The following is a 50,781-nucleotide window of genomic DNA, read 5'->3' as shown; positions in this document are numbered from 1 at the left end:
CCTTCTCCTGCCTGCGGTTGCCCACCGGCGGGAACGGCTGTCATAATAGAACAAGTGGTCTGACAGAGACAGATGCGGGAGGTGCACCATGGGGTTCGACTACTGTTTCGCCTGCGGAAAGGACAACCCGCACGGCCTCCACATGCACTTTGAGCGAGATGGAGACGGCGTGGTTTGCCACTTCCAGACACAGGAGCATCACATCGGCTGGCCGAATGTCCAGCACGGCGGCATCACGTGCACGCTGCTCGACGAAGCGTCCGCCTACGTGCCGTTTTTCATGGGGCTCGTGACGGTCACGGCCGAGCTCAACATCTCGTTCAAGAAGCCCGTCCACGTCGGCGAACGCCTTCGCGTCTGGGCGAAACCGACCAAGGTCTCGTCGCGGCTCTTGGTCGTGGAAGCCGCGGTGGAAAACGAGGACGGCGAGCTGAAGGCGTCGTCGACGGCCAAGATGATGGTGCTCAGCGCGGAGAAGCAAAAACAGCTTGGCTTGGAGGGGCTGGAGGCAAGAGGATGACATCTCGGGAAAATCGCGGTCGCCTGCTCATTTCGTGCCCGGACCGAATCGGCATTGTCGGCGCCATCGGGCAGTTTCTCGCCTCGTGCGGGGCCAACATCGCCGAATCTGCACAACACTCCACGGCGCCCTGGGGCGGCGACTTCTTCATGCGCGTGGAGTTCGAACTCGAAGATCTGCCCAACCGCGAGGAGGCGCTCTGCCGCGACTTTGCGAAGTTGGCCGAGGAATACCAGATGCGCTGGCGGTATCATCCCGCGCGCAAGAAAAAGCGCATGGCCATCTTCGTCTCTCGGGAACTGCACTGCCTGCAGGAGCTCTTGTGGGAATGGCAGGACGGCCTGCTCGACGCGGAGCTCAAGATGGTCATCTCGAATCACGAGGACGCGAGGCCCCTCGTGGAAAGCCTCGGTATTCCGTACCATCACATTCCCGTGTCGCCGGAGAACAAGCCGGAGGCCGAGGCGAAAGCGCTCGCCCTCATGGCCGGTCAGATCGACGTGATTGTCCTCGCGCGGTACATGCAAATTTTGAGCCCGTCGTTTCTCGAGCACTACCCGCAGCGCATCATCAACATCCATCACTCGTTCTTGCCGGCCTTCATCGGGCGGAATCCGTACCAGCGGGCGTATCAGCGCGGGGTGAAGCTCATCGGCGCGACGGCCCACTACGTGACCGAGGAACTCGACGAGGGCCCGATTATTGAACAGGACGTAATGCGGGTGGATCACCGGTTCACGGCGCTCGACCTGCGCATCGCAGGTCGCCAGGTGGAGCGAGCCGTACTGAGCCGCGCCGTGAAGTGGCACCTGGAGGACAAAGTCATCGTGCACGGCAACAAGACCATCGTGTTCGCGTGACCGCGTGCCCACGTGGCCTCGGGGCGGCATGGGCGGCTGTCGCTTCGGCGTACGCCGTCTCGGCATACGCTGAGGCGAAAGGAGGCAGTAGGGCCATGCCACATCCGTTGTATCCCATTGCAAAGCAATACGTCGGACGGCCTGTCATCGTCTACCACGTGAACGGCCGCCGGTATCACGGTATCCTGCACAGCGTCCGCGATCACGGCATCTATCTTCTGAACGTGCGACCGATTGCCCATTCGGCGGGTCAAGCGGAAGAGCGGTTTTCGACGCTCAACGAGGCGCAAAGCGGGGACATCGAGACGGTGTACGCCCCCGTCGCCTACTTCGCGTTCGGCGCGCTGACCGGCCTCACGCTGGGGACAGCGCTCGGCGCGACCATAGCCCGACCGTATCCGTATTACGGCTACGGGTATGGCTACGGTTACGGCTATCCCGGATACTGGTGGTGAACCCATGGGGCTGTCCCCATCCCCGCCGTCTGAGAGGGTATGGGTCAGCCCCTTTCGCGTGCGGATGGGCAAGGCCACTTCACGCCAAGGTGCCGACGCCGACGTCGTGGCCATCCGCCGCGCGCCGCACCCGCTCGGCCACGAGCGCTACGAGCCGCGGATCTCGCCCAAGCGGCTCGGCCACCTGAAACGAGATGTCCCTCGCACCACGCCACCGGTTCACGCGCTCCGGAAGCCCCTCCGTGAGAAGCCCTGGAAACCACAGGTACGGCACCACGACGATGTGCCGGCAGCCCCTGCGCCACAGTTCCTCGAGCGCGTCTTCCAGCTTGCGGCCCGTGCCGGCCAGGTAGCCGTGGACCAGCGGTGCGCCCATGCGGCTCCCGATCTTCGCCGCCACTTCCGCAAACGCGCGCTGCGCGCCCTCGTCCCGATTGCCGCGCCCCACGAGCACCACTCCCGCCCCTTCCGGCATGCGCGCGGCAATCTCCTTGGCGCGATCGACCGCGACGTCGATGAGCGCAGGTTCGTCCCCGAACGGCGGGCTCCAGGTGATGTCAAGCCGCCCCACCCGCTCCTCCGCGCGCGCCACCGCCTCTGGCAGATCCACCTGCATGTGCCCCGCCGAAAAGAGAAAGAGCGGCACCCCGTGCACCCGCCGCACGCCCGCGCGAGAAAGGGCCACGAGCGCCTCTGTCACATCCGGCCGGTCGATCTCGACGAACGCGCGCGCGACGCCATGCTCCGAAAGCCCCGCACGCTTCACGACATCGTCCACGAACTGGTGCCACAGATGCATGCCGCGTTCAAGCCGCGTCCCGTGGCCGACGAAGAGCATCGTTGCGCCTCCCCGCTTCATGCGCCGTACGCCGCCTCGGCGGCCGCGAGGCCGAACGCATCGGCCCGGCGCAGCGCATCACCGCCGAGCCCCACCTCGACGGCGAGCGGGCGCACCAGGGCGGGATCGCCAAGCGCCCATCGCTCGGCCGGGCCGTCGGCGAGCCACTCGGCGACGACATCGCGCCACGCCCGCAAACACGGGCGCCAGCGCTCCGGCACGGCCGGTGCGAGCCGCGGCTCCAGGAGGTGGAGCGAGCGCACGTCGGCGCCGCTCGCCGCGCAGGCCGCCTCCGCGTCTGCATCGCGGCCTCCGCTCTGCGCTTCCACGAACCACACCTCCACGGGCAGCCGCGCCATCTCGCCGAGCGAGCGGGCATCCGGCACCAATCCGCGCTCTCGCACAGCCTGCGCGACGTAGCCGTCGACAACGGCGAGCTTGACGTGTCCGAGCCGGCGCAGATCCAACCCCGCGCGCTGCACGGCGCAGTACCACGCCTCGACGCCGAGCGCCGTGCGGAGCGCAAAGCCCACGGACCTGCCCTGCGCCGCCATGGACACCGCGGCCTCCATCTCGGCCACGCGCACCGCCCGCGCCCGATCCCACGTGCAGGCCATCACCTCGGCCCCTTCGGCCTCGAGCTGCGTCGCGTGGGCGAGCGCTTCGCGCATGGAGGAGGCAAAGATCAGGTGGCGCTCCCCGAAGCGCGGCAGGGATTCGAACCACGCGCCGAGCGAGGCGTCGGCCGCCACGTGGCCGATGATGATCACGGCGGGCGAGCCAATCTCCCGCCGCTTGGCCTCGGCGGCCAGCGTGGCGAGCGTCGCGCGGACCGAGCGCTGCTTGGCGCGAGAGCCCCACTCGACCATCGCGGCCGGCGTGTCGGGCGAGACGCCCCGCGCCGCGAGCTCTTCTGCGATCCGCGGCCATTCGGCGACGCCCATGAGCAGGACGAGCGTCTCCGCCCCCGCGAGGGCGTCGAGATGGGTTTGAAGCCCGTCGCCCGCGTGCCCCGTGGCGACGGCGAACGAGCGGCTCACGCCCCTTAGCGTCACGGGAATGCCCGCGAAGGCAGGCACGGCCACGGCCGACGTGACGCCCGGCACCAGTTCGAACGGCACGCCCGCCGCGCGCAAGGCGGCCGCCTCCTCGGCGCCGCGGCCAAACACGAGCGGATCGCCGCCCTTCAGGCGGACGACGAGGGCGTGATCGCGCGCCAAATCCACGAGCATCGCCTCGATGTCTCGCTGCCTGAGCGCGTGGCAGCCCGGCGCCTTGCCGGCGTACAAAAGGGCGGCGTCCGGTTTGGCGTGCATGACGAGGCGCGGCGAGACGAGCCTGTCGTAGACCACCACATCCGCCTGTTCCACGAGCGCTCGGGCGCGCTCGGTTAAAAGCCCCGGATGGCCGGGGCCGGCGCCGACAAGCGCCACGCGGCCGTAGGCCATGTGCATCGCCTCCCTGTTTCTCTTCGGTGCGCGGCGGTGTTAGGACGAGACCGGGACGGCCTGGTTCAGCCGCTCGATCCCGACGCGCTGGCAGAAGTCGCCGAACCGCTCGCCGGGCAGCCGCTCGTCGCGGTACAGCTCGAGCAGCGGGCGGAGGGTCGGGACGAGATCGTCAAACGGCACCATTTCGCGGAAGCGCGTGTTCAGGCGCGTGCCTTCGACGTTGGCGCCGAGGAAGATGTCGTACTTGCCGATGACGCGGCCGACGAAGCCAATCTCCGCGATGTACGGCCGCGCGCAGCCGTTGGCGCAGCCGGTCATGCGCACGGTGATGGGCTCATCCGCGAGGCCGAGCTCCGCGAGAAGGGCTTCGAGGCGCTCGACGACCTTCGGGAACACGCGCTCGGATTCCGCGATGGCGAGCCCGCAGGTCGGCATGGCCGGGCAGGCCATCGACCGAAGCTTCACGGGCGAGTACGCGTCCGGCAGGCGAATGCCTCGGGCGGCGAGTTCCGCCTCGAGGGCGTCGGCGTCCTGCGGGGCGAGATCGGCCAGGATCAGGTTTTGCTGTGTCGTCAGGCGCACGGTCGGGCGGTACTTGGCGATGACATCCCGAAGCGCCGATTTGAGCGGAAACCCGGGCCTGTCGGCGATGCGCCCGTTCTCGATGTACAGCCCGAGGTGCACCTTGTCGCCGTCCTCGATGCGGCCGAGGTGATCGTCCGACGAGCGCCAGACGAGTTCGCGCGGCGGGGCGAGCTTTCTCCCCAGGCGCCGCTCCGCCTCCTCGCGGAACCAGTCGACGCCGCGCGATTCGACGAGGTACTTCATCCGCGCAAACTTGCGGTTCTCGCGGTTGCCGTGATCGCGCTGGATGGTGATGATGGCCTTCACCACGTCGACGAGATCGCCCGGCGCGACGAAGGCGAACGGTTTGGCGAGGGCGGGATGGGTCTCCTTGTCGCTCGCGGTGCGGCCCATGCCGCCGCCGATGACAAGCGTGTACCCGGCCACGGCGTCGCCGTCTCGGTGCGCCACGATGCCGATGTCGTTCGAATACACGTCCGAGCAGTTGTCGCCCTCGTACGCGAAGCCAATCTTGAACTTGCGCGGCAGATACATCTCGCCGTACAGGGTCTCGCGCTCGCGGTCCAGCTCCGGGTCCACCCGCTCGCCGTCGAGCCAGATCTCGTGGTACGCGTTCGTCTTGGCGCTCGTCTCGTCCACGAGCCGGAGCAGATCCCGGCGAACCGCCTCCTCAAACGGGCCCTGGTGCGGATGCGCGCAGCCGACGGTGTTCCGCACCTGGTCCCCACAGCCGCCGAGCGTCGTGATGAGCGCCTCGTTGATCCGGCGAATGGTGGACTTGAGATCCCGCTTCAGCACGCCGTGCAGCTGGAACGTCTGCCGCGTGGTGATGCGCATGGTGCCGTTGCCGTACTCGTCGGCCAAGCGGTCGAACACGAGGTATTGATCCGCGTTCAGGACGCCGCCCGGGATGCGCGCGCGGATCATCATGATGTAATGACGTTCCTTGCCCTGCTTGACGAGTTCCCGGCGCAGGTCGCGATCGTCCTGCTGATAGGTGCCGTGGAACTTGAGCACCTGTACGGCCTCTTCGGTGAAGTGGGAGGCGTCGTTCTGCAGCTCCTCCTGAAGCGGCCCGCGCAGGAAGCGGCTGTTCTTCTTGATGATCTCGACCTTGGACAGCTTCTCCTCCGACACGCTCGCACCCCCTCACGAATCGGCGTGCAGACCGCACTCGGTCTTGTCGAAGCCGGCCCAGCGGCCGCTCCGCGGGTCTTCGCCCGGTTTCACGGGACGCGTGCAGTGCAGGCAACCAATCGACGGATAGTTGCGATCGTGCAAGGGATTGTAGGGGACGCCCCGCTCGACGATGTAGTTCCACACGTCTTTCTGCGTCCAGCGCACGAGCGGGTTGACCTTGACGATGTGGAACTTGGCGTCCCATTCGAAGACCTTGGCGTTGCGCCGCGTCGGCGCCTGCTCGCGCCGGATGCCGGTGATCCAGCCGTCGTAACCCGCGAGAAAATCGGCGAGGGGTTCGACCTTGCGAATCTTGCAGCACAGGTTCGGATCGCGGCTCCAGAGTGCGTCGCCGTACTGCGCGGCCTGTTCCTCGAGCGTCAGCTTCGGGAGCACTTGGTGCAGATTCGGAATCCCGTACTTCTCGACGGCCCGCTGAATCAGTTCGTAGGTCTCGGGAAAGAGCACGTTCGTATCCAGATAGAACACGTCGGCCTCGCGATCGATGGACATGAGCATGTCGAGGATGACCATGTCCTCGGCGCCGAACGAGCACGCAAACGTGATGTTGGGCACCCTGCTCAGCGCCTCGCGCAAGATGTCCTCCGGTCGCGCCTCTTCATAGGCCGCGGCCAGTTCGTCGATCCACGCCGCCTGTTCCAGGGTCACAGCCATGGATATTCACCCCAAAATCCAATTGGTTTTTACGACATTCCACCGTACCTCCACGTTAATCGCGTTGAACCAGAATGTCAATCGGATTTTGGGGTGATTGGGCGGCGGGTTGAACGGGTCTGTCGATCCGGCGACATCGAGCGTGGAGAACCTGCATAGACGCCCGGATGCCCGTTTGGTACGATGGCAGTGAACGGATCTTCGCACCTGATGGATACACGACTCGTGGCGCGCATCGATGAGAACGCGAATGAGGGATGAGGCAGATGGCGAAGCACACGCCCAACCCGCGAGGCGGGTGAACCGATGAAAAGGACCGTCACGGCCAAGGGGAACCACCACGATCTCATTCGCGAAATCGCGACCCGCGCGTTTCTGCAGTATGACGATGCCATGAGGAGATTGTCGAAGAATTGACGATGGCCTATCTCCAGCCAGATGAGCGTCGGATCATCCACGAGATGGCCATCAGCCGCTACGGCGGCGTGGCTGAAGGATGGTGAGCATCGGTTGGACCTCGTCCCCCGTCCTGGACAACCGCGACCTTCTGCCGCAGACCGCATCCCCATCTGGCTAAAGCCTCGCGGCATGCCGTGCGCCGTCGTGGGCGGAGGGGGCGTGGGCGCGAGGCGCGCTGGTCGCCTGGCCGCAGCCAGCGCACGGGTCACCATCATCAGCCCCGCGCTTTGCCCCGAGGCCGAGCGCCTCGTGCAGATGGGCCTCGCAACCTGGATCCCCCGCACCTACCAACCGGGCGATCTCGCCGGTTTCACTCTCGTCATCGCGGCGACCAACGATGCGGCGGTCAACGCGAAGGTGCGCGAGGAGGCGCAAGCTCGCGGCATCTGGTGCAATCGGGCGGATGACGCCGCGGATAGCGATCTCGACTTTGCCAGCGTCGTCCAGCTCGGCGCGATTTCGCTGTCCATCGCAACCGGCGGGGCCCATCCGGGCCTCGCCAAGCGCCTGCGCGAAGCGCTGGAACACGACCTCGCGACAGGCGGGAATTCGTTCATTCGATTGCTTCGGGAGCAGGCCGCACCGTCCGCCGACGTCGAACCTCCCGCACCATGATGACCTCCATGGCCCCGTACGCGGCGAGGTTCAGGTAGACCATCCACGCGTCCTGCTGTGCGTTCACCGCGCCAAAGCACACCACCCACAGGTTCCAGAACGCGCTGAACGCGACGGCCGCGGCCACGGCGCGCCACCGCTTGTCGAGGGCGCCGAGCCAGGCCATGAGCGCCACCGCGAGCACCACGTACCGCTCGTGCATCTCGGTCGCCAGCATGAAAAACGAGAAGCTGACGAAGCCGGCGGCAATCAACAGCCTCACGGGAAGCGCCCGGCGGGATCGCGCCAGATAGGCGAGGGCCGCGAGGCAGGCCGCGGTGAGGAGCAAAAGCCCCACGTCCTTGTAGCTGAGGCCCAAGAGCGCCGTGGAGCGGTCCGAGATGTACGGCGACGCGTCCAACAAGTCAAACCAGATGTTCATGGCGTTCATGCTGAGGTACGGATACTCGCTGGTGGTGCCGATGTACGCGGAGCGAATCATGGGCCACAGCCCGCCGCCCGCAAGCGGAAGGACAGAGAGCGCGAGCGGCATCAGAGCGCCGAGCGCCATCGCGGCCACACGCCGCACGCGGTTTGGCACGAAAAGCGCGGCGCCCACGAGGACCGGCAGCACGACGATGGTCTCGAACTTCGCCGCGAGCCCGAGGCCGAAGGCGACGCCCGCGAGAAGCGGCCGCCTCGCGACCAGCCACACGGCGACCAGCGCGAGCGTCGCGTCGAGGACGTCCACCTGCCCCCAGACTGCGGTGTCGAAGATGAGGACCGGGTTCAGGCAGTACGTGGCGATGGCCCACCGCCGCTTGTCCTCGCTAAGCCCCCTCGACAGGCGCCAGATGAGGGGCATGAACGCCGCGTACAGGATGACCCCAGGCAGCTTGGCCCACAACGTCCCCGGGCGCACGTTCAGGTGCCCGGCCGACGCAAGCCGCGCGTAGACGTCGAGCACGTACAAGTACAAGGGCGGGTAGTCGATCCCGCCCTCCTCGTACGCGCGCGACAAGCCCCACGCGCGCACCTCCTCGGCCCAGCGGAGAAAGATGGCCTGATCCGCCACGTAGCCGCGCGTGGTGGCGGCAAGCAGCAACTGAATGGCGAGCGACGCCAAGGCGCACGCGAGAAACCACGCCCACCCTGGCCATCTGCCGAGCCTGCGCAAAGGCGACTCACTCACGAGGCGACGCCTCCCCACGGGGGCCGACGGCGCGATCGACCAGGTAAAGCGGCCGGCCCCGCACCTCGTCGAGGACGGTGCCAAGGTAGAGCCCCAAGAGCCCAACCGCCGCGAGGACGGCGCCGGTACAGGCCAAAAGGGCCGAGAGCGCGAGCCCCAGGAGATCGAGGACGTCGCCGTGGACGGCCGTGAGCGCCGCAAACGCCGCCATTGCCGCGAAGCCGAGCACCACGCCCACCGCGCCGGCGTAGAGCGGCCAACGGAGTGGGAGCGTGGAGAAAGACGTCACGGCATCCATGGCGAGGCGCATCATGCGGCGGAGGGGGTACTTCGACTCTCCGGCAAGGCGCGGCTGGCGGATGTACTGCACCTCGGCCTGCCGGAAGCCCATCCAGGCCACGAGCCCCCGCACAAACCGGTGGTGTTCGGGCAGTGCCCTGAGCACGTCGCACACCCTCCGGTCCATGAGGCGAAAGTCGCCCACGTCCACAGGGATTTCGACCTCGGTCAAGCGATTGAGCACGCGATAAAAGGCGGCCGCGGTGGCGCGCTTGAACCACGTCTCCCCAACGCGCATCGCGCGCCGCGCGAAGACGACGTCGTACCCCTCGCGCCACTTCGCGACGAGCTCTGGGATGACCTCCGGCGGATCCTGCAGATCCGCGTCGATCACGACGACGGCGTCGCCATGCGCGGCGTCGATCCCCGCCGTGATGGCCAGCTGATGGCCGAAATTGCGCGAGAAGTGCAGCACGCGCACGCGCGGATCGGCGTCCGCCAGCCGATCCAGAAGTTGAGGCGACCCATCCTGGCTGCCGTCGTCGACGTACAGGATCTCCCACGAGAGCGGAATCGCGTCGAGGACGCCGGTCAGCCGCTCGTGCGTCGCGAGGATCACGTCCTCCTCGTTGAACACCGGGACCACCACGGAGAGGAGGCCGCCTCGCGGCCTCGGCCCCTTGCGGTCCCACTCGCGCGGGTGCGCGAGGGCGCTCCGCTCAGCCCGGACGAGCCACTCACGACTGGGTCTGGCCTGTGTAGACATACAGTTCAAGCCCTCCCGTACCGCCAAATCCGCCAAAGCCACCGAACCCCTCCCGCTGGTTCGACGTGCTTTGCGACACGCCGCCCCACACGCTCGCCGGAACGAGCTTGCAGTGCTTTTCGATCCACGCCACGAGCTGGCTGTTGCCGCGGCCGCCGAATCCCCCGCCGTCGATGAGGAAGTACTTGACCTTACCCTCCTCGCACAGCTTGGCGAGCTTCGACACCGTCATGGCCGCGTCCGATCCCGAGAAACCGCCCATGGCCATGACTGGCAGCCCCGTCGCGATGATGATGGGCTCGGCCGGCTGTGCATTCAGCGTGGCCACCAGGAACGAGCCCTTCGACGGCTCGTAATGCGCCACGAGGTACCGGATGAGCTTCTCATACTGCGCGACGTTGTCGTTTTCGTTCGTGCGGCCTCGTGCACCCATGCCGCCCATGGACGATCCGGCAGGGCCCGCCGCAGGCATCGTGCCGTTGACGCCGTAGAGCGCGGGCGTGAGCGACCAGTATCCTGGCACGGCGAGGAGCGCCAACAGGCCTACCACCGCGCCTGCGCGACGCAAGCGCCCGGACACGCGCGGCAGAAGGACGAGCGCCGCGGCGATCACGGCGAGCCCAGCCGTCACCGCGATGAGGGCGTCGCGCACGGTCGGGTAGCTCCGGACCATCAGGCACTCGTAGACGAGATCGAGCAGGACCACGCCGACGAGATACCACTTGAAGCGGCCGCCCTCGCGAAAATCGCGCCACATGGTGGTGAGGCCAGCGCCCACGAGCGCCGCGATGGCGGGCGCCAGGGTGATGAGGTAGTACTGGTGGAAAAAGCCCGCGATGCTGAAGAACGCGCCGACGGGGATGAGCCACGCGGTCCAGAAGACGGCCGCTCGCTCGCGCTCGGTGAGCTCCCGCCGCCGCTTCCAGCGCACGTTGCGGAAAAGCGGCACGAGCGACAGGCAGGCGATGGGCAACAGCCAGCCGATCTGCGGCCCAAGCTGCGCCTGGAAGAGGCGCAGGACCCCGCGCGTGCCGGTGTCAAACATGCCACCGCCGCCAAAGCCGCCGCGGTTGAATCCGCCGCCGAAGCGACCGCCAAAGCCACCCGTGCCAAAGGCGCGCCGGAACTCGCCGCTGCCAAACGGGAACGACGGTGAGCCGCCTGGACCTGCGCCGGGGAAGCCGCGGGTGGAACCGGAGCCCGCGCCTCCTGAACTTGCGCCGGGACCGAAGCCGCCCGAGCCGCCCGTCCCCGCACCGGGACCGAAGCCGCCCGAGCCGCCGGATCCTGCGGCGCCGGGAAATCCGGCGGATCCGCCGCCGAAGTGGCGGGCGAATTCGCCTGCGCCGGGGAAGCGGCCGAACTCCATCCGAAAGTTCCGCCCGCCCACGCTCATGTTGCCCGTCAACCGGTTGACGCCGTTGTAGCCGAAGATGAGCGTGAACTCGTTGTTGTCCGAGGTGCTGCCCACGTACGGCCGCTCGCTCGCCGGCATGAGCTGCACCGCGGTGGCCCAGCTGAACGAGATGGCGCCTAACACGACGGTCATGGCACCGAGATAGGCGAGCTTCTTGCGCCACGGAAGTTTGGACGCGACAAAGTAGCCCACGTAGATGGCGGGCAGGATGAGATAGGCCTCCATCATCTTCGTGTTGAACGCGAGCCCCTCGAAGATGGCGACGCCCATCAAGTGGCGAAGCTTGTGGGTCTCGATGGCGCGGAACAAGAACCAGGTGGCGACGAGCATCAGAAAGACAAGCAGCCCGTCCACCTGGTTGGTGCGGCTCACGGCCACGGCGATGGGCGTCAGGGCCATCACCGCCGCCGCGATGAGCCCCGCGACCTTGCCGAAGTGGCGCTTGACGAGCGCAAACATCAAGAGGACCGAACCGACGTCCGCGAGCGCCTGAGGCAAGATCAGCGCATAACCGTGAAAGCCAAGGACGTACGCGAACGCGGCCTGGATCCAGAAATCGAACGGCGGTTTGTCAATCGTGATGAAGCCGCCGGGATCGAACGAGGCAAAGAAGAAGTTGTGCCAGCTCTCAAGCATGCTGCGCACGGCGGCCGCGTAGTACTCGTTGGCGTAACCCTCCTTGTTGAGCGCGTACAGATTGAGGAACAACGCTGCGGCCGCGATCGCCGCGAGCACGCCCTTGTCCCAAGTCCATCGGCGCCTGGTCTCCAATGTCACTCCACTCCCCATCTGTCCCACGTGTGGTTGCGGGCCCATCATGCGGGAACAAGCTGAAGTGCGTTTGAGCACAAGCTGAAAGGTTCCTGAGGATGGGGTGGGTCGCGCGGGTTGGGCGGAGTTTCAGCGTGGGTTCAGGTGCTCTTCAGGCTCGCGAAGCATCATGATGAGGACATTGCGAGTGAGAGAAATGCGAGGAGAGGATGAGTCCGATGGACATCGGTTGCGCCGTGATTCCGGCAGCGGGGCTCGGCACGAGGCTCCGGCCGGCCACCCTGTGGATCCCCAAAGAGATGTTCCCCGTGCTCAATACGCCGGCCATCGCCTATGCCCTGGAAGAGGCGCTGGCCGCGGGCGTCGAGCGCCTGGTGGTGGTCATTCACCCGCGCAAGGCGCTGCTCAGGGATTTTCTCGAGGCGTGGGCGAGGGAGCGCGGTCCAGGCGAGCGGCGCGTCCGGGTGCAGTGGGTGGTGCAAGAGGAGCCCCTCGGCCTGGGTGACGCGGTGCGCCGCGCGAAGGAAGCCGTCCTCGGAGAGGCGTTTTACGTGCTTTTGCCGGACGAGCTCTTCTTGGCCGAAACGCCTCCGCTCCTTCAGCTCACGCGCGGCGCGCCCGCGACGTGGGCGGCCATCGTCGGGACGCAGAAGGTGCCGCTCGCCGAGGTGCATCAGTACGGGATGGTGGGCATCGGTCAAGGGGGGCGCGTGACCGAGATGGTGGAAAAGCCGGCCGCTTCTGAGGCGCCGTCCAACGTCGCCATGATGGGCCGGTATGCCTTGACCTCGCGCATCTTTGACGCCTTGGCGGACGTGAAGCCCGGTGCGAAGGGCGAGATTCAACTCACCGACGCCCTCCGCCTCCTCCTTCCCGACGGCGTCTACGCGCGGCATGTGGCCGGAGAGCGGTTTGACATCGGCAATGCCGCCGGATGGGCGCGGGCTGCGCAGGCGCTCGCGCGCATCCGCCGGCTTGAAGCGCCCGCGGACTTCACGCGCGCCTGAGGATCCGCGGTTCACGCGCGGCCTCAGGATTCCGGCCGCGGGCGAAGCGTCCTTCGGACGACGACCGCCCTCCGGCGCGGCGCGTCCGGCACCGCGGGCGGCGAGGGCGCTGCAGCCCTCGGGGCAACGGCATCCTGCCGTTTGACGTTGCGCAGGAAAAGGGACAGGATGAGGGCCACGAGCGCGATGCCCGCCGCGACCAGAAAGCTGTCGTCGATGCCTTCCACCGTCGCGACCAGTTGCGCCTGGCCGTACAACAGGTACGCGACTATCGCCTTCGCCTGCTCGGCCGTCATCGGCGCCATCGCGCGAAGCGCCTCCGCGAACTGGGACAGCGTGAGGTTGAGAAACGGATTCCCCATGTTCGCCGAGTTGACGAGCTGCTGATAGTGCATGTTGGACCGATCCGTCATGATGGTGATAAGCAGCGATGTCCCGAGCGACGCCGCGATGGTCCGCACCGTGTTGGCCGCCGCCGTGCCGTGGCTGTTGTACTGCCGCGGCAGGTGGTTGAGCCCCGCCGTCATAATGGTCATCATGATGAAACTCAGCCCAAACATGCGAAGGGTGTAAATCCACATGATATCCGCAAGCGGCGTCTGCAGGTTGACGTGGCCCAACTGCCACGTGGTGATGACCGTGATGACCAGTCCCACGATGGCGAGCGGCCGAATCCCGATCTTATCGAGCAATGCGCCAGAAATGGGCGACATGATGCCCATGAGAATGGCGCCGGGCAACAGGATGAGCCCCGAGTCGAGCGCCGAATAGCCGCGCACGTCCTGCACGTAGATGGGCGTGAGGAGCGATCCGCCGAACATCGCCATGTTCGCCACGCAGCTCACGGCGGCCGCGATGGTGAACCCGCCGTACCGAAAGACTCGCAGGTTCAAGAGCGGATGCGCCGAGGTCAGCTCCCGCACCACAAACAAAATGAGGAAGACGACCCCCACCGCGATACTCACGAGCACTTCCGCAGCGCCCCAGCCCTTGTTGCCCGCCTCGCTGAAGCCATACAACAGCGAGCCGAGCCCGATGGTGGACGCGATAAAGCTCCACACCTCGAACTTCGGAAACGTCCGCTCGGTGACGTTTTTGAGGAACACAGAGGCCACGACGAGATCGATCACGGCCACAGGTAGCACGATGTAAAACAGCACGCGCCACGAGGCGTTCTGCACAATCCAGCCGGAAAGCGTCGGCCCGACCGCGGGTGCAAAGAACATCGCGATGCCGATGGTGCCCATGGCGCGCCCGCGCGTCTCGGGCGGATACAGGTTCAGAATCACCGTCATCATGAGCGGCATCATGATCCCCGCGCCGGCCGCCTGGACGATCCGCCCGATGAGCATGACAGGGAAATCCGGCGCCAGCGCACACAAAAGCGTCCCGATGCCGAACAGGAACATGGCCCCGAGGAACAGCTGGCGCGTGGTGAACGTGCCGATGAGGTAGGCCGTGAGCGGGATGACAATGCCGTTGGTCAAGAGGTAGGCGGTCGACAGCCACTGCACCGTGCTCGCCGATACATTGAAGTCGGCCATGAGCTTCGGCACGGCCACGTTCAAGAGCGTCTGATTGAGGATGGCCGCAAATGCGCCCAGAATGAGCGAAAACAGGATGGGCCCCTTGTGCAGCACCGGCTCACCCGTCGGCCCGCCGGGCCCGGGCTCAGGCGGGCGGCCGGCCGTCATCTCTCCGCCGTTCATGCACCCACCCCCTCATTTGTGAATGCGCACCGTCGCGCTCATCCCGGGCACCAGTTGCCCCGTGTAGGTCTGAAGCCTGATGCGCACCGGAATGACTTGGGTCACCTTGGTGAAGTTCGCATTGTTGTTCGTCTGCGGGAGCAGCGAGAACGTGGCTGCGGTCGCAAGGCCTATTTGCTGCACGACGCCCTGAAACGACGTGCCGGGGAACGCATCCACGTACACATCCACGTTCTGCCCGACGTGCACGTCACTGATGTCCGTCTCCTTGATGTTCGCCGTGACCCACAGATCGTTCAGGTTGTACGCGTACGCAAGCGGCGTCCCCGCCACGACGAACTCGTGATTCACCGCATGATTCTGCACAATGGTGGACGTCTCTGGAGCCGTCACGCTCACCGCCGCGCCCTTCGCGCCAGGCACGCTGATGGTGCCAATCACGTCCCCGGCCGAAAACCGCGCGCCTTCCGTTCCGTTCCAGGACGTGAGTTCGCCGGAGGCCGGCGCCGTGATGACAATCTGCCGCCCTGACACCTGGGCGTCGTCCGTCTTCAAATAGAGGGTCGACTGGTGGTACACATAGTACGCCACAAATCCGGCCGCGAGGATGACCACGAGGATGATCACCTGGATGAGGAGAAGCCGCCTTGCGTTCATCGGGACACCTCCGCCAAAACTTCGTCAGGTGAAGTGTCCCACGGACGCGCTGCCTCATGCTCACCGCTCCATGCCAACTCTATCCAAACCTACGGGCTCTGTTCGGGGATCTGATACGCGGGAGACGTCTTCCAGTTCGCCGGGATGGAGGTATCCGTCCACCCGCGTTTGGGCATGAACGGCGCGTGATGCTCGTTGAAGTAGGCATCCAGCATCTGCCGGGCGATCACAGCCGAAAACTGCGCGCCATACCCGCCTCCGGGCGCCATCACGGCCACCGCCACCTGCGGATGATCAGCCGGCGCATAGCAGATGAACACCGAGTTGTCGGTCGGCTTGCCGCCGAGCATGATCTGCGCCGTCCCCGTCTTGCCCGCGACCTGATACGGGGCGCCCGCAAACGCGCCGTACGCCGTGCCGTTTTGACTCGTCGTCACGCCGAGCATCCCGCGCTCGACGAGATCCCACTGCCAATCCGCCGCGCTCACGCGTCCCTCCACCTTGGGCTTCACGGTGGACACCGGTTTGGCGCCGTTGGTCGGCGTCCCGTTGGGGCCATACACGGCTTGCAGCAGATGCGGCTTCAACCGGACCCCTCGATTTGCGAGCGTGAGCGCGTATTCCGCGAGCTGAAGCGGCGTGAACATCTGCGACTGGCCGATAGCCGCGTCCGCCAGGCTCGCCGGCGATCCGTAGTTCACGTACTCCCCCGTCTTCGCGATGGACCGCTCGCTCGCCTTTAGATCGTACGTCACCTGCCGATTGCCCTGGCGCGAGTCGAGGATGTAGAACGCGCCGTCGCTCTCGTACGGCAGGTCAATCCCCGTCTTGTAACCCAGCCCAAAGTCCACCTCGCCCTGAAACAGCGCGTTCATCCCCTTGGCCAGATCTGTGTTCAGGTAATGCTGGTACGATCCGTCTTCCGCCGGCCACGATCCGCCCTGTGTCGCGCTCGATCCAAACCATTTGCCGAGCCACAGCCCCACTTGATAGAAAAACACGTCGCTCGACACCGTGAGCGCCTCCACCGGATCGACCGCGCCGAACGCAAATCCCTCGTCCTCGTTCTTGCGCGACTTGCCGATGTAGATGTACCCGTCGTCTTGGATGGTCGTCTGCGGGTTCACGAGCCCCGCCTTCATGGCGGTGATCAGATTGGCCGGCTTCACCGTCGATCCCGGATAGTTGACCATCGCGATGGCGTTGTTCACCTGGGCGCCCGAGGTCGACGCGTAGTGCGCGTGCTGGGCGAGCGTCCCCAGCGTGAACCAGTTCGGGTCCAAGTACGGGTAGCTCACCATGGCGATCACGCCGCCCGTCTTCACGTCGAGCATGACGGCCGCGGCGTTCTCGATGGCGTTTTTATCGCTCGCCTTCTGGACCATGTTCTGCATGATCATCTGCGCGCACGCCTGCTCGTGGCCGTCGAGCGTGAGCTGCAGGTTGTCGCCGTTCTGCGGGGAGATCTCCCCCGCCTCCGCGATGGCGTTGCCGGCGCTGTTGATGGTCACGAGCTCATACCCAGGCTTGCCCTGCAAGAGCGGCTCGTACTGCTCCTCGATCCCGGTCTCGCCGACCTTCTGGCTGTACAGATACCCCTGGTACCGGCTCACGTTCTCCGCCGTGATGGGGCCGACGTAGCCCAACACCTGCCCGGCGAGATCGCCATACGGGTACTCGCGGATGTAGTCCTGGATGACCTGCACGCCCGGGAGCTCGGACTGGTGCTCCACCACGTAGGCGACCTGAGCGAGCGATACGTTTTTGGCGAGCGTCACCTGGATGGTTCCGGAGTCCGCCTTCATGAGGCGATAGAGCGCGTCCGGCGTCTGGTGGAGAACGGGGGCCAGCGCGCTCGCGAGGCGCCGATACGTCGCATCCGACGTGGTGGAATACCGGTTCATCACGATGGACAACGACGGCTTGTCCCAGGCTAGGATTTGGCCGTTGGCATCGTAGATCCAGCCTCGCTGCGGCAGGACCGGAATGCGCGCCTTGGGAATACTCACTTCGGCCTGGCGATACGCCTTGCCGTTCGAGATCTGCACGTACGCGGCGCGCAGCAGGAGGCTTGTGAACGACAAAAAGATCATGGTGTAGATCACGTGCGTGCGAAACTGGCGCCGGCGCCAGCGGCGCTCCTCTTCCGTCAGTTCTTCGCGTTTCCAAAATCGCATACGATAACCTCGTCCTTTGCGATGCAGAGCCACCCGCGCCGTGCGGGCGCGATGGGATGAGCGTACAATGAAGAGGGCAGGCAGGATTTGTTGGACTGTGCCCCTCGTCTAGATTACCATAAAGTTGTGGACCCCCGCGGGGCGAAAGGGGGAGTGTTCCGATGTTCTCGAACTTCGCGTGGTCTTGGCTGGCGCACGCGCTTCCGCGGGCGGCGTGGCTGCCTGTCCTGTGCGCCGTGGTGTGGACAGCCATCTTTCTCCGCACTATCCCGGACCTGGTGCGGACACCGCGCCTTGTGCCACGCGATGCGGCGCGAGCGAGCCCCCCGTCGTACGGCCGCGTAAGCGTCGTGGTGGCCGCGCGCGACGAGCGGGCGCACATCGAGACCACCCTTGAATCGCTTCTGCGCCAGACATATCCAGACCTCGAGATTGTCGCGGTCGATGACCGGTCGACGGATGGCACAGGCGAGGTAATGGACCGGATGGCAGCCCGGGATCCGCGGGTGGTGGCGGTCCACATCCGGGAGCTGCCGCGAGGATGGCTGGGCAAGAACCACGCCCTGTATTCGGGCGCGATGCGCGCGACCGGCGACTGGCTGCTGTTTGCGGACGCGGACGTGCGGTTTTACCCCGACGCGGTGGAACGGGCGATGGCCTACGTCCACGCGCACCGGCTGCATCACCTGACGGTGGCGCCGAGGCTCATCGCGTCCGGCTACGCGCTGAAGCTGCTGACGGCCATGTACATCTTCAACTACGTGCTGTTCAAACGGCCGCAGAGCGCATACCGCAGGCGCACCCGCGCACACGCCGGGATTGGCGCGTTCAACCTCGTCAGCCGAGAGGCGTACGAGCGCATCGGCACGCACCGGGCCATCAGCCTGCGCCCTGACGACGATCTCCACCTCGGCAAACTCATCAAGCTGCACGGGTTTCGGCAGCGATTCGTGGTGGCGCAGGACATGATTGAAATCGAGTGGTATCCCAGCTTCCGTGCGATGCTCGTCGGCATGGAGAAGGCGCCGCTGCCGGCCTTTCACTACTCCGCGGCGCTGTTGACCGCCGCGATGGTGTTGATGATGGCACTCTACACGACGCCCTTCGCCGGGGCCGTCTTCGGACCGGGTTGGTATCGGCTGGTGTATCTGTACTGTCTCGTACTCATGGGAATCTTATATGAGCTTCATGCGGTCTTTTTGAGGCTGCCCAAGCACCAATTTCTCATCTTGCCGCTCGGCATGCTGCTGTACAGTTATGCCTTCATTCGATCGGCAGTGCTGGCCGTTCGCCGCGGCGGGCTCGTCTGGCGGGACACGTTTTACACGCTGCGCGAGCTGCGGCGAGGCCTGTGATGTTGCCGGAAGCCAAGCGGCGCGGCTCGAGCATCCGGGCGCAACGCGACGGCGCCCGCACGCGCGACGCGGCAAAAGAAGGGCGTCCGCTTTCCCAGCGCGGGACGGCGGACGCCCTTCGCGCGGAAGGCACCGGCGAGCTGTGCCGGCGCTTCACGCTCAACCGCTCGTCGTGATGAACCGGCGCGCGCCCAGGTACTTGGGACCCCAGTACGAGTTGAAGACGCTGTCGATGGAGACGCCCATGTCCTGCGCGTCGATCATCAGGCCGTTGCCGATGTAGATGCCGACGTGCGTCGCGCCAGGGGCGTAAGTGCTGAAAAAGACGAGATCGCCCGGCTGGAGGTCGTTTTGGCTGACCGGAACGCCGACGGCAAACTGCTCTTCGGACGTCCGCGGGATTTGGATGCCAAAGTGAGAAAACACGTACTGCGTGAAGCCCGAGCAATCGAAGCCGCTCGGCGATTCGCCGCCCCACACATAGGGCGTTCCCAAGAACTGTTCCGCGTAGCCGATGAGGCTGTTGGGATCAGCCGGAACGAGCGCGGCCTGCTGTTGTGCCACGTACTGCGCGTTCGATTCCTTCTGTTCGGCTGCCGCCGTCGCCGCTTCGATGGCCTGGATGTCCGACTGCGTGAGTTGAATCTGGCTCTCGAGCATGCCCTGCTGCTGCTTGCCCTGCTCGATGTCTTGCAGGACCGCGTTCAACTTGACTTGCTTCGCCCGCTTGAGGGATTCGTCCATGGCTTCGAGCTGGCTCAGCTGTTGCCCCACTTGCGCCGCCTGCTCTTCGGCCGCCTGAACCTGATGCTGTTTCTGCACGATGGACGCCTGCAGCGCTTTGATCGACTGCACGACCTGATTCTGCGTCTTCGAGACAATGGCGAGATCGTACAACCGCGAGAGGAAATCCGTAAAGCTGGTGGCGTTGAAGAGCACCTCGAGGTACGATACGTTGCCATCCTCGTACTCACCGCGCACAATTTGCGCGAGCTCCTCCTCGGCCCGGTTGAGCTGCGCCTCGTTCTGCTGCAGCTGGATGCCGAGCTCGTGCTCCTGCTGGCGGAGCGCCGCCATGCGCGCCTGGTTGGCCTGGATCTGCGCCTGGACGTTCTCGATGGAGACCTGGTACGCGCGAATGGCGTTCTTCAGCGTCTCCTCCTTCACGGCGTCCGCGGACAGGCGGCTTTCGATGGCGCGTTTCTGGCTCTGCAACTGGGCGAGCTGCTGCTGCGCCTGCGAAAGCGTTTCCGCATGGGCGGGTTTGGGACTCACAGCGAACGACAGGGCAACGACCACCGATGCTCCAGTCAACCACTTGGATGAAATCCGCATAATCGCTCCCCACAACCCCAAGTTTCGCGCATTCGCGACAAAACCAACGCCGCGATGCGCTTTCTTGCTACGAAGCACAGATATTCGACAGCAAACGAAGAATTCCTGCTTGGTCGATCCCGTTTTTCTGCGAAGCACCTCGCGTGTGAATGGCGAGGAGACGTTGCGGGCGAACCCAACCCGGCCCGATAGGGACTAACGCCTTTTGAACTTTTTTTGATAAACTGGCCCCAGCCGCCGCATTTCAACCGGAATTCAAGCTTGGGCCCGTATGCTCGAGCCAAACCTGCGAGACGCGCACGGTGGAGGGGATGGGCAATGGATACGCGGTGGAACGATGTGCTGAGCCTGCCGCAACGGCCCGAGAAGCCGAGAGAAGAGGGCATCACTGTCGTGATTGACAACGGGGTCCCTGTGTCATGGTTTCGAGACGCCATGGAGTCCAATGGGGCGTGGATCGATGGCGTGAAGTTCGGCTGGGGCACCGCCCTCGTCACGCCGAGGCTGGAGGAGAAAGTCGAGGTCCTGAACCGGCTCGGCATCCCCTACTTCTTCGGCGGCACGCTGTTTGAGAAGTTTCTTATCCAGGGCCGGATCGACGACTACGAGGCCATGTGTCTGCACTACGGCTGCCGAGACGTCGAGATCTCCAACGGAACGGTGCCGCTCTCCAATTCGGAGAAGGCCCGGTGCATCGAACGATTTGCCCGCCGGTTCCGGGTGTGGAGTGAGGTGGGTTACAAGGACGTGAAGCAGTCGCTCCTCCTCCCGCCGCACCGGTGGATTCAGTTCATCCGGGAGGACCTGGCTGCGGGCGCCTCGTATGTGATCACGGAGGCGCGCGAATCGGGCACTAGCGGCATCTGCCGCGAAAACGGGGAGCTGCGCTTCGGGCTCATCGAAGAGATCCTGGAGGCGTCCCTCGACACGAATCGCCTCGTCTTCGAGGCGCCCAACAAGACGCTGCAAAAGTACTTCATCGACAAGCTCGGGCCTAATGTGAACCTCGGCAACGTGGCCATCGGCGACGCCATCCCCTTGGAGACCCTGCGCAGAGGGCTCCGGTCCGACACGTTGCTCCAGTTCGAGACCGGCGATCTCCCGCTCTCGGACACCGAGCCCGCGCTCTGGCATTCGTGAGGAGGCTAAGTTGGCATGCGAAATCCGAACGACGTCTTTCACCTGGCCATTCCTGCACGCGATCTCGACGAGGCCTACGACTTCTACGTCACGAAGCTCGGCTGCAAGCTGGCGCGCCGGTACCCGGATCGGATCACGCTCGATTTCTTCGGCGACCAGCTCGTCTGCCATCTGTCGGATCGCTGGGACCGCGAGGTGAGCATGTACCCCCGGCACTTCGGCGTCACGTTTCGGGACAAGCGGCAGTTTGACAACCTGTACAAGCTCGCCAAACAGCGCGGCATCCCGTTTTACCACGATCTGTCCCGCCGCTTCGAGGGCCTGATCGAGGAGCACGAGACCTTTTTCTTGATCGATCCGTCCAACAACCTGCTGGAATTCAAGTACTACTTCGACGATCGGATGATGTACTGACTAAGGCCCGCGCTGGGGCTTCGGCTGGCGCGCGCCTGGCTTTGGGCTCATGAGCGACGCCACGAAAGCCCCAAGCGCGGGCACCACGAGCCAGAGCGCCATGACCACGGCCGGCCACACGTCGTCGACGGGCACCACCTCCGTCGACGAGTGAAACAGCCCCAGGCTCACGACGAGCGCGAGCGAGCCAAGCGAAGGCGCCACCTGTGCGGCCTGCAGCTGCGGGACGATCTGGCGTATGCAGGCAATGGTGAAATACAGGTTCAGGGCCATCTTGATCACGATGGTCGGCAGCCAGATGCCCACGATGAGAATGTCGAATCGGTCCAGAAAGTCCGTCACGCGCACCTCGCGCACGGCCTCATACGCCGGATACATGAGGTGCCCCGCGAGTGGGCTGCCGAGGTTAAGCTGGCAGATGAGGAGCACAACTTCGAGGAATAGCGACGAAAAGAAGAGCGAGACGCAGGCCTGGCGGAACGAAAATCGCTCGTGCGAAAAGAGCAGCGGCAGAATCGTGACGCTGCCGATGGCGTTGAGCGCATACCACACCCCAACCGCCGGTCGCTCCAGGCCGTATTCGAAGAAGGGCTGAAGATACTTCCAGCTCAGGTCCGGAATGAGCAGCGCGCCGCAAAACACGGAAAAAGCAGGAATACCGGCAGGTACAGCTCCGTCATGCGCGCGATGACCTCGATTCCGCCCCGCACCATGAAGACGCACGTGCCCATGATGACCGCACCCACCACGAGCGCCGGCGTCATCGGCAGAAAGACCACGCTGACGAAGTCGACCCCAAGCCGCACGTCCTTCGCCATGATCACGAGCGAAAACAGGACGTACACCAGGAGCACCGCCTTGCCGAGCCACCCGAACTTCTCCACAAAGAGCGTCAGAAGCTCTTTCCCCGGGTTTCGCGCCAGCGCACGATCCGTGAGCCAGAGCACCAGCAGGACGGCAAGGGTGCACAGGGGCACGCCCACCCACGCGTCCTGTTTGGCGGATCGCAGGATCTGTCCAGGCCAGGTCACGAGCGTCGCGGAGAAGACGTAGCAAAAGCCCATCAGCACCACTTGCCGGGAGGAGACCTGATTCATCCGCGATTCACCTCACGTGAAAGGGCTTGGGCAGCCAGGAGAAGGACGTGTGCGCGTTCGGAAAGATGTTCGACACGATCCACACCCCAGCCGTCATGGTCATCATGGCCACCATGGCGATCTTCGTGGGCCGATTGGCCTGTTTCCACTCTTTCCACTGCAGCGCGCACAGGGCCGCGATGAACGCCGCCGCCTCAATGAAGTTGACGATCACGACCTCAAATCCTCCTCGGGCACCGCGACTGGAGACGTCGCATTGCCGGTGTTGCGCAGATCCAGCTCCACGTGCACCTGCACCGGGATGTGGGCGTAGAGCGACTCGCGCCAGTCCGATTTGCGCGCGTGCCAGAGCGATGGATACAATCGGTAGACGCGGTTGCAGAGGCCGACGGGGTCTGCGCGCAGCTCGCGCAGCGCCGTCATGCCCGACGCGATCTCGTCCGCAATTTCCCGCGACGCCTCGCGCTCGAGCTTCGGCAGGTTCTCTGTCTCCTCGTATTTGTACGGAGACGTGTTTTCGGCGAGGGTGCCCATCGCCTTGACCGTGATGCGGCAGGAGACGCGATCGCCCTCGCGCTGCACCGCGACGCGAGTGCGGTAGCGGGTCACGATGACGGAGACGTAGCCGGAACCGCCTGGCGCAGCCACCGTCACCGTCGGCTGCTTGATCTCGCCGAGCGCCCACAGGACGCCGTCTGCTTCTCGGCCCTTCAACATGCCGACCATTTTGGGCCCACGAAACACCGCGATGCCCGTGAGCTTGACGTACGACTGTTTGCTCGTGTCGTTGCCGGGCGCGGTCTCGATGACGGACACCACCGGCATGTAGGGATCCTCTCCCTCCGCGAGGAGCGCTTCGGTCACGCGCTTGACCGTGCGCGGATGGCGTTCGGACTGACTCGCCAGCTCGCGCAGGAACTCCGCCGGCGTCTTCTCCATTGTCGACTCGGCGTTCAGCACGTCCGCTCCGGAGCCGTCGCTCACCAGCAGATAGGTGGTCATCCGGTTCTGCGGGACCCGCGCCATCACGTCGATGACCTGCGCGATGTCGTCGCGCGCCAGCTCTTCCCCGAAGACAAACACGCGCATGTGCGCGAAGTACAGCTGCCTCGACATGGCCCGCTGTTCGTCCGCGTTGGCCTGGCGAAACGTGTCGCCGACGGTGGAGTCGATGAAATACGCCTTCTTTCCGCTCGCCCCTCCACCGCCGCCGAGATTGCCCACCGAGGAGATTTTGCCTGGCAGCGGCACCTCAACCGTCACGCGGTACTTTCCATCTTCGGTCCGATCCGCCGCAACCGCCGTGACAAACGCCATGTCGTTGATCTCGCGTCGGTCCCAGCAACCCGATAGCGCGGGGACCATCGCTAAGGCGGCGATCCCGACGGCGCACTTTGCAGCCCAGCGTCTCACGCGCCTCCCCCCATCACTGCGGGTTGCTTTCCGGGCGCGGCATCATCTGCTTGTTCATGCGCTTGCGGTTTTGCTTCGCGTACGAGGACGGCCGATAGACCATTTGCCACCAGGGCGGCCGCACAAACAGGTCTTTGACTTCCTGGCGCTTGTAGGGCGCGAAACCGGACAAATAGGGAACGCCGAACGACCGCAGCTTGCACAGGTGGACCGTGACCCACATGACGCCCATCACGAGGCCGAACATGCCGAGCACTGCCCCCAAAAGCATCATGGGGAAACGCAGGAGGCGGATGGCGATGGCCGCGTTGTACCGCGGCACTGTGAAAGACGCGATCCCGGTCAGCGCCACAATGATGACCATGGGCGCCGAGACAATCCCCGCTTCGACGGCCGCCTCGCCAATCACCAGCGCGCCCAGGATGCTGACGGCGTTCCCCACGGCCCGCGGCAGGCGGATACCCGCCTCTCGGAGCGCCTCGAAGGTGAGCTCCATAATGAGCGCCTCGAGGATGGCCGGAAACGGAATGCTTTCGCGAGCTGCCGCGATGCTGATGACGAGGTTCGTGGGCAGCATGTCCTGGTGGTAGGTGGTCACCGCGATGTACATCGCCGGGAGAAAGAGCGCGATGAACAGCGAGACGTACCGCAACACCCTGACGAGATAGACCAAAAAGAAGCGCTCGTAATAATCCTCGCTCGCTTGAAGAAACTGCCACCACGTCACCGGCGCCACGAGGGCGAACGGCGTCCCGTTGGTGAGGATGGCGAACCGGCCCTCCAAAAGCTGCGCCGCAACCGTGTCGGGGCGCTCCGAGTACTGAAACTGCGGAAAGGGCGACAGCGGCTGGTCTTCGATGAGTTCCTCCAGGTATCCGCTCTCGAGCACGCCGTCGATTTCGATGCCCTCGATCCGGCGCTTCGCCTCCGCAATCACCTTCTCGTCCGCCAGTCCCTCGACGTAGACCAGCCGAACCTCCGTCTTCGTGTATGTGCCGACGTAGTAGGGGATGGACTTCAGCTTGGGCGTGCGCAGTTTCTGGCGCAAGAGCGACATATTGACGATGATGTCCTCGGTGAACCCCTCGCGCGGCCCGCGGACCACGGACTCCGTTTCCGGTTCCGAGATGGCGCGTCGCGGCGGCGAAGTGGTGGTGAGCGACACGGCGGCGTCGAAGCCGTCCACAAACAGGACCGCGCGCCCCAGCACAATCGCGTCGACGACGTCGTCCACGGTCTGCACGACGTCCGCCTGCGCGACCGGCAGCGATCGCCCGGCCAATTGCCGCGGGTCGTAATCCCCCACGGTGTGCGGATGGAACGCGGTCAGGAGCGGCTGAAGCGCCTCCACGCCGAGCTCCTCGAGCTCCACCATGCCGGTGAAGTAGACAAGCGCCGCGGCGCGTCCGGCTTCGAGCTCGAGATGCCGAAACTGCACGTCCGAGCAATCCGCGAAGAGCTGGTGCAAGACGGCGAGATTGTCCTCCAGAGCGCGGTGAAGCCGCTTTGTCGGGGAGCGCCCTCCCGGCTCCGACGGGGCCAATTCGCCGCTCGCCGCATCCCCGCCCGTCCCACCTTCACGCTCGGCCATCCCGCCCGGATTCGGCGTATGGACCTGCGCCCGGCGCCGAGGGCGAATCCGCACACCACTTTTCACCTCCATCACCTCCTAGGGTATGATATGGAATATCAATCCATATCATGCGATCCGAAAGGCCGAGCGATGTCGCCGCCTCCTGGGCGGGCAACACCCTCGGCCTTCCTGCGAAAGCTTGCTTCCGACAAACAAAAGCCGGGGGCATGCCCCGGCCTGACGCGACTCAGTAGCCAAACGGATTGGTCGAATTGAACGGGCTCGGGAAGATGCTCCCGCCTCCCGACGAGAACGGGTTCTGCGACGACTGGTTGGCCGAATTCCCGCTCTCGGTCGTGTTGGGCGACTGTTCCTCGCCAATCTTGATCTGGAGCGTCAACTTCCTGGCGCCCCGGTACACCACGATGGGCACCGTCTGCCCCGGCTTCAGCGTGAACAGCTCCGTGCGCAGATCCGCGATGGACTGCACCGTCTTGCCGGCGAGCGCGATGATGACGTCGCCCTGCTGCAGCCCGGCGCGCTTGGCGTTGGCCGAAGCCACCGACTCCACGTACACGCCGTAGTCCACGGGGATGTTGTTTGGCAAATACCCGCTCGGGATGCTCGACAGGTCAATGCCCTCGATGCCGAGCGCCGGGTGCACCGCGTGCCCCGTCTTGATGATCTGGAAGGCGATGTTCAGCACCTCGTTCGACGGAATCGCAAAGCCCATGCCCTCGAAGTTCGGCGCCACGATCTTGCTACAGTTGATGCCCACCACCTGGCCGGCCGCGTTCAACAGAGGTCCGCCGCTGTTGCCGGGGTTGATGGCGGCGTCCGTCTGGATGACGGGCTGATAGTCGAGCACGGCGTCCGACGTCGGATCCTCCACCGGCATCATCCGCTGATCGCCGCTGATGATCCCGGCCGTCACCGTATCGGCGAAGTCCAGGCCCATCGGCGTGCCGATGGCGATGGCCGGCTCTCCCACCTGAATGTCGTCCGAGTTCGCGAATTGGACCGGCTGAATGCCCGGGAACGTGGAGGCGGGCACGCGCAGGACCGCGAGATCCGTGTACGGATCCGTCCCCACCACCGTCGCGTTCACGCGCTTGTTGGTCATGAGGACGATTTGCACCTTCGATCCGCCCTGGACCACGTGGTTGTTCGTGACAATGTACGCGTTGTCACCATTCTTGTAGAAGTACACGCCCGAGCCGATGTCCGACTCCTGGGTCTGCGACTGCTGCGTGAAGAAGTTGCTGGTGGTCGTGTAGTTGACCACGGCCACCACGTCAGGTTCGACCTTCTTCACCACCTGCGTGATGTCATCGTTGATGTTCACGTTCACCGACATGGGTTTGGTGGCCGAAGCCGGCGACGTGGCGTTGCTGGTGGTGTTGAGCGACAGGCTCCCGTTGCGCGTCGCGGCAATCACGCCGAGCGTCGCGCCTGCCCCGACGAGCGCCGACACCACGACGGTCACCACCCAGCGCAGCGTTCCACCCGGTTCGTAAAAGAAGCCGCTGTCTGAGCGCGGACGATAGAACCGCATGCACGATCACCCTTTATCCAGGTCTTGACCTTTTCTGCGCTTAGTATGCTTCTCCAACCTTGAAACCGCATCGAAAGGTCAGTGACCGCGTGAAGGCGCCCCCCCTCGCGGCGCGCCCTGCCCTCACGACAACCCGTCCTCGCTCGCGGCCGCGGCCGCCATCTCGCCGCTCCGAACGGCCCCCTCCAGGCAGGCCGGCCAGCCCGTGTCCACCCAATCGCCGGCGAGGTACAGGCCGCGCAGGCGGGTTCGAACGCCCGGACGCTTCAGGCCCAACCCCGGTTCCGCGAGAAACGTCGCCTTCGGCTGCCACACCACCTTGCGCCACGATGTGCCTACTTCCCTCGCCGCCAGAAACATCTCCGCCACCGCGGCTTCCACGCTTCGGATGATCTCGTCCGCGTCCCACGACCGATATGCGTCGGCCGCCGAGATGGAGATGGACAACAGTCGCCCGTCGAGCTCGGCATCCTCCAGCAGACGGCCGCGGTTGAACACAAACATGCCGCCCATCGCGAACGAGGCCGCGACGTCCAGGTCCATGACGCGCTGCGGATATTCGAGGTACACATTCAAAATGGGGCTGTAGCGCGCGCGGTGAAGCCACGCCGCGCGGTCGATGGCGCCGTCGGGAAGAAGGGCCCGCGCCTGATCGTGCGGAACGGCGAGGATGACGCAGCGCGCTTCAAGCGACGAGCCGTCCGCGAGCCGCACGCTCGTCACACCGACATCGTCCGCGGCGATCCCGACCGCGCGGCCGCGCCGCACCTCGACGCCCTGCGCCCTGAGAGACACCGCGGCCTCCTCGGCGAGGTCACCGAGCGGTCGCGTGAACAGGCCGAGTCGGCTGGGCTCCGGTCCGCGCAAAAAGCCTATCTGAAACGATTCGACGGCAAGCCCGGCGGAGATATTGTCCGCGTGGCCGTTGAGGATCGCGGTGCCGACGAGATCCCAGACGCGGCGGATGACCTCGTCCGTCTGCCCGTGGCGCTCGAGAAAGGTGCGGAACGACTGCGCGTCGAGATCGCGAGATGGAGCGCCGAGCATGGCGAACGCAGCCTGGGCAATGCGCAGGCGCCCGTCGAGCGAGACGTGCGCGTAGCGCAAAAGCGAGGGGACGAGATGAAGCGGCCCGGGCAACCTGCGGCTCTCGATGGTGCGAAAGCCCCCATCGGCGTACACGGGGATGGACAAAAGCGGTTGAAAGCGGACGCCGGGGTGGCGGGCCCATTCGTCCAGGAGGCGCGTGAAAGACGTGCAGCAGCCGAGGAGCACGTGCTGGCCGTTGTCCAAGACGTGGCCCGACTCCCGGTCGACAAAGGAAAAGGCGCGGCCGCCCACGTGCGGCGCGCGCTCCAAGAGCACGACGCGTTCCCCCGGCACACCGGCGCGAAGCAGGTGATGGACGGCGCTCAGCCCCGCGAAGCCCGCGCCGACGACGATGATCCGATTGCGCGCTTGTTCCATAGGACCCCCCACAGAAGCCTCAGTTTCTGCGATCCGCTGAGCGAGATGCGCTCGTCGAACACCCGAAAGCCGCGGGCCTCAATCTTGTCCAAGAGGCGCCGGTACATAACGTACAGCATGCTGAGGCAGCGCAGGCTGTCGGGCTCGACGAGCGAACAGAGCTCCGCGGCGCGCGCGTAGTACGCCTTCGCGCGCTCGGCCTGCGCGCGCATGAGGGCGAAAAAGGCAGGCGTCATGCGCCGCGCGGCCAGATCGGCCAGGGAGTAGCCGAACCGCTCCATCTCCTCCTCCGGTAAATACACCCGGTCCCGCGCGAGGTCTTCGGCGAGATCACGCAGGATGTTGGTGATTTGCAGCGCGCGGCCCATGTCCCGCGCGAGATCCAGGGCGCGCGGGTCGCGGTAGCCGAAGATATGCACGCACATGAGGCCGACGGTGCCGGCGACGTCGTCGCAGTAGGCGTCGAGATCCGCCTGGGACTTGAGGCGCACGGGCGCCATGTCGACCCGCATGCCGCGGATGAGATGTTGAAACGGCTCCTCGGGAATGCCGTAGCGCCTCACCGCGTCGCCGAGCGCCAGAACGACGGGATCGGACGACGCATGGTAGTCGTCGGCGTAGGCGGCCTGGTAGATGCGCTCGGCGGTCAGGAGGTGAGAGGCGGCCTCGGCGCCCGTGTGATCGTCCACCGCGTCGTCGCAGAGGCGGCTCCACGCGTAAATGGCGTACATCGCGCGGCGCTTGGCGGGCGGCAGCATGCGCATGCCGTAGTAGAACGAGCTGCCGGCCTCCCGCGTCTTTTGCGCGCAGTACTCGTAGGCCGTGGCCAAATTCATGCCGACCCTCCTTCGCCACTCGCGCCGCCGGCGAGCACCGAGAGCGCGATGCGGAGCTTTTGCTGGCCCGAGACCACGGGTCTGCCGGCAAACGGGTTGTAGCCCTGGCGGCGAATGGCGGTGAGAATCGCCTCGCCTCCGAGCCGGTAGAGCTTCAGCTGCCGCGCGAGGCTTCGCGGAACGAGCGACTCGAGCCGTTTGCCCTCGTCGAAGAGCGCCTGCGCGCGGTCCACCTCGAGCCGAACGGCCTGGCGCACGCCGTCCGTCGCTCGCCGAGCGCGAATGTCGTCGAGGGACGCGCCGAACTGCTCGAGATCCGCGCGCGGAACATAGATGCGGCCGAGGGCGAGATCGCGCTCGATGTCCTGCATGTGGTTGGCCACCTGCAGCGCGGTGCACGTGGCGTCGGAAAGGCGCGCGCGCTCGTCGTCCAGGCAGCCGAAGACGCCGAGGACGAGCCGGCCGACGGGATCGGCCGAGTAGCGGCAGTAATCGCGGAGATCTTCCCAGGTGTCGTACGTGTGCTGGCGCTGATCCCGCCGGTTGGCCTCGATGAGCCGCAGGAACGGCTCCATGGGCAGGCGGCAGGTGGCGATGGTGAACTGAAGGGCGCGGAACGCGGGCGTGGTGGCCTCGCCCGCGAACGCGCGCCGCAGCTCCTCCTCGTAGGCGTCGAGGGCCGCCATGCGATCTCCCGCGTATTCGTCGCCGAGATCGTCCACGCCGCGACAAAAGGCATAAATCGAATAAAAGTGCGGACGAAGATGGCGCGGCACGAACAGCGACACCACCGAGAAATTTTCGTAGTGGCTTCGCGTGAGCCGGCGGCAGACCTCGAAATCGCCCCGGAGTTCGACTGGCACAGATCCCATCGCAACCCTCACCTGCGCTCGATGGCTTGCTTGTAGCGGCCGAGCGCGAGCGTCGGAAACACGTGACGGTACATCGTGTAGCCGAGGTAGAAATCCCCCGGGAAGCCCGTGCCGGTGTAGTACGGCTCATCCCAGCCGCCGTCCGGGCGCTGCGTCTCCACGAGGTATTGCACGCCGCGGCGCGCGGCCTCCGATTCCGCCCTGCCGCCCGCGATGAGCGCCATGAGCGCCCAAGCCGTCTGCGACGGCGTGCTCGCGCCCTTGCCCGCGTACGCCGGATCTTCGTACGAGCGGCAATCCTCGCCCCAACCGCCGTCAGCGTTCTGGTGCTGCTCAACCCAGTCGAGCGCCTTTTGGATGTACGGCTCGCGCATGTCGATCCCGACCGCTTTCAGCGCCGACACCACGGCGCCCGTGCCGTAGAGGTAATTGACACCCCATCGCCCGAACCAGCTGCCGTCCGGCTTCTGCTCCCGCTTGAGGTACTCCACCGCGCGGCGAATGACCTTCCAGGCGTCATCGTATCCAAAGCTGCCGAAGCACTCGAGCACGTGGGCGGTGACGTCCTCGGAGGGCGGATCCGTCACTTCGCCGAAGTCGCAGAACGGGATGTGATTGGGGAGATCGCTCGTGTTGTCGACGTCGTAGGCGCCCCAGCCGCCGTTTGAGCTCTGCATGCCGACAATCCAGCGGAATCCCTTGGTCATGGCGTCCCGCCTGCGGCGCTCGTCCGGCAAGCGCAGGGTGTTGAGCGCCCACACGACGACGGCGGTGTCGTCCACGTCCGGGTAGTAGACGTTGTCGAACTGGAACGCGAAGCCGCCTGGCTTCAGATGCGGGCGCTTCACTGCCCAGTCGCCCGGCACGGTGATCTGCCGGTCCAACAGCCACTCGCCCGCCTTGACCAGCCGGTCGTGATCGGCCGGAAGTCCTGCGGCGCGAAGCGCGAGGACGGCGAGCCCCGTGTCCCAGACCGGCGAGATGGAAGCCTGAAACATCCAGCCGCCGTAATCCAGGTCCACGCCATAGAGCTCGAGGCCCTCCCACCCCTTGATGAACGCGGGGTGATCCGTCATGTTGAGGATCTTGAGGGCGATGAGCGCGTAGAACCACGGCGGCTGAATCCCGCCCCAGCTGCCGTCTCCGGCCTGGCGCTCGAGCAGCCAGTCCAAGGCGCGGATCTCGGCCGCGCGGCGGAACGGGTGAACGGAAAGTTTCTGGTAGGCGTGGAGGAAGCGGTCCAAGGCCTCGAACATCCGCCCGCCGCCTCCCTTGGCGCCGCGCCGGCGCGGTGGAACGTCGGTCTCGTACAGCTCCGGCACGCGCGCGTGCTCGGGCAGCGGAAACACCGGCTGGCGGCTCATGACGATGCTGAGCGCCACGACCGTCGCGCGGGCCCACGAGCCAAACTCGTAGATGTTGAGCGGCATGCGCTTGCCGAGGAGCATGATCTCCGGCGGCACCATCGGCACCTTTTCCCACGGATACTCGCCCACGAGCGCGAGCCACATCCGCGTGAACACGCGCGACGACTCCACCCCGCCCTGGCTCTGGATGAACCGCAGCGCCTTCTGCATCGGCTCTTCGTCGCGCGTCATGCCGATGTACTTGAGCGCGACGTACGCCTCGATGGTCGTGTCGAGGTCCGGCGGCCCGCCGGGATACAGCGCCCACGTGCCATCTTCGCGCTGCTCGTGCAACAGATAACGGCGGATCTTCTCCATGCGATCGCGATCGACGCGATCGAGAATATGGCACAACAGGACGTATTCCGCTTCCATCGTGACGTTGCTGAGAAGCGGCCCCCACCAGTAGCCTTCGTCCTTTTGGCAGGAGAGCAAATACGCCACCGCGCGGTCCAGCGTCCGCGCGTAGGCCGGCGCTTCCACCAACTGCTCCGCCATCCGACCTCCCCCTTTCACGACAGCATATCGCGTTACGCCATCTTGGCGCTCCGAAACCATTCGATGGCGCGAACCAGTGCGTCCTCCACCGGCGACTGCGGAAGGCCGAGCTCCCGCACCGCCTTGGACGCGTCGAAATACATCGGCTCCCTGGCGAGCTTGACGCCGGCCACCGGCGCCCGCACCGGCCGCTTCAGAAGCGGCGCCAGCACCCGCTCGTCGATCACGGCATAGGCCATGGCCGCAAAGAAGGGGATCCGCAGCCGCGGCGGCCTCTGTCCGGCGAGCTCCGCGATGAGCCGGACGAGCTCGCCAAAGTGCATGTTCCGGTTGCCGAGGATGTACCGCTCGCCCGCTCGCCCGCGCTCGTACGCGAGCAGGTGACCGAGGGCGACGTCCTCTACCGCCACGAGGTTGAGCCCCGTCTCGACGTAGCCGGGCATCCTGCCGTGCATCGTGTCCAGCACAATGCGCCCCGTCGGCGTCGGCTTCACGTCGTACGGGCCGACGGGCGTAGACGGATTGACGATGACCACGTCCATGCCCTCGGCGGCCGCCTGCATCGCCAGGCGCTCCGCGAGCACCTTGGTCCGCTTGTACGTGCTCACGACCCGGTCCGGATCGTTGAAGCCGTCGGCCTCGGTCGAAGGCTTCCCGTCGTGCCGGAGCTTGACCGCTGCGGTCGAACTCGTGTAGACGAGCCGCGGTCCCCCGGCCTCGCGCACGGCTTCCAGCACGCGGCGCGTCCCCTCCACATTCGCGGCGTACATCAGCGCGTCGTCGCGCGGATCGAGCGAGTAGTGCGCCGCCACGTGAAACACGGCGTCGCAGCCGTCGATCCCGGCACGCAGGCCTTCGCCAGTGGCGAGATCGCCCTGAATCAGGTCGACGCCGAGCGCCTGGAGATGCGGAGCACGGCCGGGATGGCGCACCAACGCGCGCACGCGGTGGCCGTGCTCGACCAGCACCCGGGCGACGTGATAGCCCACAAAGCCGGATCCCCCGGTCACGAACGCCAGCATGGCCATTCCCTCCCGAAAGCGCGAAGCGTGTCGCGCGCCCGCAGCGCGCGCGACGGCAGGCGCAGGGCGCTCCGCCACGCGGACGGCCGCCAGGAGGCGAGAGGCTCGCCGGCCTCGTCCAGCACCACGCGGACGGCGACAAACGGAACGCCCGCCTCGCGGGCCACGCGCGCCCACGCGAACGTCTCCTGATCGACCGCAGCCGCCCCGATCCGGCGCGCCAGCTCGCGCTTGTCCGCCGGCGTCGAAGCGATGCGCTCCACGGACACGATGCGACCGCCGATGTGCGCCGTGGATCCGCGCACCTCGGCGAAGCGGCGAGCGAGGTGGCAGAGCGCGCCGTCGAGGGCGATGGGCTCGCACCCGCCGTCCGCGGTCACCGCCTCTCGCGGCAGGACGAGATCGCCCAGGCGCAGGCCGGGGTCCAGCGCGCCGCACACGCCGGCGCCGACGACGAGCGCGGGCCGCTCGCCGCGAAGGAGTTGCGCGAGCCCTTCCGAAGCGCGCGCGGGTCCCACGCCCGTCGAGGCGACGCGCCAGCCCGGAAGGCGCGCGAGATGGCGGAACGCCGCGCGCTCAAACCCGAGCGCGGTGACGACGAGCGTCGTCACGAGGCGAAGAACCACCGAACCAAGCGCCAGGTGTCGCGCGGCGTCAGGGCCTTGAGGGCCGCCATCTCGTAGCCGGAGTGCATCATGCAGCTCGCGCAGCGCGGGTTCTCGCCGTAGCCGAACTCGTCCCAGTTCGTCTTCTCCATCATCTCCTGGAACGTCTCATAATGTTCGTCCGTCAGGAGATAGCAGGGGCCTTTCCATCCCTTCGGGTTGCGGTTCGGCATGGCCCACGGCGTGCAGCGCAATTCGCGCTTGCCCTGCAGGAAGTCGAAGTAGATGGGCGTATCGTAGAAGCGGATGCGATCCCCGCAGCGCGCCATGATGTCCCGCACCAACTGGTGCACTTCCTTGCGGTGCAGGAAGATGTCGCTGTGGGACGGATCCACCTCCTCATACGTGAACGCGGGCGACACGATGCAGTTGTCCACGCCCATCTCCATGAGCTCCATCAACAGCTCGGCCGTATCCTCCGCGCTCGCGCCCTTGTACAGCGTGGTGTTGGTGGCGACGCGGAATCCGCGCTCCTTCGCCGCCTTGATACCCTTCATCACGATGTCGAACACGCCCTTGCGCTCCACCATCTTGTCGTGGTGCTCGCGCTTGCCGTCCAGGTGGAACACAAAGGTGAAGTTCGGGTGAGGCTTCAGCTTGTCGAGGACGCGGTGCAACAGGATGCCGTTGGTGCAAAGCATCACGAGCTTGCGCCGCTCCAGCATGCCGTTGACGATCTCGACAATCTCCGGGTGGACGAGCGGCTCTCCGCCCGCGATGGACACGGCGGGCGCACCGCACTCGTCGATGGCCTTGAAGCAGTCCTCTGCGGTCATCCGCATCTTGAGAACGTCCGGGCTCTGACGGATCTTCCCGCAGCCTGTGCACGTCAGGTTGCACAGCTCCGTCGGCTCGAGCATGAGGACCATGGGATACCGCTTGATGCCCTTGATTCGGTTTTTCGCCAGGTACTTCACCATGTCGACCGTCGCGGAGAACGACTGTCGCGCCATGCCAATCCCTCCTCCTCAATCCGATTCGACACATGAATACGTAGAAAAAAGGCCATCTAAAGGAAAGGATATCCCTGGTTTGGGGCGATCGCAAATGACCCATTCTTACCTCACGCGCCGAGCGAAGCCCGTGCCCGTGCGTCCATCCACGCCTTCAGGCCCCGCGCCTCGAGCCATTCCCGGAGCCATCCCAGGATGACGACGGGCTTACCGCGCAAGTCGGAGAAATTGCGACAGCCGGTGAGCACGAGCAGGGCCCGCAGCCCGACATGAAGATCCTCAATAAAACGATGTAGTTGTTCTTCCCCGTTCGGCTGCGTCACCAGTCGGACGAGCGGCCCCGCGATGCCCACCGCCTTCGCGCCGAGCGCCATAGCTTTGGCGACGTCGAGCGCCGTGCGGATGCCGCCCGACGCAATGACATCGACGCGCCCGCCGACCGCCGCCGCGACTTCGCAGAGCGATGCGGCCGTCGGCAGGCCCCACCGGCTCCAAAATTCGTCGATCTCGGCGCCCCGCCGCCAGGCTTCCACCGCGATGAAGTTCGTCCCGCCGAGGCCGCCCACGTCGATGGCGCGCACGCCGGCGTCCGCGAACCGGGCGGCGTCTTCCGCCGAAATCCCCTGCCCCACCTCTTTGGCAATCACCGGCACGCCCGCGCCGCGCGCGACTTCCGCCAGCGCCTCGAGCGCGCCGCGAAAGTCGCGATCGCCCTCCGCCATAAACAGCTCCTGGGCAGCGTTGAAGTGGACCTGAAGCAGATCCGCGCGCACCAACTCGACGGCCTTCCGCGCGCGCTCCAGCCCCGTGCCCATGCCTACGTTGGCGATGACCACGCCGTCCGGGTGGATCTCCCGCACCACGCGATACGTGTACGCCACCTCCGGCGAGGCGAGCCCCGCCGACGCGGAGCCGAGGGCCATGGCCAAGCCAAACCGGCGCGCGGCCTGCGCCAGCTTGCGGTTGATGTCGTACACTTCGTCGGCGCCGCCCGTCATCGCGTTGATGAGGATCGGCGATTCCAGGCGGATGCCGCAGAGCTCGGTGGCCAGGGACACGTCGTCCCAGGCCACCTCCGGCGCCGAGCAAGGCACGAGCGAGACGCACTCGAACCCATTCGAGACGCCCGTCGGATCGCCGAGCGCTTGAACGGCGTGAACGTGCTCGACCTTGCGCCGCTGCCGGACGTCTCGCGTCAACGTCATACGGCCTCCCTCTTTCTCTCCGCCCGAGCGCGTGCCATCACGTGCCAACCCGATTCAGCGCGTGTGGCACTTGACCGGCCTGGGCTTGGCGCATGAGTTCCAGCGCGTCTTCCACAATGCCGTCGGCGCAAAGTCCCAGCCGCTGGAGGACCTCGTCGCGGCCTCCGTGTTCCACAAAGTGATCCGGCACGCCCTTCCGGCGCAACGGCACCATGACGCCGCGATCGGCGAGTAACTCGGCGATGGCCGATCCCATGCCGCCCGCGAGCGACGCCTCCTCCACGGTGAGCATCGGGCGGCCCGTCTTCGCCAGGCTCAAGAGCAGCTCTTCGTCGAGCGGTTTCACGAAGCGCAGGTTCACGACCGTCGCCTCAATCTGATGCTTGGCGGCGAGTCGCTCCGCGGCCTTCATCGCCTCGGGCACCATGGGCCCGAGCGCCACAATGGTGATGTGCCGGCCCTCACGCAGCACCTCGGCTTTCCCCCAGGGCAGCGCGTGCAGCGGTTCGTCCATCGGCACGCCGACGCCGTCCGCCCGCGGGTACCGCACGGCCACCGGCCCATCGTGCTGCATCGCCGTGAACAGCATGTGCCGGAGCTCGTTCTCGTCCTTCGGCATCATGATGGACATGTTCGGCACCGTCCGCAGGTAGGCGATGTCGAAGACGCCCTGGTGTGTCTCCCCGTCCGGCCCGACGATCCCGGCGCGATCCACCGCCAGCACCACCGGGAGGTTCTGGATGCAGATGTCGTGGATCGTCTGATCGTATGCGCGCTGCAAGAACGTCGAGTAGACCGCGAAGATCGGCCGCTTCCCAGCGGCGGCGAGCCCGGCGCAGAACGTCGCCGCGTGCTGCTCCGCGATGCCCACGTCGAACGTGCGCGTCGGAAACTCCTTCTGAAACTTCACCAGCCCGCTGCCCGACAGCATGGCGGGCGTGACCACGACGATTCGCTCGTCCTTTCTCGCCATCTCCGCGACGGTCTGCGCAAACACGCTCGTGTACGAAGGCGCTTGGTTAGGCTTGGCCGCGCTCGGCCACGCGTGCCACTTGTCCTCCGAATTCTCCGCCTGCGGATATCCCTTGCCCTTCTGCGTCAGGACGTGGAGCAGGATGGGACCCTTGAGTTCCTTCACGCGCTCCAAGACCGGGATGAGCTGGCGAAGATCGTGGCCGTCGATGGGCCCGATGTACTTGAAACCGAAGCCCTCAAACGGCGTGATGGGCAGGATCATGTGGCGCGCCGCTTCCATCGCGCGGTCCAGCACCTTGGTCACCTTCTGGCCCACGTTGCTCAGGTGGCGCAGGAGGTGGTCGATGTCCTGCTTGGCGCGCGCGTAGTTTGGATCGGACCGAAGCCTCGTGAGGTACTTCGACACCGCGCCGACGTTGTTCGAGATCGACATCTCGTTGTCGTTCAAAATGACGATGAGATCGGTGCCGAGATCGCCCGCGTGGTTCATGGCCTCCATGGCCATGCCCCCCGTGAGGGCCCCGTCACCGATCACGGCGATGACGTGATAATCCTCGTTGCGCAAATCGCGCGCGACCGCCATGCCGAGCGCGGCGGAGATGCTCGTGGACGAATGGCCCGCGCCGAACGGGTCGTGCTCGCTCTCGGACCGCTTCAGAAATCCGGCCAGTCCGCCCAGTTTGCGGAGCGTCGGGAACATGTCCTTGCGGCCCGTGAGGATCTTGTGCACGTACCCCTGGTGGCCGACGTCCCAGATGATCTTGTCTCGAGGGCTGTCAAACACGCGGTGCAGCGCGATGGTCAGTTCCACGACGCCCATGTTGGCGCCGAAATGCCCGCCGGTCCTGGAAATGGACGTGACGAGAAAATCGCGAATTTCCTGAGCCAACGTCACCAACTGCGACTCGCTGAGTTTTTTCAGGTCTTTTGGGTCATGAATGGAATCGAGTAACGTAGTCAACACCTCGATTACACCAGAGTGTGAAACTGACGCTCCGCCTCACGACGTTCCGCACAGGCAAATCCGCGCGCTCACACCCCCTCGCTCGACAGGTGTTCCGCATCATGAATCGATAAAGCCTGGTCTTAACTGAAAGCGTACCAAAGTCAGGTGACGAACTGCAATTGCGCTGCGTAACTTTTCGTTGTACAAAACAAATAATTTGGAACGGTCGGTCTCCTCCGCTCTGCCTGTGCGAGGCGGGGCGCACACCCGGTGCAGCAGCCCTCGCTGTTGTATATGCCAACGAGGACGAGCGTATGCGCCCGACGGCTGCCTTTTGACGAGCAGGCGTCATCCCTGCGCGCCCGCGCGAGGGATGGCGCTCCCGCGATGAGCGTCCATTCACTCGCCGTCCCACCAATTAGAGGTGAACCCACCTCAGGAGCGCCGATCCGCCGTACGCGATGACAAACGCGGAAGCCACCATGCCCACCACGACGGCCCCCAGCACCCGCAGCGGGTTCCAGCGCAGCACGCTGCCGATGGCAAGACAGGCATACGCCCCAAGGAGCGGGCACAGCGGCGCGAGGATCCAGACGCCGTACTTCGCGTACCTGCGCGACAGCGCCTCCGCTTTCTCCATCCGCTTTCGCACGAAGCGAAATCGATGCATGGCCTCCCGAAATCCCACCATGAGGATGGGCACCGCAATCATGTTGGCGAGGATGGCGATGCCGGCTCCGGTCGACGGATCGAACCCGAGCGGAATGCTCGCGGCGGCGGCAGGCTGAGCCTCCAGCACAATGGACGTGCCGATCAGCGACAATGTCGGCCACACGCGGCCTTGGCTCAAGCCGAGCGCGAGGCTCCCCGCGAAAAAGAGGAGCGATGCCGCCGCGCCGTACAACATCAGCCGCCAGAACGGGAGCCGAGCCACCATGGAGGTCCACAAACGCGTCAAGTTGACCACACCTCCTGGCCTGATGAGGCGAAGAGCGACCGATTGGGATTCGTTGCGGTTTGGGAAAGACGCAAACGACATGAGATGAGCGTCACATGGGGAGACGAAGATGTCTTTGGCGAGCATTGTACCGCAAGCAGCTTCGATGGGATCCGGGCTTGTTCCATTGCAAGTGTACGGCGCACGCCCTGAATCCATGCCCCTGAATGCGGCCACTTCGCGCATTGCCGTCGCGCAGCACGCTCAAATTTGATGAAATTTTGAGCATGCGACCCGTATGTTGAAGGCGCAGGATGTGTGCAGGAGCCCTCTTGTTGGAGCCTGCACCCCACGAGACGCCAGGTGATGACCACGTGTGGATGGCGAAGAAAGCGCTTCGCTCCCAAGGCGAAACAGCGCCCCGGACACGCGCCTCTGTGCACGGCGCGCCGGAATGCGCCGCAGTGCGCCTCTGCCTTTCGAAACGAGTTCGAGATTGTTCTGGTATCCTAAGGTGAATTTCGAGAGAGACAGGGGGCAAGGTGCTCGTGGGGAAGCGGTACCTAGACGAGATTGACTTGATGCGAGCGTTTGTCATTCTCGGCGTGCTCACCGTGCACACGCTGTCCTTCTTCAACGTGCTCAACCGCGACGGGACGCCCGGGTTTTACGCGCTCGGCGCGCTCATCACGGCGACGCACTTCACGCGCGAGACGTTCATGTTCGTCACCGGACTCGTGCTCTTCACCACCTACCTTCATCAGGATCCGTTTCAGCCGCTCCCGTTTTGGCGGAAACGGTTCCAGCTCATCGTGATTCCGTACGTGGTCTGGACACTGGCGTATATCGCGTTTGTGGCCCTGTTGACGCCGGGGTTCTCGTGGTCGTGGTCCACTCTGGCCCCCGCCGTCATCCACAATCTGCTGACCGGCAACATGTTCTTTCTCTATTTTCTCGTGGTCTCCATGCAGCTGTATCTGATCTTTCCTCTCCTGCTCTATGGCATCCGCAAGGCCGAAAAGTACCACGTTCACATCCTCGTGGCGAGCTTTGCGCTGGAGATCTGCCTCATGTGGCTCAACCAGAACATCCTGGACAGCCTCACGCCCGTCGGTTGGCCGAAATGGCTGTACGATCTCTACACCTACAGGGACCGAAACCTGGTCATGTACCAATTCTGGTTCATCGCGGGCGGCATCCTGGCCTGCCACTACGATCAGGTGTCCGCATGGATGGAGCGGCATCGGAAGGCGCTCTTCGCGGTGCTCGTGGCCTCGCTGGCCGTCGTCTTCGGGCACTATATGCTCGAGCGACTCGTCATGCACGTCAGCGAGGACGACGCGGAGCTCGTCCTCCAGCCCATCATGGTGCCCTACAGTCTCGTCGTCACGTGCGCATTTTGGTACGCGGGCCTGGCGTGGTCCAAGCGCAAGGAGAGGCCTGGATGGCGGGCGTTTTCGCGCTTTGTCCGCGTGGCTTCCCAGACCTCATTCGGCATCTATCTCATCCAACCCTTTCCGCTGTACGCCATGGAGGTCGTGATCGACAATCTCGACGGCCGCGGGATTCCCGTGTGGCTGCACTACGCGCTCTTGCCCGCCGCGGTCTTGTTCAGCTACTTCTCCTCGATGCTCGCCGCGTACATCCTGATGAAGATCCCTGTGGTGTCGTATGTGGTGGGTCGAAAGGCCAAGCTCCGCCACGGGAGGGGCGAACCCGTCCGCCGAGCCGCGTGAGCGGCAACCGCGTCAGGCGCGCCCATTTTCCACCATGGCCTTCAGGGTCACGTAGTCGGTCTTCCCGCTCCCCAGAAGAGGAAATTCGTCGATCACGCGGATCTCTGCGGGCACATGCATGCGCGAATATCCCATTCGATCGACGAGATCGCGCATGGGCGCGAGCGTCAGGCCCTGATGCGTGGTGACGAGCACAATCCGCTCGCCGCGTGCTGGGTCTGGGATGGAGACCGCTGCAAAGGCCGGATCGCCATACGCGCGGGCCGCCAGTTGCTCCACGAGGTTCAGCGAGATCATCTCGCCCGCAATCTTGGCGAACCGCTTGAGCCGGCCGACAATGGTGACGAAGCCATCCTCGTCCACGTCGACGACGTCGCCCGTGTTGTACCAGCCTGACTGCTCGACAAAGCCCTCGCCGTGGACCAGATAGCCCTTCATCACGTTGGGCCCCTGCACGTGCAGCAGCCCCCCTTGCTCAATGCCGTCGACGGGCTCCAGCCGATAGCGAATGCCGGGCAAGAACCGCCCGACCGATCCCTGCTTGTGGTTGATGGGCGTGTCGAGCGACATGATGGGCGACGTCTCGGTGGCTCCGTATCCCTGCATGATCTGCAGCCCGAACTTCTTGAGCCACGCCTGCTCCACATCAGGTTTCAGCCGCTCCGCGCCGGCGACGGCGTAGCGCAGATGCGCAAACTGCTCGGGCGTCGCGTTCTGCCCGTACTTTTCGAGGAACGACGAGGTGCCAAACAGAATGGTAGACTGTTCCTGGCCGCAGATCTCCGGAATCCGCTTATAGTGAAGCGGCGATGGATACAGATAGACCTGGATGCCCGCGATGAGCGGGAGCAGCGCCCCCGCCGTGAGCCCAAACGAGTGGAACATGGGCATGGCGTTCAACATCCGATCCTCGGTGCCGAAGTCGATGACGGATCGCGTCTGCTGGACGTTGGCGTAGATGTTCCCGTGCGAGAGCACGACCCCACGCGGGCGGTACTCGCTGCCCGACGTGAAAAGGATGATCTCGTTGGACCCGGGATGCGCCGGGCGCCTGCGCCGGAACGCCCATAACCCAGCGAGCTTGGCGCCAAGCCCAATCTCCTTGCGCACATCCTCCATGTAATGCAGCGTGTATCGCGCCGTGAGACCCTGCTCCAGCTCCTGAAGTTGCCCCTTTTCGATGAACTCGCGCGACGTCAGAATGACGTCGACGCTCGCCGTCTCACAGGCGTCGACGACGGTTTGGACCCCGCTCGAGTAGTTGAGCATGACGGGCGTCAATCCGGCGTAAAACATCGCGAACAAGACCACGACGTGACCGACGGAGTTAGGCAGCATCACTCCGACGCGATGGCGATTCAGCCGCCGGCGAAGCGCCGTGCCGAGCACGTAGCTCTGGAGCAACACGTCCCGGTACCGCGCCTGGCCCATCAGGTCCTTCACGATGACGCGGTCTTCCCCGTAGTAGCGCGCGGACTGCACGAGTTCGTCGAACAGGTTGACGGACGCGAGCGTGCGCGGCCCGATGTAGCTCTCCAGCAGGAAATGCTGCAGGGTGTCAAGCGCCGAACGCGGATTGTCGAAGGGCAGAGGATGTTCGTCGTCGATGACGAGCGAGTGACCGTACACCGGGACCACCGGGATCCGCCGCTCCGTGGCGTAGCGCGCGACGGCTTGAAACCCGCGCTGATCCGTGTCGAGCGCCACCAGCGCGGGACCTTGGCCCAGCGCCTCCATGAGCGGTTTGAGCGTGACGGGCCGCTCTGCGTCGATCACGCCCACGCGCCGCGCCCGGAGCGCTTCTCCGTAACGCGTCTGCACCTTCGCATTCACAAACACGGGCACCTCGGCGGGAAAGAGCGCCAGCGCCTCCTGGAATCGCGTGTACAGCGTGACGTTCAGCAGATAGATAGCGGGCGTATTCCACCGGCGATCAGAAGACGGCGCTTTCATATTCATCTCCCATCACATCTCGAATCGGGCACTTGTGGCACCAGTGTAGCACGGCTCGCGCCATTCGGATACGCCCATTTATGATATGCTTGAGCGGACGAACATTTCTGACGAGTGGGAGAGGACGCCATGAAGTTCTCCGAGATGAAGTACCAACGCCCCGACTTGGAAACCGTGAAGCGAGACATGCTGCGGCTCATCGATGAATTCGAGGCCGCCACGACGCCCGAGGCGGCGCTTGACGCCGTGCAGAGCCTGAACCGACTGCGCATGGACTTTCAAACCATGTTCGAGCTCGCGTACATCCGCAACTCCATCGACACGCGGGACGAGTTTTACAAGACAGAGAAAGCGTTTTTCGATGAGGCCTCGCCTGAAATCGAGGCGCTGGAGACGCGTCTGCGCAAGGCGCTCATCGCCTCACCCCACCGCAGGTCGCTCGAGGAGCGCCTTGGGCGCCAGTGGTTCCGGCTGGCGGAGGTGCAGACGAGATCGTTTGGCGACGAGATTGTGGAGGACATGCAGAAGGTCAATGCCCGCGTGACGGACTACAACCATCTCGTGGCGAGCGCACGCATTCCGTTCGGCGGCGACACGTACAACCTGAGCCAGATGGCCAAGTTCACGGAGTCGACCGATCGCGAGACGCGCGAGAACGCCGTGCGCGCCATGTACGGCTTTTTCGCCGAGCACAGCGACGCTTTCGACGAGATCTACGACGATCTCGTCCGGATGCGCACGGCGATGGCGCAGAAACTCGGCTACGAGAACTTTGTCCAGATGGGCTACGACCGCATGAGCCGGACGGACTACGGCCCGAAGGAAACGCAGGCATTCCGCGAGGCGATTCGCAAGCACATCGTGCCGCTGGCCGCCGAGATCCGCGAGAAACAGCGGGAGCGCCTCGGCCTCCCCTCCCTGCGCATCTACGACGTCAACCTATGGTACCGAGACGGCAACGCCAAGCCAAAGGGCGATCCGGCCTTCATCCTGGCCAACGGCAGGCGCATGTACCAAGAGCTGTCCCCGGAGACGGACGCGTTCTTCCAATACATGCTCGACCACGAACTGATGGATCTGCTGAGCCGCGAGGGCAAGCGCGTGGGCGGTTATTGCACGTTCATCCCGAACCACAAAGCGCCTTTCATCTTCGCCAACTTCAACGGAACCTTGGGCGACGTCACGGTCCTCACGCACGAGGCTGGGCACGCCTTTCAGGCCTACCAGTCGCGCGACATGAAGCTGCCCGAGTACTTCTTCCCGACGGCGGAAGCGGCCGAGATCGACTCGATGAGCATGGAGTTCTTCACGTGGAAATGGATGCCGCTTTTCTTCCAGGAAAACGCGGATAAGTTCTTCTACACGCACCTCGCGGATTCGGTGGTATCGATTGCCTATATGGCGGCGGTCGACGAATTCCAGCACGCCGTGTACGAGCATCCAGGGATGACGCCTGCCGAGCGCAAGGCCAAGTGGCGGGAACTCGAGCGCATCTACCTGAACCGGAGCGACGAGTTTTACGAAGGACTGCCGTACCTTCAGGAAGGCGGCCTGTGGCAACGGCAGCTCCACATCTACAACTACCCGTTCTACTACATCGACTACGCGCTGGCGCAGGTGTGCGCGCTGCAGTACTTCCTGTGGATGCAGGACGATCCGACCAAGGCGTGGGCGTCGTACCTCCGGCTCTGCAGCCTGGGCGGCAGCCGCTCGTTCCTGGAATTGGTCGGCGAAGCGGGGCTCCGCTCGCCGTTCGACGAATCCACGCTGGCGGACGAGGTGCCGCGCATTCAGGACGCGCTCGCGCAGCTCGAAGCTCGCCTTCCATCGTGATGTCCCACGAAGGCTGCTCCTCGCGACGCAAGCACCGCACGGCTCACCTCGATGGGCCCCAGCTCCTCGGCTGGGGCCATCTCACCGCCTGCGCGCAAGCCACCAAACGAGCGCAACGACGGCGATGAGGAGAAGGAGTGTGAACGGAATGTGGCGCGCGATGCCGTAGCCAATGCCGAAGCCGAGCCCGTGCACGAGCCCGTTCACAAACATGTGCCCGAGCCCATAGCCGCCGTAGCCGTACCCATAGCCGTGAGAGAAGAATCCTCGCGAAAACGCATGCGACGCCCCAAATCCCCGGAGCCACCACATGTTTTGTCCTCCTCAATTTTTACGTGGCGTTCACAAAAACGCGACCCTTTCTTCATATGCAGACTTCATCATACCCTCAGAGAATTGCGAGGGGGTCTGTCACGTGCGAAACCAACGCCTGCGCCGCGCCGTTTGGGCGGCCGTCTGGAGCTTTGTGACCGCTTCTCTGGCGGGCATCGCCGAGGCGGCGCTACACCACGCCGACGCGCAGATGGCGAGCGGCACAGCCTCCATGGCTGTAGAGAACAGCGCGGCCACGCAAAATGTTACGGGCGACGATGAACCGCTGTCCACGCCCCCGCCCGTTCTGACGAATGCCCAAATCCTACAAGAAGACCGTGACGCTGTCAACCTCATGAACGAGGTGGCGCTTAAGCCGCGCATCCTGCCCGGCGGGATCAAATCGTGCTGAAAAACGAGCTGAACGAGCCGACCACGCTCAACTTCCCAGGACTGCCTCTGCCGGCCTCTCAGCTTGGCATTGGCGGCGTGACCCAGCGCCCCATCCCGCCTGGCGGCGAAGGTGTGTACCGCTTCACCGTCACGCCGGACATGGTGGGCACCCATCTGTACGAGAGCGGCATGTGCTACCACGCCATGCACGTGCACGAGACGACGTTTTGGCTGCTGGCCGAGGACGGCCGGCCGCTGCCCAAGCCCCGCCCCATGAACGTGCTCGCCATCGCGCCGGGGGAGACGGCCGATGTCGAATTTGTGGCCGACGTGCGCGGCGATTGGATGTTTCACTGCCATATTCTCGATCACATGATGAATCCGGACGACGAGGTGGACATGATGGGAGGGCTCGTGACCTTCATTCACGTGAAGTGAGCTTTCCCTGGGGCTGTGAGCGCTGCGCGCCCTTCGGATGCGAATTGGGGGTGGGCGCGCCGCCAAAAAGGCCGAGCGCGCCGGTGCGACTCGGCCTTTTGCCTGGTCTTCTGTCTCTTAGTGCGGGATCTCGCCGAGCATGGTCACGCCCGACTGGATCTGCACCTGATTCTCCACAAGGTTCGAGGTGTTCTGAATCTGCGGCGGTTGGTTGGCGGTGATGCTCACGTTTTGCAGCGTGATGTTCGAGATGGGCGCATTCGGCAGCCCGTTCATGTAGAGGGACTGGCCCGCGTATTCGCAGGTCACGTCGGCGATGGTCATGTTCTCAAACTGCGGCACGTACGAGTTCGGGCCGGGCGCCTGAAGCGACGACGTGTCCGCGCCGTTGTCCACGTAGCCGTCGTCAAACGTGATGGCGGCGCCGCTGATGTCCCGCATCACGATGTGATCCATCTCGATGTCTTCCACCAGCCCGCCCTTGCCGACGCCGCTCTTGAAGCGAAGCCCCGACTCCGTGCCGTCGTACACGTCGCCCGTCACCCAGACGTCTCGGATGCCGCCGTCCGTGTAGCTGCCGACCGCGAAGCCGCTGTGGCCGTTGTGCACGATGCAGTCCGCCACGACGACGTCCTGTTCATGGAACACACCCGCGGCGTCGTTCCCGCTCGACTCCAGCGCAATCCCGTCGTCCCCCGTGTCGATCACGTCGCGGTACAACACGACGTCCTGATCCGCCGACACGTCGATGCCGTCCGTGTTCTGGCCGTACCACGGGTTGCGGATGTTCACCTCGTCGATGACGACGTCCTTCGAGGTGTTCACCTTGACCGTGGCAAACGGCGAGTTCTCAAACGTCACTCCTTCTAGCCACACGCCCTGACAACCCTGGAAGTACACCATGTACGGGCGCAGATAATCCTTCACCTGCAGGTAGTCCTGGTAGGTCATGTTGGGGTGCGCCTTGATGTACGCCTGCGCGTTGGCGCCCTGCGCCGTCGGCCACCAGGTGCTCCCGTCCGGCGTCACCACGCCGCCCGACGCGACGAGCGCGTTCCACTGGCCCGCGGACAGCTTCGACTTTTCCACCGGCCGCCACGTGTTGCCGGCGCCGTCGATCACGCCGTGACCCGTGATGGCGACGTCCACCGCGCCCGTCGCGCTGATGGGCGATTGCACCACATACGAGCTCCCGCTCGGGACGAGGGGATACAGGTCGTGATCGCCCGAAAACTGGAGTTGCGCGCCGGACTCGACGTTGAGATCGACGTGGCTCTTGAGCACGATGGGACCGGTCACCCAGTAGCCGGGCGGGATGTCGACGATGCCGCCGCCGTCACGGCTCGCCGCGTCGATGGCCGCCTGGATGGCCTGGGTGTTGACCTGGCCCAGCCCCGGTTTGGCGCCGAACTCGGTGATACTGTAGACGCGCGGGAGGATGTTCGGCAAGCGGGGCATCGGCATCGCGAAGGGCGCTTGGTGCAAGAGCTGCCCGAGCGACGCGTCGAGATCGCCCGCCTGTGCGACGAGATGGGCCACATCATCCGCCCGCGCGGCATGCGCGTGGACGGTCCACCCCGTGACAGCCGCAGCCGCGAGCGCCAGGCTCGCGCCGACGGAGACGCCTCGTTTCCACCTGTGCACGCATTTCACCTCCTTTCGCGGTCATCCGCGCAGGCCCGTGGTGGCGATGCCGCGGACGACGTACTTTTGCAGGAAGAAGAAGATGAGGAAGAGCGGAATGAGCGACACGGTGGACATGGCAAACAGCGGCCCCCACTCCTCCTGCGCGACGGCGTTCGCCAAGGACTCAAGCCCGAGCGGCACCGTGAACTTCTGCGCGGAGTTCAGGTAAATCAGCTGCGAGAAGAAGTCATCCCAGCACCAGATGAAGCTGAAGATGGCCGTGGTGATGAGCGCCGGTACGATGAGTGGCAGGATGACGCGCACGAACAGCGTGAAGGCGTTGCAGCCGTCGATCTTCGCGGCCTCGTCGAGCTCCTTCGGCAGCCCGCGAATGAACTGTACGATGAGAAAGATGAAGAACGGACTACCAAAGAATGCAGGCACAATGAGCGGGTAGTACGTGTTGATCCAACCTAGATAGTGGAACATGGCGTACTGCGGGATCAGCGTGACCTGTGTGGGCAGCATCATGGTGATCATCATGATGCCAAACAGAATGGATTTGCCGCGAAACGTGAAGCGCGCGAATCCGAACGCGACGATGGCGGACGAGAGAACCGTGCCCACGGACACCAGGCACGACACCAGCAGCGAATGGAGGATGAAGGTCCCAAACGGGAGCCCGGGGATGGCATTCCACCCGTGCGGATAGTTCGCGAGTGTCCAGTGCCTGGGCCAAAACGACGCGCTCGAAAAGATCTCATTCGTCGGCTTGAACGAGCCAAACACCATCCACAGCACGGGATAGATGAGGAGAAATCCGATGATGATGAGCACGGCGTGCGCGAGGAAGATCCCGCGCCGAGTGCGCAGCGTTCCCGTCATGCCGCCGCCTCCTTTCTTCAGGACTCGTAATACACGTAACGGCTGCCAAACTTGAAGACGAGGAACGTGAGGACCCCAACCAACACGAGCAGGAACCAAGCGAGCGCCGAGGCGTAACCCATGTTTTGAAAGTTGAACGCCTCCTCGTACAGGTAGAGCGCGAAGAACAGCGTCGCGTTGAGTGGCCCGCCGTCGGTGACGATGTAGCCCTGCGTGAACTGCGTGAAGCCGTTGATGATGGACATGATGAGATTGAAAAAGATGACGGGCGACAGCATGGGAAGGGTGATGCGGAAGAAGCGGTACAGACGCCCGGCGCCGTCCACGATGGCGGCCTCATACAGCGATTCGGGAATCTGCTTCAGACCCGCTACGAAGATCATCATCGCCGAACCGAACTGCCAGGCCTGCAGCATGGCCAGCGTAAACAGGGCCGTGCGCGGTTCGGCGAGCCAATTGGGCCCATGGATGCCGACGAGCGCCAGGCCCTTGTTGATGAGACCGTCGGACCCGAACATCTGTTGCCACAGATACGCAACGGCGACGCTCGTGCCGATGAGCGAGGGGACGTAGTACACGGTCCTGTAGACGCCAATGCCCTTGACCTCAAGGCTCAAGAGCAGCGCGATGGCGAGGGCGACGATCATCTTGATGGGCACGGAAATTAAGATGTACTCCAGCGTGTCCACGAGCGACGTGGCAAACAGCTGGCTCTGCGTGAACATGTGCACGTAATTCTGCAGGCCAATCCACTTCGGCGGCTGCAACAGGTTGTAGTTCGTGAACGAGAGATACAGCGAGACCAGGATGGGCCCGAGCGAGAACACCAGCAGGCCGAACATCCACGGGCTCAAGAACAAATACGCCACCTTTTCGTTGCGCGGGCGCACGGCCTTCCCCGCCTTGGCCCTCGCCTTCGCGCTTGCGCTGGTCGTGGTTGCCACAGCCACGGAATCACCCCGCTTTCCGGAATGGCCCGGCGGTGCGCCGGGCCCTGTCCTCGGAGACGTCATTCGCCGCCGTTCTGAAGCAGGTCGTTGGCCTCCTGCATGAACTGCTCGGCGCCTTGCTGCGGCGTCTCCTTGCCGTATTGCACAGCTTGGACCATGTTCCCGAAATCCTGCGATATTTCCTTATTCGGTTGCGGTGGAGGCGGATCGATTGGAGTAGCTACCTTCAGAGCTTGGTCCGTCAAGGAAAATTCCTGCTGTTCACCGCGTGTTAGCCCCGCTTTTTCAAGTGCAGCACGAACCGTTGAGGACACCGGGATTCCTCGATCTAGACCAAGGGCCTTTCCTGCTGCGATATTGTTCAGCAGAAAGTTTACAAAGAGTTCCGCCTGCTTCGGGTACTTCGTCTTGGAGTAGATGCTCCAGAACTGACTTGGCTTTAGGTAGAGCCCCTCCGGCCCCCCTGGTTGATCCGGCGGCAAAGCCATGCCCAATGGCTTTGTCATCTCACTTTGGAAGCTAACAATATATGCATCCCACGTCATTTCAGCAAGAGATTTTCCTGGGACCATTGGATCCGTTGGATCCGCCGCCTGTTTAATGAGCGATGTCACCGTCCCCGGCGGTACAGCGCCCACTTTGCGAAGGTTAGCCCAGTAGTTGAGATATGAGACAAGCGTGCCTTCAGTAAACCCAAGCTTTGTTCCCGAAGCATTGTACAGATGCTGACCATGTTGACGAGCCCAGTAACCGAATGTTTGCCAATTCTCGTCGTCATCTTCAGCCCACTTTCCTGTAACCTTGTGGACCTTTTCGAGTATCGTAGCCCATTGCGCCCATGATACGCGCTGTCCATGATATCCTGCCTTCGCAAATGCGTTCTGGTCATAGATCACGCTGTAACAGTCAATTGCGTTCGGAATTCCATACAGCCCGCCATCCAAGTAACCACTCTTCAGCACACTCGGGCTGATTGTAGATAGGTCGATCCCCTTTATCCCCTTTAAGTTGAGTAACTGGCCTTCCTTTGCGTAGGCATCAATATAGTCATAGTCCATCTGCATGATGTCCGGCGCGTTGCCGCCCGCGACCTCGGTCGAAAGCTTCGTGAAGTACTGGTTGAACGGTCCGCCGAACTCCGTCTGGATGTGAATGTTCGGATAGAGCTTCTCAAACGCTTTCACGGCTGCCAAGGTGACCGCTTCTTCCTTGGCGTCACCCCAGAAGCCGAAGGTGAGCGTCACCACCGGCTTCGAGTCGGCGCTCCCGGCTGCCTGATTGGCGTGCGCCGTGTTGGAGGCGCTCCCCTGCGCCGCCGCCGTCCCGCAGCCCGCCAGGACCAGCGCCGCCGCGGCGCTCGCCGTCAACATCCATCTCCTTCGTCTCATATCGACTCCTCC

The 50,781-nt window shown here is 64.6% G+C and carries 46 protein-coding genes; 13 read left to right on the top strand and 33 right to left on the bottom strand.

The features are described from left to right. Positions 1 to 88: 88 nt before the first annotated feature. From AS26_RS03815 to AS26_RS03805, 3 genes are all read left to right on the top strand, one after another. Positions 89 to 520, top strand: a complete 432-nt coding sequence (locus tag AS26_RS03815; protein WP_062306254.1) for a PaaI family thioesterase — start codon at positions 89 to 91, stop codon at positions 518 to 520. Continuing rightward, a complete protein-coding gene (gene purU, locus AS26_RS03810; RefSeq protein ID WP_062306253.1) occupies positions 517 to 1,380 on the top strand; it encodes a formyltetrahydrofolate deformylase in 864 nt (287 codons plus the stop codon). The genes AS26_RS03815 and purU overlap by 4 nt, the downstream gene beginning before the upstream one ends. 95 nt (positions 1,381 to 1,475) lie before the next feature. Further along, a complete protein-coding gene (locus tag AS26_RS03805; protein ID WP_062306251.1) occupies positions 1,476 to 1,835 on the top strand; it encodes an LSm family protein in 360 nt (119 codons plus the stop codon). Between the two features lie 79 nt (positions 1,836 to 1,914). On the opposite strand, the gene AS26_RS03800 is transcribed toward AS26_RS03805, so the two are convergent. The 4 genes from AS26_RS03800 to AS26_RS03785 are packed head-to-tail and all read right to left on the bottom strand — an operon-like array spanning position 1,915 to position 6,563. Further along, the gene (locus AS26_RS03800) at positions 1,915 to 2,673 is read right to left on the bottom strand and encodes a sirohydrochlorin chelatase (protein ID WP_245629595.1); all 759 of its coding nucleotides are present in this window, start codon (positions 2,671 to 2,673) and stop codon (positions 1,915 to 1,917) included. A gap of 17 nt (positions 2,674 to 2,690) precedes the next feature. Next, positions 2,691 to 4,121, bottom strand: coding sequence for a uroporphyrinogen-III C-methyltransferase (gene cobA, locus AS26_RS03795; protein ID WP_062306248.1), 1,431 nt, complete (start codon positions 4,119 to 4,121; stop codon positions 2,691 to 2,693). A gap of 39 nt (positions 4,122 to 4,160) precedes the next feature. Further along, on the bottom strand, positions 4,161 to 5,846 hold the full coding sequence (locus tag AS26_RS03790) for an NADPH-dependent assimilatory sulfite reductase hemoprotein subunit (RefSeq protein WP_062306246.1): 1,686 nt from the start codon (positions 5,844 to 5,846) through the stop codon (positions 4,161 to 4,163). 12 nt (positions 5,847 to 5,858) lie between these two features. Next, positions 5,859 to 6,563, bottom strand: a complete 705-nt coding sequence (locus tag AS26_RS03785; protein WP_062306245.1) for a phosphoadenylyl-sulfate reductase — start codon at positions 6,561 to 6,563, stop codon at positions 5,859 to 5,861. A 510-nt stretch (positions 6,564 to 7,073) separates the two neighbouring features. Here AS26_RS03785 and AS26_RS03780 point away from each other — a divergent pair. Further along, positions 7,074 to 7,637: a precorrin-2 dehydrogenase/sirohydrochlorin ferrochelatase family protein gene (locus AS26_RS03780; RefSeq protein WP_062306244.1), complete on the top strand. Its 564-nt coding sequence runs from the start codon at positions 7,074 to 7,076 to the stop codon at positions 7,635 to 7,637. On the opposite strand, the gene AS26_RS03775 is transcribed toward AS26_RS03780, so the two are convergent. Genes AS26_RS03775 through AS26_RS03765 form a run of 3 tightly spaced genes read right to left on the bottom strand, consistent with a single transcriptional unit; the run spans position 7,576 to position 12,047 of the window. Beyond that, the gene (locus AS26_RS03775) at positions 7,576 to 8,808 is read right to left on the bottom strand and encodes a glycosyltransferase 87 family protein (protein WP_062306242.1); all 1,233 of its coding nucleotides are present in this window, start codon (positions 8,806 to 8,808) and stop codon (positions 7,576 to 7,578) included. The genes AS26_RS03780 and AS26_RS03775 overlap by 62 nt on opposite strands. Further along, on the bottom strand, positions 8,801 to 9,853 hold the full coding sequence (locus AS26_RS03770; protein ID WP_083515971.1) for a glycosyltransferase family 2 protein: 1,053 nt from the start codon (positions 9,851 to 9,853) through the stop codon (positions 8,801 to 8,803). The genes AS26_RS03775 and AS26_RS03770 overlap by 8 nt, the downstream gene beginning before the upstream one ends. Further along, positions 9,825 to 12,047, bottom strand: a complete 2,223-nt coding sequence (locus AS26_RS03765; protein ID WP_245629594.1) for a glycosyltransferase family 39 protein — start codon at positions 12,045 to 12,047, stop codon at positions 9,825 to 9,827. Before AS26_RS03765 ends, AS26_RS03770 begins: the two co-directional genes overlap by 29 nt. A 212-nt stretch (positions 12,048 to 12,259) precedes the next feature. Between AS26_RS03765 and AS26_RS03760 the strand changes: the two genes are divergently transcribed. Continuing rightward, a complete protein-coding gene (locus AS26_RS03760) occupies positions 12,260 to 13,048 on the top strand; it encodes a sugar phosphate nucleotidyltransferase (RefSeq protein ID WP_062306238.1) in 789 nt (262 codons plus the stop codon). A gap of 23 nt (positions 13,049 to 13,071) precedes the next feature. On the opposite strand, the gene AS26_RS03755 is transcribed toward AS26_RS03760, so the two are convergent. From AS26_RS03755 to AS26_RS03745, 3 genes are all read right to left on the bottom strand, one after another. Continuing rightward, the gene (locus AS26_RS03755) at positions 13,072 to 14,757 is read right to left on the bottom strand and encodes a DHA2 family efflux MFS transporter permease subunit (RefSeq protein WP_062306237.1); all 1,686 of its coding nucleotides are present in this window, start codon (positions 14,755 to 14,757) and stop codon (positions 13,072 to 13,074) included. A 12-nt stretch (positions 14,758 to 14,769) separates the two neighbouring features. Then, positions 14,770 to 15,414, bottom strand: coding sequence for an HlyD family secretion protein (locus tag AS26_RS03750; protein ID WP_062306235.1), 645 nt, complete (start codon positions 15,412 to 15,414; stop codon positions 14,770 to 14,772). A gap of 89 nt (positions 15,415 to 15,503) precedes the next feature. Then, entirely contained in the window at positions 15,504 to 17,591 is a 2,088-nt protein-coding gene (locus AS26_RS03745; protein WP_062306234.1) for a peptidoglycan D,D-transpeptidase FtsI family protein, read from the bottom strand. Between the two features lie 161 nt (positions 17,592 to 17,752). On the opposite strand from AS26_RS03745, the gene AS26_RS03740 reads away from it, so the two are divergent. Beyond that, positions 17,753 to 18,946 (top strand): glycosyltransferase family 2 protein, encoded by a 1,194-nt coding sequence (locus AS26_RS03740; protein WP_062306232.1) that lies wholly within the window; start codon positions 17,753 to 17,755, stop codon positions 18,944 to 18,946. After that, positions 18,946 to 19,122: a hypothetical protein gene (locus tag AS26_RS14165; RefSeq protein WP_157068438.1), complete on the top strand. Its 177-nt coding sequence runs from the start codon at positions 18,946 to 18,948 to the stop codon at positions 19,120 to 19,122. Before AS26_RS03740 ends, AS26_RS14165 begins: the two co-directional genes overlap by 1 nt. On the opposite strand, the gene AS26_RS03735 is transcribed toward AS26_RS14165, so the two are convergent. Next, positions 19,106 to 20,281, bottom strand: a complete 1,176-nt coding sequence (locus AS26_RS03735) for a C40 family peptidase (RefSeq protein ID WP_062306231.1) — start codon at positions 20,279 to 20,281, stop codon at positions 19,106 to 19,108. The two genes, AS26_RS14165 and AS26_RS03735, sit on opposite strands and share 17 nt — an antisense overlap. A 318-nt stretch (positions 20,282 to 20,599) precedes the next feature. Here AS26_RS03735 and AS26_RS03730 point away from each other — a divergent pair, with 318 nt between their 5' ends. Beyond that, positions 20,600 to 21,421: a phosphosulfolactate synthase gene (locus AS26_RS03730; RefSeq protein WP_062306229.1), complete on the top strand. Its 822-nt coding sequence runs from the start codon at positions 20,600 to 20,602 to the stop codon at positions 21,419 to 21,421. Between the two features lie 15 nt (positions 21,422 to 21,436). Beyond that, positions 21,437 to 21,835: a VOC family protein gene (locus tag AS26_RS03725; protein WP_062306228.1), complete on the top strand. Its 399-nt coding sequence runs from the start codon at positions 21,437 to 21,439 to the stop codon at positions 21,833 to 21,835. Here AS26_RS03725 and AS26_RS14615 read toward each other — a convergent pair whose 3' ends face one another. The 16 genes from AS26_RS14615 to AS26_RS03650 form a co-directional block, all read right to left on the bottom strand. Beyond that, positions 21,836 to 22,477: a GerAB/ArcD/ProY family transporter gene (locus tag AS26_RS14615; protein ID WP_245629593.1), complete on the bottom strand. Its 642-nt coding sequence runs from the start codon at positions 22,475 to 22,477 to the stop codon at positions 21,836 to 21,838. After that, positions 22,444 to 22,932, bottom strand: coding sequence for a GerAB/ArcD/ProY family transporter (locus AS26_RS14610; RefSeq protein ID WP_245629592.1), 489 nt, complete (start codon positions 22,930 to 22,932; stop codon positions 22,444 to 22,446). Before AS26_RS14610 ends, AS26_RS14615 begins: the two co-directional genes overlap by 34 nt. Positions 22,933 to 22,939: 7 nt before the next feature. Beyond that, positions 22,940 to 23,146, bottom strand: coding sequence for a hypothetical protein (locus AS26_RS03715; protein WP_062306226.1), 207 nt, complete (start codon positions 23,144 to 23,146; stop codon positions 22,940 to 22,942). Continuing rightward, positions 23,143 to 24,345 (bottom strand): Ger(x)C family spore germination protein, encoded by a 1,203-nt coding sequence (locus AS26_RS03710; RefSeq protein ID WP_245629591.1) that lies wholly within the window; start codon positions 24,343 to 24,345, stop codon positions 23,143 to 23,145. Before AS26_RS03710 ends, AS26_RS03715 begins: the two co-directional genes overlap by 4 nt. 13 nt (positions 24,346 to 24,358) lie before the next feature. Next, entirely contained in the window at positions 24,359 to 26,008 is a 1,650-nt protein-coding gene (locus AS26_RS03705; protein WP_083515969.1) for a spore germination protein, read from the bottom strand. A 157-nt stretch (positions 26,009 to 26,165) separates the two neighbouring features. Then, positions 26,166 to 27,473 (bottom strand): S1C family serine protease, encoded by a 1,308-nt coding sequence (locus tag AS26_RS03700; protein ID WP_062306223.1) that lies wholly within the window; start codon positions 27,471 to 27,473, stop codon positions 26,166 to 26,168. Between the two features lie 123 nt (positions 27,474 to 27,596). Then, positions 27,597 to 28,940, bottom strand: a complete 1,344-nt coding sequence (hpnE, locus tag AS26_RS03695; RefSeq protein ID WP_062306222.1) for a hydroxysqualene dehydroxylase HpnE — start codon at positions 28,938 to 28,940, stop codon at positions 27,597 to 27,599. Continuing rightward, positions 28,886 to 29,776, bottom strand: a complete 891-nt coding sequence (locus AS26_RS03690) for a phytoene/squalene synthase family protein (RefSeq protein WP_062306220.1) — start codon at positions 29,774 to 29,776, stop codon at positions 28,886 to 28,888. Before AS26_RS03690 ends, hpnE begins: the two co-directional genes overlap by 55 nt. Further along, on the bottom strand, positions 29,773 to 30,648 hold the full coding sequence (hpnC, locus tag AS26_RS03685) for a squalene synthase HpnC (RefSeq protein WP_062306219.1): 876 nt from the start codon (positions 30,646 to 30,648) through the stop codon (positions 29,773 to 29,775). The genes AS26_RS03690 and hpnC overlap by 4 nt, the downstream gene beginning before the upstream one ends. A gap of 8 nt (positions 30,649 to 30,656) precedes the next feature. Then, entirely contained in the window at positions 30,657 to 32,552 is a 1,896-nt protein-coding gene (shc, locus tag AS26_RS03680; protein WP_062306217.1) for a squalene--hopene cyclase, read from the bottom strand. 32 nt (positions 32,553 to 32,584) lie between these two features. Continuing rightward, positions 32,585 to 33,574 carry a hopanoid-associated sugar epimerase gene (gene hpnA, locus AS26_RS03675; protein WP_062306216.1) on the bottom strand — a complete coding sequence of 330 codons (990 nt, stop codon included), beginning with the start codon at positions 33,572 to 33,574 and terminating at the stop codon, positions 32,585 to 32,587. Further along, a complete protein-coding gene (locus AS26_RS03670; RefSeq protein ID WP_245629590.1) occupies positions 33,559 to 34,200 on the bottom strand; it encodes a phosphorylase family protein in 642 nt (213 codons plus the stop codon). The genes hpnA and AS26_RS03670 overlap by 16 nt, the downstream gene beginning before the upstream one ends. Continuing rightward, complete coding sequence (gene hpnH, locus AS26_RS03665; protein ID WP_062306215.1) at positions 34,182 to 35,192, bottom strand: adenosyl-hopene transferase HpnH; 1,011 nt, start codon at positions 35,190 to 35,192, stop codon at positions 34,182 to 34,184. The genes AS26_RS03670 and hpnH overlap by 19 nt, the downstream gene beginning before the upstream one ends. Before the next feature lie 110 nt (positions 35,193 to 35,302). Next, entirely contained in the window at positions 35,303 to 36,397 is a 1,095-nt protein-coding gene (gene fni, locus AS26_RS03660; RefSeq protein ID WP_245629589.1) for a type 2 isopentenyl-diphosphate Delta-isomerase, read from the bottom strand. Positions 36,398 to 36,434: 37 nt separating this feature from the next. Next, entirely contained in the window at positions 36,435 to 38,336 is a 1,902-nt protein-coding gene (gene dxs, locus AS26_RS03655; RefSeq protein ID WP_062306210.1) for a 1-deoxy-D-xylulose-5-phosphate synthase, read from the bottom strand. Between the two features lie 400 nt (positions 38,337 to 38,736). Beyond that, positions 38,737 to 39,276 carry a small multi-drug export protein gene (locus tag AS26_RS03650; RefSeq protein WP_245629588.1) on the bottom strand — a complete coding sequence of 180 codons (540 nt, stop codon included), beginning with the start codon at positions 39,274 to 39,276 and terminating at the stop codon, positions 38,737 to 38,739. A 527-nt stretch (positions 39,277 to 39,803) separates the two neighbouring features. Here AS26_RS03650 and AS26_RS03645 point away from each other — a divergent pair. After that, positions 39,804 to 40,991 carry an acyltransferase gene (locus tag AS26_RS03645; protein ID WP_062306259.1) on the top strand — a complete coding sequence of 396 codons (1,188 nt, stop codon included), beginning with the start codon at positions 39,804 to 39,806 and terminating at the stop codon, positions 40,989 to 40,991. A 12-nt stretch (positions 40,992 to 41,003) separates the two neighbouring features. On the opposite strand, the gene AS26_RS03640 is transcribed toward AS26_RS03645, so the two are convergent. Continuing rightward, positions 41,004 to 42,950: an AMP-binding protein gene (locus AS26_RS03640; protein WP_245629587.1), complete on the bottom strand. Its 1,947-nt coding sequence runs from the start codon at positions 42,948 to 42,950 to the stop codon at positions 41,004 to 41,006. 123 nt (positions 42,951 to 43,073) lie between these two features. Here AS26_RS03640 and AS26_RS03635 point away from each other — a divergent pair, with 123 nt between their 5' ends. Continuing rightward, positions 43,074 to 44,777 carry a M3 family oligoendopeptidase gene (locus tag AS26_RS03635; protein ID WP_062306207.1) on the top strand — a complete coding sequence of 568 codons (1,704 nt, stop codon included), beginning with the start codon at positions 43,074 to 43,076 and terminating at the stop codon, positions 44,775 to 44,777. Between the two features lie 81 nt (positions 44,778 to 44,858). On the opposite strand, the gene AS26_RS03630 is transcribed toward AS26_RS03635, so the two are convergent. Beyond that, on the bottom strand, positions 44,859 to 45,089 hold the full coding sequence (locus AS26_RS03630; RefSeq protein ID WP_062306205.1) for a hypothetical protein: 231 nt from the start codon (positions 45,087 to 45,089) through the stop codon (positions 44,859 to 44,861). 103 nt (positions 45,090 to 45,192) lie between these two features. Here AS26_RS03630 and AS26_RS14160 point away from each other — a divergent pair, with 103 nt between their 5' ends. Together AS26_RS14160 and AS26_RS03620 are read left to right on the top strand one after the other, a co-directional pair. Further along, on the top strand, positions 45,193 to 45,501 hold the full coding sequence (locus AS26_RS14160) for a hypothetical protein (protein ID WP_062306204.1): 309 nt from the start codon (positions 45,193 to 45,195) through the stop codon (positions 45,499 to 45,501). Further along, positions 45,495 to 45,920 (top strand): multicopper oxidase domain-containing protein, encoded by a 426-nt coding sequence (locus tag AS26_RS03620; protein WP_062306203.1) that lies wholly within the window; start codon positions 45,495 to 45,497, stop codon positions 45,918 to 45,920. Before AS26_RS14160 ends, AS26_RS03620 begins: the two co-directional genes overlap by 7 nt. A 117-nt stretch (positions 45,921 to 46,037) precedes the next feature. Here AS26_RS03620 and AS26_RS03615 read toward each other — a convergent pair whose 3' ends face one another. The 4 genes from AS26_RS03615 to AS26_RS03600 form a co-directional block, all read right to left on the bottom strand. Continuing rightward, the gene (locus AS26_RS03615; RefSeq protein ID WP_062306201.1) at positions 46,038 to 47,564 is read right to left on the bottom strand and encodes a glycoside hydrolase family 28 protein; all 1,527 of its coding nucleotides are present in this window, start codon (positions 47,562 to 47,564) and stop codon (positions 46,038 to 46,040) included. A gap of 21 nt (positions 47,565 to 47,585) precedes the next feature. Next, positions 47,586 to 48,431, bottom strand: coding sequence for a carbohydrate ABC transporter permease (locus AS26_RS03610; RefSeq protein WP_062306200.1), 846 nt, complete (start codon positions 48,429 to 48,431; stop codon positions 47,586 to 47,588). Positions 48,432 to 48,448: 17 nt separating this feature from the next. Next, the gene (locus AS26_RS03605; RefSeq protein ID WP_083515968.1) at positions 48,449 to 49,381 is read right to left on the bottom strand and encodes a carbohydrate ABC transporter permease; all 933 of its coding nucleotides are present in this window, start codon (positions 49,379 to 49,381) and stop codon (positions 48,449 to 48,451) included. Positions 49,382 to 49,440: 59 nt separating this feature from the next. Continuing rightward, positions 49,441 to 50,781 (bottom strand): ABC transporter substrate-binding protein (locus AS26_RS03600; protein ID WP_245629586.1); only part of this gene is annotated, 1,341 nt, incomplete at its 5' end.

Origin of the sequence: Alicyclobacillus sendaiensis NBRC 100866 (assembly GCF_001552675.1) — a bacterium.
Taxonomy (GTDB): domain Bacteria; phylum Bacillota; class Bacilli; order Alicyclobacillales; family Alicyclobacillaceae; genus Alicyclobacillus; species Alicyclobacillus sendaiensis.
This window is presented reverse-complemented; position numbering and strand designations above follow the sequence as displayed.

Excerpts from the sequence above, each read along its gene's own strand:
- AS26_RS03630 (WP_062306205.1), bottom strand. The coding sequence starts at position 45,089 with ATGTGGTGGCTCCGGGGATTTGGGGCGTCGCATGCGTTTTCGCGAGGA.
- shc (WP_062306217.1), bottom strand. The coding sequence starts at position 32,552 with ATGGCGGAGCAGTTGGTGGAAGCGCCGGCCTACGCGCGGACGCTGGAC.
- AS26_RS03690 (WP_062306220.1), bottom strand. The coding sequence starts at position 29,776 with ATGAATTTGGCCACGGCCTACGAGTACTGCGCGCAAAAGACGCGGGAG.
- AS26_RS03740 (WP_062306232.1), top strand. The coding sequence starts at position 17,753 with ATGTTCTCGAACTTCGCGTGGTCTTGGCTGGCGCACGCGCTTCCGCGG.
- AS26_RS03770 (WP_083515971.1), bottom strand. The coding sequence starts at position 9,853 with ATGTCTACACAGGCCAGACCCAGTCGTGAGTGGCTCGTCCGGGCTGAG.
- AS26_RS03745 (WP_062306234.1), bottom strand. The coding sequence starts at position 17,591 with ATGCGATTTTGGAAACGCGAAGAACTGACGGAAGAGGAGCGCCGCTGG.
- hpnC (WP_062306219.1), bottom strand. The coding sequence starts at position 30,648 with ATGGGATCTGTGCCAGTCGAACTCCGGGGCGATTTCGAGGTCTGCCGC.
- hpnH (WP_062306215.1), bottom strand. The coding sequence starts at position 35,192 with ATGGCGCGACAGTCGTTCTCCGCGACGGTCGACATGGTGAAGTACCTG.
- AS26_RS03805 (WP_062306251.1), top strand. The coding sequence starts at position 1,476 with ATGCCACATCCGTTGTATCCCATTGCAAAGCAATACGTCGGACGGCCT.
- hpnE (WP_062306222.1), bottom strand. The coding sequence starts at position 28,940 with ATGGAACAAGCGCGCAATCGGATCATCGTCGTCGGCGCGGGCTTCGCG.
- fni (WP_245629589.1), bottom strand. The coding sequence starts at position 36,397 with ATGACGTTGACGCGAGACGTCCGGCAGCGGCGCAAGGTCGAGCACGTT.
- hpnA (WP_062306216.1), bottom strand. The coding sequence starts at position 33,574 with ATGCTGGCGTTCGTGACCGGGGGATCCGGCTTTGTGGGCTATCACGTC.
- AS26_RS03815 (WP_062306254.1), top strand. The coding sequence starts at position 89 with ATGGGGTTCGACTACTGTTTCGCCTGCGGAAAGGACAACCCGCACGGC.
- AS26_RS03610 (WP_062306200.1), bottom strand. The coding sequence starts at position 48,431 with ATGACGGGAACGCTGCGCACTCGGCGCGGGATCTTCCTCGCGCACGCC.
- AS26_RS03640 (WP_245629587.1), bottom strand. The coding sequence starts at position 42,950 with ATGAATATGAAAGCGCCGTCTTCTGATCGCCGGTGGAATACGCCCGCT.
- AS26_RS03725 (WP_062306228.1), top strand. The coding sequence starts at position 21,437 with ATGCGAAATCCGAACGACGTCTTTCACCTGGCCATTCCTGCACGCGAT.
- AS26_RS03730 (WP_062306229.1), top strand. The coding sequence starts at position 20,600 with ATGGATACGCGGTGGAACGATGTGCTGAGCCTGCCGCAACGGCCCGAG.
- AS26_RS03705 (WP_083515969.1), bottom strand. The coding sequence starts at position 26,008 with ATGGAGGTGAAAAGTGGTGTGCGGATTCGCCCTCGGCGCCGGGCGCAG.
- AS26_RS03635 (WP_062306207.1), top strand. The coding sequence starts at position 43,074 with ATGAAGTTCTCCGAGATGAAGTACCAACGCCCCGACTTGGAAACCGTG.
- AS26_RS03760 (WP_062306238.1), top strand. The coding sequence starts at position 12,260 with ATGGACATCGGTTGCGCCGTGATTCCGGCAGCGGGGCTCGGCACGAGG.
- AS26_RS14610 (WP_245629592.1), bottom strand. The coding sequence starts at position 22,932 with ATGAATCAGGTCTCCTCCCGGCAAGTGGTGCTGATGGGCTTTTGCTAC.
- AS26_RS03785 (WP_062306245.1), bottom strand. The coding sequence starts at position 6,563 with ATGGCTGTGACCCTGGAACAGGCGGCGTGGATCGACGAACTGGCCGCG.
- AS26_RS03735 (WP_062306231.1), bottom strand. The coding sequence starts at position 20,281 with ATGCGGATTTCATCCAAGTGGTTGACTGGAGCATCGGTGGTCGTTGCC.
- purU (WP_062306253.1), top strand. The coding sequence starts at position 517 with ATGACATCTCGGGAAAATCGCGGTCGCCTGCTCATTTCGTGCCCGGAC.
- AS26_RS03750 (WP_062306235.1), bottom strand. The coding sequence starts at position 15,414 with ATGAACGCAAGGCGGCTTCTCCTCATCCAGGTGATCATCCTCGTGGTC.
- AS26_RS14165 (WP_157068438.1), top strand. The coding sequence starts at position 18,946 with ATGTTGCCGGAAGCCAAGCGGCGCGGCTCGAGCATCCGGGCGCAACGC.
- AS26_RS03800 (WP_245629595.1), bottom strand. The coding sequence starts at position 2,673 with ATGCTCTTCGTCGGCCACGGGACGCGGCTTGAACGCGGCATGCATCTG.
- cobA (WP_062306248.1), bottom strand. The coding sequence starts at position 4,121 with ATGGCCTACGGCCGCGTGGCGCTTGTCGGCGCCGGCCCCGGCCATCCG.
- AS26_RS03700 (WP_062306223.1), bottom strand. The coding sequence starts at position 27,473 with ATGCGGTTCTATCGTCCGCGCTCAGACAGCGGCTTCTTTTACGAACCG.
- AS26_RS03755 (WP_062306237.1), bottom strand. The coding sequence starts at position 14,757 with ATGAACGGCGGAGAGATGACGGCCGGCCGCCCGCCTGAGCCCGGGCCC.